A 57,671-nucleotide genomic window follows, 5' to 3' on the forward strand; every position below is an offset into this window, starting at 1 on the left:
CCATTGGGTTTGGTAGTGAAAGCACTGGCGCAGTACCTGGTTCTGAACCATCACAATTTATATGCAGAGTCCATGAACTGTCGCTACCTGGTAATGTTTGCGTCCAGTAAACGGCAGAATAAGCAATATTATCATGAACCATAATGTCACCACCGCCTGCGTGATCGCCACGCGTCCAGTCTGGGTAAACATTAAACTCTTCACACAATCCACCCGGTGGTGTTACTGGTGGCTCAACAGTTTCTTCTTTGATAGTGATGTTTAAAGTGGTTGTAGAAGAAAGGTCTTGCGCATCGGTTGCGATAGCATTCAAGATTACGCTACCTGCTTGAGTCGGTTGCCAATCACAGCTAAATGCACTGACAGCTGCCGCATCAAATGTACAAATTTGTTGGTTATTGGCTTTTACAACCACTGACGTTAAATCGTTGTCGACGTCTGATGCATTAACAGTAATAGATACCTTGTCAGTTTCGTTAACAGTCGCGCCATTCACAGGCGTCATGAAGTTAACCACTGGCGCGGTAAAATCAGTATTCCCTTCAGCTTTTACCATTACAGAAACTGATTTTTGTTCGATCTTTTGGTTATCTTTATCGAAAACAAATACCTTAATCGCAACATTTCCCGCTTCATTTGGCGTCCACGTTTGCGAGTATTCTGTTTGAGTTTGATCAATAGCTTTTTGCGCCAGTTTAGTATTGTCAGCCCAAAACTCGACTTTCGATGCTAATTTACCCTCAATGCGCGTTTTAATGACGAATGCTTGATTGGCTGTTAATACCTGACCCGCAGTTGGTGAAACGATAGCAACTTCGGTGACATCAGGAACAGGTTCACCAGCACACTCGGTTAATGCCCAAAACCATGAACTTGTGCTTGGCGCTTCCCATAAACCAGGGCTATTTTGAGCAATAAAGCACTGTCCGTCATAAGAGACTATGTCGCCATTTTTAACTTGAGTTGTACCCGGAATGAAAGGAATAATACCGTCTAAATCAGGCCCTGGATTAGGATCAGGCGTTGGTTCTGGCTCAGGATCTGGATCTGGATTCGGCTCATCTGAACATTCAGCACCCTCCCAAAACCATGAACCCGCTTTTGGCGATTCCCATACACCAGGGTTATTCTTAGCAATAAAGCACTCACCGTTATAAGAAACTATATCTCCATTCTGAACTTTTGTTTCTCCCGGAACAAAAGAAACAACACCGGCGTCAGCGGCATAGATATTACCACTGAGCATAGCGCCGAATAGAGCTATTGTTATTTTATTTATTTTTTTCACAATTCAATCCCTTCCATTTTCACGCGTTCAACAAACTAAACATTGGTTATTGATACCTGAACTCCATACAACTCATCTAGAGTCACTATCTTATTTAGCATAGAGAATAAAGTGTCACAATATTCCTTAGGTCGTCACCGCAAAATATGGTGGGTTGCTCTAAGAATATGTAAGTAAAAAAAGAATGGAGAACTTATAAAGTGAGAGATTACTCAAATAAGGCTTTTTAGAAAAAACCATTTGGACAGCCAAATCTTTTAACTCTTAAATAGAAACCATTTTGGACAGCCATATATTTTAGTTGTTAACTAGAACCCCCCAAAACAAACCATTCCACTAGCAATAAGCTCTTTTACTATAAAAGTTGCAGCTCATTATTTAAATTCTTCGTTAAATCTGTTCTATTCCCATATGTCAGGATCGAAAACACCCACAATCCTGACGGTTATTGCAGTATTTTGATCTAATGTTAAGAGTACATATCTAACTAGGATGTAACTGATGACTCGCCGATTTACCTTTACACCAATGCCCACCAGCATGTTGTTTGAATGCACACATCTGTGACCACTTACCGCTTACATTGGCATAACGTTCCATAAATTGTTCACTATGCTCAAGCCAAGCGTCTGATGTTATTCCCATTTGCTGTAAAATCTTTGGCTGATGGGATGAGATAAACCCTTTTTTATCATTGCGAATACAGCGACCAGTCCAGTCAATAAGTTCAAGATAATCTGCAAAAGAAAAGTTTATTCCTGCTTTTTTGTCTTGGTGCTCACTACCAACAAAAGGTAATAATTGAAAGTGGGCTGTATTTGATGGTGGTTGTTTAGTGGATGTTTTCGGTTGCTGATATTCACGAATGCGCTGCTGAATCGAGGTAAAATCAGACTGTTCTAGTGACGGTGTAACGCCTGCCCTGATCGGATTTAAATCTACATACATCATGCACGATAATAATGCTTGTTCATCCAGCAAAGCTTGAGACTTAAATCGACCTTCCCAAAACGCCCCTTTACATTGATCTTCTTTATTAGCTTTTCGCGCTATTTCTTCATTAAGACAGCGCATAAACCAGCTAATACTGCCTAATCGTTGCTGCCATTCAGCCACTAAAGTTGATAACGCTTGTTGTTTCTCCGCCGCTATTTGACCCTCTTTTAAGAAATCGACCGCAATAGGATGACCATTAAATAACTGTAACCAACGCGATATTACCGCTTCTTGAGTTAGCTTTTGTTGTTGCTCAGTATCTATTTTAAGCACTAAATGATAATGGTTACTCATCACGGCATAAGCACAAACATCAATACAAAATACAGCTGCTAATTGTTTGATTTTATTTACGATCCAACCACGACGATGGTGATAGTTTTTACCATTATATGGATCATCGCCACATAAATACGCACGACGAACACAGCGATTAATTACATGATAAAAAGGCGTAATTTGAGGCTCTATCAATTTCCGTCTTGAGATTGTCATTCGTTTCACCATAAGCAACTTGAAGCTTAAGTGTAGTTACTCATGGTTAATACGCAATGTTATGGCTGTCCTTTATTTTACCTTTCTGGGGTTAGCTTTTTCTGTTGCTCAGTATCTATTTTAAGCACTAAATGATAATGGTTACTCATCACGGCATAAGCACAAACATCAATACAAAATACAGCTGCTAATTGTTTGATTTTATTTACGATCCAACCGCGACGGTGTTGATAATTTTTACCATTATATGGATCATCGCCACATAAATAGGCACGACGTACACAGCGATTAATTACATGATAAAAAGGCGTAATTTGAGGCTCTATCAATTTCCGTCTTGAGATTGTCATTCGTTTCACCATAAGCAACTTGAAGCTTAAGTGTAGTTACTCATGGTTAATACGCAATGTTATGGCTGTCCTTTGTTTTGTTTGTTTTGTTTTGTTTTGTTTTGTTTTGGGTAAAAGTATCGTCCATGTTAAATACAGACAGCATTTATCTTATGCTAATACGATTACTCATTTGAAGCAGAGGGGTTATTACGAGAGGATGTAGAACAAAGACCAATTTGATTTTTAGTTACATAATTAAGCTAGAGAAATTATTAACCTTCGCTGATTACTCACTAGTAGTTAGATAAGATTAAATATTTTAAAATCAACATTTAACCTTATCTTTTAATTATTTATAGTTTTACTAGCGATATATTAGTAATATCTGAAAAATTATTCATTATTAATCTTACATCAGTTACTTCAGATTCAATATCACCAATAGAGAAATTAAATTTGAATTCTTCCCAGTTTGAATTTAACTGATGACTATTAGGATTATCACAAGGGATATTGTACTGAGTTCCAGCTGTTACAAGAAGTATAGGCTTCATTTCTTCAACTTTAACTGCACGAGCTTTTATTATCAATTGATAATGCTCATTTTTCTTAATTGTATTACTACGTTCTAATATTTGAGTAAGTGTCGCATCTATATTCTCATGATGGGCATAGCAACCTTCAACTGGATCTGTAATTACTGAAAAATCAGATCCCAGCCAAAACGAAAGACCCTTAGAAAAACAACCATTTAAAACCAAATTATTTGACATTATTTAACCTTAACTAAAAGAGAACTTATTATAATAAGTAAAAATAGAAAACCTAATAAATATTTAGAAAAATAATAAATTACGATTATTAAAGTAAAAAACGCTATATACCACTCTCGACTTTATTTTTTACTTTTATAATCATCATTATCATTGAACCATTAATAGTATTATTACCCTCTGTTATTCTTTATTACTATAAAGATAACGCCAATACTTATCAAGTATGAAATATTATTATCACTATTTAACATTCGTAGCTAAATATTACCATCACACTTCGAGACATTGATTAATTAGAGTAATACAACTAATTTTTAGTTATCAAAAAATCTCACCAAACACTTATTTACACTTGCATTGAAAAACAAAAATAATCCACTTTTATAACTGGTAAATAAATGATACTGTCATTTGTATTCAATGCATAAATTATTAATGGAGTTTTTATGTCTAATGTCGCCTTAATTACTGGAGCAAGCAGAGGTATCGGTAAAGCTATTGCACATTATTTTGCGCAGCAAGGTTACTCATTAATTTTAATATCTTTAAATAAAGAAAACATTCAAAAAACAAAATCAGAACTCAGCCAAAAATATTCATCATGTAACATAGAAGCAGTGAGTGTCGATTTTAATCATCCCAATGACGTTGAAGCCGTTATTACATCGATAATTTCTTTTCATGAAAAAATTGATATTATGGTTAATAGTGCTGGTATATTAAAGGCAGGGGGGACTAACCTCACTTTATCTGAACTGTCTGAGTTGATAAACATCAATTTACTTTCAACGATGACTGCTTGTAATTTAGTCGCTAATAAAATGAAACAGCAAGGTTTTGGCGAAATCTATAATTTAGGTTCAACCGCAGGTTTAGAGCCAGTTCCTAAAATTGCCGCTTATTCAGCAACAAAATCAGCCATCGTTAGTTATACGCAATCACTCTATCATGAGCTTTTACCATTTGGTGTTAAAGTCTGTTGCTTATGCCCTAGCGTAGTAAATACAGACATGACCAATGATGGCCGTATTGATAATAATCTAAAAATTGATACTGAAGATTTAGCAAAAGCGCTTGATTTTATTCGCAATCTGTCTTCAGCAGCCGCAATTAATTCTTTAGCAATACGTTGTAAGATAATGGATTTAGAAAAACAATCCTAACCTATATTTGATTAATATAATAATACAAGCATGCGGTTCAATTAAATAAAATCAACATACCGCATGTTTAATACTTAAATAATCACCGCAGCAGTAATTGCGGACAGCTATATGTTTTAATCATAAACATCTTATGTTTTCAATAGCACTTAATTTCTATCTGGCGACTCTTTTACCCTCACGTCTTTGTTTATTTGCTATTTTTCTATTCGTAGTTATCACTGTAAAAATATCCGCATCAAACAGCAAAACAAAAACTTCATATTCGCACTATTTAAGACTTCAGCTCGCGTGAATAGATTTCCTATCGCTATCGTAGGCACTCACTGTCGGGAATGGCGGTGTTGTGAATTATAAATAGAGCATTCAGTACGATACCGAATACTCTATTCTTTAATACTCAGCTATTGCAGAGAGGTGAACAATTATTGCCAGTTTGGATTTTGGCTTAATGCTTGAGTAAATACACTTTTCACTTGTTGATCTGGTTCGCCTATATATTGATAAGTTGCATAGATACTTGGCGTATTAAGGGCATCTGGCACATCTTTCACGTGTACGATCATTGAATATTTTTTATTATTATCCGCCGTTAAGGTGATCATAAAATCACTCGCACAATCATGAGGCTTACAGAAAGAAACCGCATCATAAGTATGCCCACCCATCACAATGGCCTCTAAGGGTGATGTCACGGTATCGTCTTTGATCCAATCTGGGAGTTGTTTTTCAACACTTGCTATCGATTGAACCGCATTCGCAGCTGCAACATTGGCACTCGTCTGAGATGACACAGCATGAGAGCTATTACACCCCACCAACATGACACTAATAGCAGCCACTAACCACAATTTTTTCATTCTGACTCTTATACCCAAAAGTTAGGTTTATAATTAAAATATAAGTAATCAACATCATATAGTGAGATCACATATAATAACTATTACTTTATTCCCCAAAAGATACATAAAGTGTTATTGGGGTATATTTTATTCAATGACAACACAAAATAGCTAATGATCTCATCGAAAATAATCAAATAGCATACCTTATTATTGTATTTTAGGTTATGGTGTTGATAATTGAACAAAAGAAGTGATGATATGCCACTAATTACAGAAAAACTGATTACTTTAAAAAACGCGTGGATGGCTAGCCATATTACTGATGCTGAATTTCCAACCCCATTAAGTGAAAAAGGTTTACATCTGTATCAACTTGCACACTCAGAGTTGTCGACACACATTGTTGACTCAATGACCTCTTCGAGTGAATCATCGTTAACTTTTTACCCCGTAGATTGCCACCCTCTCACTATTCGCTATGCTCTGGTATATTCGAGCTATTGGCAACAAGAAGACCAACAACAAGCTGTTATTGAATATCTTACCCAAATCATGTTTGACGCTGATGTAAACGCACAACTTTATGTGGGCTTTTACAAGGGTAAACCCGCAGCAACTGGCATGATTTATACCGACATAATTGAAGATAAAAAAGTATCATTAGTGAGTGATATACATGCACTGCCTCTACCTAACCAAACACAAATGATGCACGATATGGAACAATACCTATTAAGTGTTGCTCAACAAGCCTCAACAACGGTGGCATTGCAAAAATAATACTGATGATCAAGATGTAATAACATTACATCTTGATTTTTATCATCCATCTTCAAAAAACTTGTTACTACTCCTTTTTGACGCTTTAATAAACTCTGCCATAATTACTTATATAATTTCATTTATAGCGATGCTAATTACATCATCAATAAATTAATAGAATAAGGGTTGATATGAAAGGAATCATTTTTACCGAATTTATTACTATTGTAGAAACGCAATTTGGTTTAGACATCAGCCAACAGATGTTTGATGATGCAAAAGATAGTGGTATCTATACTGCCGTTGGTAGCTATGATCACCGCCAACTTATTAAACTTATTATGAGCTTAAGCCATATTACTAATATTCCAGCATCACAGCTTCAAAAAACCTATGGACGACTTGTTTTCCCAGCATTATTACAAGCATTACCCATCCCAAATATTGAAGATGATGATACTTTCCGTTTTATAGAGAAAGTTGAACAATACATTCATATTGAAGTTAAAAAGCTGTATCCCGATGCCACACCACCTCAATTTATATTTAGTAATAAAACACAGTCAACAATGACGATGGATTACCACTCAGCACGCTGTATGGGGTATGTATGCATGGGACTATTGGAAGGCTGTGCTCACTATTTTAATCAATCTTTAACCATCACAATGCAACCAATGAATGCAGCTCAAAGCCATGTCAGATTTTCATTAACACTTACTGGTGACTAACATGGATACTAAACGCCATATTATGTTATTAGAGCTCAAATTGGAGCGAGAACATGCCTCTCGCATCATGGCTGAAAAATTATTAGAAATGAAAAGTCGCGAGCTTTTTGATACTAATAATATGCTAGAAACATCATTAGCAAAACTACGCTTACAAGCTGAGCTAGACTCAGAACAACTCACATACCAAACTAAAATTGAAAATTTGTTGTTAACTTATGCGCGGCTGTTTTTAAAACAGGCTCCTTCTCGAAATAACATTCAACAATTGATCGATAGTTTGTCTGATGGTCGCTACATTAGTGCATGCTATATTTCTATTCTACCGATTGAAAATATTACTATTAGTGGTGATTATTGCAGTGGACGACAACAGCAATGGCAACCACCAGCAGATCTTCCTAATAAAGGATCATTATGGGATCCCAGCACCCATCTTTACTGGATTACACTGAACAATAGTCGCGGTATTATCGGCTATTTTGCTGCCAGAATATCAAGACCTAAAAACAGTCTGACGATTATTCAGCAACGCTTAGCGTTATTTTGTGAATTATTCCGATCAACGATTGGACGTCAAATAACACTCAGCCAAGCGATTCATGCTCGCCAACGCGCTGAAGATTCAGAACAATCAACACGTGACTTTTTAGCCATGATCAATCATGAATTACGTACTCCACTCAATGGGCTATTGGGATCAGCAGAGCTACTACAAGACACTCCATTAAACTCAAATCAAAATAAATTACTCACAACGTTAAATCATTCAGGTGAATTACTTCGAGCTATTATTAACGATTTACTTGATTACAGTAAAATAAATGCAGGGATGTTAGAGTTAATAGAAAAGCCATTCGATAGCCATTTATTGGTGATCAAACTAAGAGATATCTTTTCCCATTGTGCATTAGAAAAACGCTTAGATTTTAAAATCGAATATAGTACTGATATTCCAAGATATATTCGTGCTGATGAAGATCGTCTTAAACAGATTTACGTCAACCTCATTGCTAATGCGATAAAGTTTACTCAACAAGGTTTTGTACATGCCAAATTTAGTTGGGTAAACAATTGTCTTATTTTTACCATTAAAGACAGTGGCTGTGGTATAGAACCACAACAGCAACATAAGCTTTTTAAGCCCTTTAGTCAGGTCGATATATCCAGTAAACGTAGCCATGAAGGAACCGGCTTGGGGCTCGCTATTTGCAAACAATTATGTGAACAAATGAACGGTAATATTTCGTTGGACAGTAAACAAAAGATTGGCACGACTTTTTCAGTATCGCTTCCATTAACTATTAGCACGATAGATGAAACACTGTCGAGCCATTCTCCCGCGACGCACGAAGCATTACAAAAACTAAATATTTTGGTGGTTGAAGATTTAAAAACCAACCAAATGATCATTCAACTTATGCTTCAAAAATATAATATTAGTGTCACCATCGTTGATAATGGTCAAGCGGCATTAGATATTATCGCCAAGCAAACATTTGATATTGTATTAATGGATTGTCGTATGCCAATCATGGACGGTTATTGCGCCACTAAAACCTTACGTGAACAGGCATTTACTAAGCCCATTATTGCATTAACAGCTGGTACGACGATTGCGGAAAGAAAAGCATGCATCAATGCGGGTATGGATGATATTTTATGTAAGCCTTATATGGCCTCTGAATTATTAGCAATGCTAAATTCATGGTGTAATACACCACGTCCAAGTAAGCCGTGAGCCAAACACTGACATCACGGCAACTCAAAGACCAAAGACCAAAGACCAAAGACCAAAGACCAAAGACTATATTACGATACTTTAACCACTGAACTCATTCCATTACTCAGCCCTGCAAGCGAGGGAGATGGTTGTTGAACCAATTCACCCGCTTGAGGGGATAATGTCGGTTTCAGCAATACATACTCCATGATATCACGAGCAAATGGTGCTGCATGCCAACCCCAACCGCCGTGCTCTAATACCACGGTGACTAAAATACTCGGATCATTAGCAGGCGCAAAACCGGTAAATAATGCATGATCTTTAAAATGCTCAGCTACCTCATTTGCGTCATAGTGCTCAGTATCAGTCAATGAATAAACCTGACTTGTTCCTGTTTTACCTGCGACTTGGAACGGCATATTTTTGAACATTTGACTAGCAGTCCCTTTCTCAACGACCAACTCCATACCCTTTTTAATGATCGCCCAATCTTTTTGAGGCACAGAGGTTAATGGCTTAAAATCAGCAAACGTTACGGGTTGCTGGGTTTTTCCATCAATAATATCTTTCAATAAATGCGGTCGATGTTCAATACCATCTTCAGCAACTACCGATGTCGCTTTCGCTATTTGTATTGGGGTTGCAGTCCAATAACCCTGACCAATACCTAACGGTACAGTATCACCCTGCATCCAAGGCTGATGAAAACGCGCCATTTTCCATGCTCGCGTTGGCATAATACCCGTTGAATCTTCGTCGATATCAATCCCTGAATGTTGACCATAACCAAATTTAGTCATCCACATTGATAATCGATCGATACCTAAATCATAAGCCACTTGATAGAAATAGGTATTCACTGATTTTTCAATGGCTTTATAAATATCAACATTAGCAAAGCCTTGTACCCTATCATCTCTAAACTTACGGCTTTTACTATTAGGAATACGCCAAAAACCGTGATTATTGCGTACTGTATGTACCGTAATCACCCCAGTTGTTAATCCCGCAGCTGCAAGCTCAGGTTTTACGGTTGAACCCGGTGGGTATAAACCCAATGTGGCACGATTAATAAGCGGACGCGCAGGATCATTCAATAACGCCGCATACGCTTTCGATGAAATACCATTAACAAACAAATTAGGGTTATAACTTGGGCTTGAAACCATCGCTAAAATCGCCCCATTCTTAGGATTCATGGCAACAATAGCCCCACGACGCACTTTCGTTACCATTAAACCTGTTGTGGGATCTTTCTGTTGTAATGTCAGTAATTTTTGCGCATACAACTGCAAGTTAATATCTATGGTTAATTTTAAGTCTTTACCAGCAACGGGAGGAACATAAGACAATGTTCGTACAACGCGACCATGGCTGTTTACTTCAACCGTTTCATAACCCGCTTTGCCATGCAGCATATTTTCATAATAATGTTCAATGCCTAACTTGCCGATAGTGCGGGTTGCTTTATAGTTATCGTATTTTCCACTCTTTTTTAAAGCTGCAATATCGCGATCATTAATTTTCCCAACATAACCTAATAAGTGAGTTAACGCTGCACCATATGGGTAATAACGCTCAAGGTGCGCATCAATATTAACCCCAGGATATTCAAATTCATTAACTGAGAATACTGCCACCTGTTTATTATTCATATGCGCAATGAGCGTTACAGGTTTAAAAGCTAGGGTCTGTAATTTTGCTTTATTGAACGCAGCAATATCTTGATCGGATATTCCTAATAATGGTTGAAGCTGCATTAACACCTGTGGCAGATTTTTGACTTGATCAGGGATTATCTCTAATGAACAGACAGGTATATTATCAGCAAGTATCACACCGTTACGATCATAAATACGACCACGATTGGGCGCAACGGGGATCAATTTAATACTATTACTATTAGAGCGAGCTTTATATTCACTATAATCTTGTACTTGCAAATGATAAAGATTACCAATCAATACACTCGTTAAAATAATAATACCAATAAATGCTTGAATGGCTCGACGAACAAATAAAGCTTTTTCTTGCTTATAATCGCGAATCTGATGACGGCAGTGTTTTTTCATAGAGGGATTAATAGACTCATAATCAAGACGGATAGTTCACTAATTAGCAAATAATAACACCTTATTGATTCTTTCAGGGAATATAATCTACCTTTAGGATTCAAAAGATAATAAATCCCTGTATATTTACTGCTAAATTCATCATTAAAAGTATGAAAAAATTGACGGTTTGCAATTTACAACCCAACTGATAACGCTACAATACTGCTCTTCTTACAGCTAAAGATTTAAAAATGATTAATTCTCGTTCTGCAAATAGCGTTATCGTACTCGATTTTGAAACTACGGGTCTTTCACCAACGCAAGGTGATCGCGCGATAGAAATTGGTGCGGTTAAACTTGAGGATGGTCATGTTGTCGCACATTTTCAACAACTGATGAACCCTGGCTTTCGTATTAGTAGTTTTATCGAAAACTATACTGGTATCAGTAACAATATGCTCCGCACTGCTCCTTGCTGTGAAGATGTCATGGCCGAATTTGCCGATTTTATTGGGGATGCAAATCTTGTCGCACACAATGCGTCTTTTGATCAGCGTTTTCTTAATGCTGAACTTGAATTAATTGGTCGTGAATATAGCGATCAGTTTGCATGTTCAATGCTCATTGCACGTCGGTTATATCAACATGCCCCTAATCATAAACTTGGCACTTTAGTTGAATATAAACACATTCACCATGATGGTATATTTCACCGAGCGTTAGCCGATTCTGAAATGACAGCACGTTTATGGCTCGCGATGATTGACGACATGAAACAGCAATATAGCATTAGCGATATACCATTTGCATTAATGCAAAAATTCGCTAAAACACCAAAAGCTAATATCCATAAATTATTTAATTAATTTTATTACAATAAAGCATCACTGTTATTAACGTGTCACTCTGGTATGCTACATATCAATAAATTAGCGTAATCACAAAGCCCTAGTCATATCATACACTTCGGCTGATTATTTTACAGAGAGTGTGTAGTGTGCCAAACGTTAATCAACCTTCTTATGAAGTGCCCGTACCTACGGTTAAAATTGCCAGTTTTAACTTGTTAAACTATCTTGAGCCCCCCATGGCTTATTATGATTTCCAAAATATTTACACCACGGAACAATGGCATAAAAAGCAGGCATGGATAACACGATTTCTTGATAAAAACCAACCCGATATTATTGGTTTTCAAGAAGTATTCAGTAGCGAGAGTCTACAATTTCTGTTGGAAAAAGCGGGTTACCCTTATTATGCGGTGATTGATTCTCCCACAGTGATTGATGATTTTATTTACCGTAGCCCTGTTGTTGCCATTGCTTCAAAATTTCCAATCACTGAAATCGCAACAGTTACAGCAGATCAGCAAGCGGCAACATTACTCGGTTTGCATGATTTTCACTTTAGCCGAAAACCACTAAGAGCCACGATTGATATCCCTCACGTTGGCTTAACTGATTGCTATGTCACGCATTTAAAATCAAAGCGTTCATTATTTGATGATCCTTTGCCCAATACGATCGTACCATCCGATACTGCATTATCGCGTTTTGTCGGCCAGCGTTTAGGCAGTTGGGGCTCAGCGATGTTACGGGGTACAGAAGCGAATTTATTATTATTAGCAATACTAAAACAACGTGAATCAAGCACGCGCCCAATGTTATTAATGGGTGATTTCAATGATGAAATTTCAAGCTCATGTTTAGAACAACTGATAGCAGGCAATGTTTTTGGGATGTCTGATAGTGATATTGAACGCTTAATTGGCTATTACCGTCTTTATGATAGCTGGAATTTGTTTACTCAACACACTGAACAACCTAACCTGTCTCGCCCACCGACTCACTATTTTGGTGCTAAAACCTCGGTGCTTGATTACATTTTATTATCACAAGAATTTAATGCTCAATTCTTAGGTTCACTGTTTGAAGTCAGTGATTATCATACTGAAAACAAGCATTTAATTAACAGTAGCTTTGATGAAGATGGCTATAGTACTGACCATGCTATTCCCTGTGTGACGTTGTCACTAAGAAACTAACCTTTATATTTTAAACAAAAAACCAGCGTTATGATTATTCATCATTACACGCTGGTTTTTTATTGTTGAGCTTAACTAAACCGGCTCATTCAACCGTTAAACACTTTTAGTTTGCAGTTGTTACTGCTGGCTTACGGTTACGCTGAGGCGTACGACGAGGTGGCTTGCCATCTGTTGCTTTAGGATTTGCATCAGTAGGACGAGGCTTACGTGCCGGCTTGGCGCCTTCTGTACGTGGAGCATCATCACTGCGTGCAGTTGGTTTACGACGCGTTGTTGGTTTACCATTCGAACGCGGACGTTTTTCACCATTTGCTGAAAATGATTGCGCTTTCTTTGGCTTTTTAGACACTAATGGACGCGTATCTAATCGTGATACTGGTAGATTAATTGACGGTTCAAAGCCTTCAACAATTTCACGATCTAAGATTTGCTTCGTTAGGCGTTCAATTGCAATCAAGTCACCAAATTCATCAGCACAAACTAATGAAATTGCTTCACCAACACAACCAGCACGGCCAGTACGACCAATACGGTGAACGTAATCTTCAGCAACATGTGGTAATTCAAAGTTAACCACTTGTGGCAATTGTTCGATATCTAAACCACGCGCAGCAATATCCGTTGCAACAAGTACACGAACGTCGCCTGACTTAAAGTTTGCCAGTGCTTTCGTACGTGCGCCTTGGCTCTTATTACCGTGAATAGCAGCAGATGAAATACCACGGCTTTCTAAGTGAGTCGCTAATCGGTTAGCACCGTGTTTAGTTTTAGTAAACACCAGTACTTGTTTCCATTTACGCTCATTTAACAGCTTAGTTAATAAGTTTGCTTTTTTCTTTTGATCAACAGGGAAAATCCACTGCTTAACCGTCGGTGCCGTTTGGTTGCGTGGGTTAACATCAATCTCAATCGGATTATTGACTAAACCTTTAGCCAGCGCACGAATGTCATCAGAGAATGTTGCTGAAAACAGTAAATTTTGACGTTGCTTTGGTAATAGCGCTAAAATTTTACGAATATCACGAATAAAGCCCATATCTAACATACGGTCAGCTTCATCTAATACTAAAATTTCAACATCACGGAATTTAACTGCATTTTGGCTGTGTAGATCCATTAAGCGACCAGGTGTTGCCACTAAAACATCAGCACCTTGACGTAGACGATTAATTTGTTGATTGGCTTTTACACCACCAAATACAACCGCTGAATTGATTGGTAAATTTTTGCTATATTTTGCAACATTCTCACCAACTTGAGCGGCAAGCTCACGGGTTGGCGTTAGAATAAGTGCACGAATATGATGTGAACGAGCAGGTTGACCACCAGATAATTTTTCTAGTAGCGGCAATGTAAAACCTGCTGTTTTGCCTGTACCCGTTTGTGCCGCCGCCATGACATCCTTGCCTTCCAGAATCGCGGGAATTGCTTGCGCTTGAATTGGGGATGGTGTTTCGTAGCCTTGCTTAGCAACGGCTTCAAGAATTGGGGCGGATAGGCCTAAAGAGGCAAAACTCATAGCATCTCTCTTTGTATAAATTAAACGCACAGTAGCGTAGTAGATTGCTCATCTAAATGACAAGCAAGCAATCATCCTATCTATAATTATAGGCATGATGCGAAAAAACAGAAAAACGACCAAAATCATATTTCTGTTTAGAATATAAAGTGAATGTTTGTTGCGCTATTTACTTAACGTCAGACTCAGTATCGACATCGGCAATAGCATCAGAGGCAACATCTACAGTCTCAGCAACCAGTACTGCTTCTGCATCAAGCGTGGCACGTTCTGCTTTAGAAATATAACGAGGCTTAGTGCTTTTATTTAGCTTAGCATTCGCCTTCTTCATTCTCTTTTTTAACGTTTCGTTAATTTTTTTCTTTCTATTCATAATCGTGTCAGCTGATATTTTGAGCCATTTTTAAACAGGGGGCTGATTGTAATCATTCGCGGCTGAATAACAAGCATTATCCTCATAATGCAATTATAAAAGCCAAATTATCATCTACAACACAATCAAACATGGCTAATTAGACTATTACTAATAACATCTCATTCATTATAAGGCATATACAATGACCATACGACAAACTGTAACTGTATTGCTTTTTGAACAATTTGAACTACTCGATGCATTAGGTCCATTACACATGTTTGGTTTATTGCCTGAGCATTATCAATTACAAATTATTACAACCGATGGTAAACATGTTACCAGTACTCAAGGTATAAGCCTTCAACCGATGCTCAGTTTTAATGACGAAATTTCAGCGGGTATTTTGATTATTCCAGGCGGTGTCGGGATTCGATTTGCTACCCACAATAAAGATATTTTAACTTGGTTAAAAAAAAACGCACCACAGCAGCATACTGTCTGTTCGACTTCAACAGGTGCTGCTTTACTTGCCAACGCTGGCTTACTTAATAATGGTAAGGCAACAACAACCCAAAAACACCTTGATTGGGTCTCTCAATTTGGCAACAACATTCAATGGCAGACATCTGCTCGCTGGGTGCGTAATAACAATATATTCACAGCATCAGGCTGTTCTGCAGGTATTGACATGTCACTGGCCATTATCGGTCATCAACACGGCGATGCTATTGCACGTCGTATTGCCGCAGATACTGAATATCTATGGTTAAATGATCCTAACGATGACCCGTTTGCACCACTACATTTAGTCAAATGATTTACCTTAAATATGATATTTTCCCTACTCCCACATGACATAACTTTCAACAGAGATAGCAGTCTTGAGTAAATCAATCAGAGGTATTGCCCTAACTGAAAGACTTATTTCAACCTCCTTTTCATCTTCCTCTTCACTATCAATAGCTTGCTGCACATCCTGATTTGAAATTTGTTGTTGCTTTACCACTGCAATATTTTTTTCTAAATTAATCAAAGCCTTCTCAACATCAACAGCTGATATTGCACCTGGTATATCGGTTGAAAATTCCATCATCGTAATAAGTGACTGCGCAATATCACCAAACATTGTTACATTATTATGAGACTTACAACTAAACGTTATTAACATTATTATCTCCATTGTTTTAACACTAGACTATCATACTTACATATTAACCACATAATCACGCATTATTCATAGGTACTAACTGCCACTAAGCATATGCTTGTATATGATATTAATATCGGTATAATCCGCGTTATTGATTGATGACTGTAAATACTGTTGAAGATGAACATCTCGCGAAATTTTTTTATTCTTTTGCTATTCATGGTTAGCGGCTGTGATAATGAAAGCCATATTGATTATTCTTCCTTTAACATCACGCCTGAAATTATCCCACATCAAAAACAGCAAGGGTTTATTATTACAGATACTTATAGCCCTTTTAATACACCGTTAGAGTTCAAAAACCTTGAATATTCCACCAAGGAATTAATAAATTCAAATTGGCTATCTAATCCTCATTATCTTGAAGATATTAACAATTTAATATACCAATTCAATCAAATAAATATTAAAAGTTCAGCTATTTTCATTCAAGCTCTTAATAATAGTGCCTTAATATACAAAACTAATATGATTGAAGTGAATATTTTAAAAAGAGCACTTCAAAAAGATGTTAATCAAAAATTAAATCATTATCAGCAAGAATTAGCATCAATAAACACCCATTTGGAAATCATTAAAAAAGACGAAAAACAGCACATTGAAAAAATCAACACTTTAAAGATAAAAATCAAAGAAAAACAACAACATTACACCAAATTACGTCGTTCATTAAAAAGTGATTTAGAGACTATTTTACTTAATAATGATCTTGTCTTTGACCTCATTTCAAATATTAATTTTAAATATAAAAAAGACAAAGCACTCTACTGCCCGAAATATTTAGATGTTTACCAAAATATTAATGTTATCTCTTCTAATGATTGTATTTATTATAATAAAGAAGAGCTCATTAGCAAGATACCAAAGCAATACCAACATCAAGTGGATATCACCTTTAATAAATACATACCAGAATTATGGGAAACAATGGTTAAACTTAATGGTTATTTTGAATCAAATTATAACAAACAAGTTTTTGATGATTATTTACAAAAAGATTTGATGATCGCGAATAATAATTTAATCATCAAACGTACCATGAAATCAGAGCAAAACGCTCAATACTCGATAAAAGAATACGTTAACAAAAGTAAGCAGCTACATCTCGAAATGAACATTAATATTGATAAATATTTACTGGATGATAATAATCGAGTTGACATCTCAAGTGCAGCATTTTATAAAAAACTATCGCCATTATTAACAAATAATACGATAAAAAATCCTATCATTAATTTCTCATTACTTTATAACAATAAAAATGTAGTTGAAAAATTCACTCAACAATATGCAACTAAAATACTTAATGAATACCCAAAAACCTTATCATTTCATATAACAAATAAAGGCAACTTTATTCTTCCTAAAATCAAAGCGAGTCGCTATAAAATAGTCATTGATATCAAAGAAAGTTACAGTGTCATTTATAATAACTGTAATATCTTAGCCTCACCAGTAGACTTAACTCAACAGACACCCAATACGACCATTATAGAGCATAATCTTAACCAAATTATCCGGCTGCAATTATTTAAACAATGGTATAACAATTAATTGTACGTTTTTTCTTAAAAACCTAAACTTTTTGCTGTTTTTATCCACGCTTTAGCAACAACGGTATTATTTTTTATATTAGGCATTACTTCAATAATGTGTACTATTGTTGCTTCATCATTATGGCAACTCAAATCATAAGCGGCAATAAATGTATAAAAAAGAGGTTGTTGTGAGCCTGACAACGTACACCAATTTTTAGTCAAGCTACCGCCTCTTTCTAGACAAACCTGAGTAATAAAGTGCTGATAGTGCTTCATCGCCGATTGATGATCATCATTACACCAAATTTGTTGGTAATCCATATAACCTAATGTAGGGTGATATACAATATTCTGCTCTGGCTGTTGAACGATTGTTTGATGATTAATGTATGCTTGAGTCGTTGTAATCACACTCAGCGATGATGAACCTGTCTCATCAGCATAAGTAAAGTTCACCAACACCCCTGATAACAAACTGCACATTAAGATACTATTTATTGTTAATTTCCATTTTAGGCTACGCATCATCATCTCCTTAATTAACGATGAAAGACGAATTAACACTAACTTAAATAAACTCTACTAAGTATTAGCAATTTAATTAAAAATTAACAGCATTTCTAGTAAATAATAACAACAAATAGTGTCCTATTTTCTATACATCTTTCGGTGTTTATTTTCATGATAACGTCAAGAGTAAGTACACTTATAAAAGTAACTGCTTATTTTTATAGTATTACCTCTTAGATATGTGTATTTGGAGTCATTATGAATAAAAAAACGCTTATTGCTGACACCCATGATATTTTTTATGCTTTTATTATTAATGGATTACATCATAATTACTGTATATATTGTCAATTTCCCTTTAATGATAATTTACTCAATCAACATAACTACGGTGAACATTTTGATATTGAATTTAATGATGGTTACAGACTCCAAAAATAAAAAAGCCCTGACTTAATATCAGCCAGAGCTTTTGTAAGCTGTTTGTTTATAACTATTAAGTCACTATTTTTGACGGCGAGTGCTTACATCACGAGCAAGTTGGCGTAAGACTTTGTCAGTATCATCCCAACCAATACAGGCATCGGTAATACTTTGTCCATACATTGGCGTTTCACCATCAACAGTATCTTGACGTCCCTCAACCAAATGACTTTCAATCATTACACCAAAAATAGCGCTATTACCGTTCGCAATTTGTTGACCAACATCTTCAGAAACAATTACTTGCCGTTGATATTGTTTTGAACTATTGGCATGACTGAAATCAATCATTAATTTATTACGTAAACCTGCATTAGCAAGCTGCTGCATAATTGCATTAACATCATCAGCACCGTAATTAGGTGCTTTACCACCACGTAATATAATATGACAATCTTCATTACCTGCCGTTGCAACAATCGCTGAATGGCCGTATTTCGTCACTGATAAAAAGTGGTGAGGGGCACTGGCTGAACCAATAGCATCTGTTGCAATTTTAATATTGCCGTCAGTACCGTTTTTAAAGCCAACAGGGCAAGACAATCCCGATGCAAGTTCACGATGGACTTGTGATTCTGTTGTACGAGCACCAATTGCTCCCCAACTAATCAGATCACCCATATATTGAGGTGTAATCATATCTAAAAACTCACCAGCCGTTGGCAAGCCTAAATCAGTAAGATCCGCTAATAGTTTTCGTCCAATACGTAAACCATCATTAAGTTGAAAGCTATTATCCATATACGGGTCGTTAATTAGCCCTTTCCAACCCACCGTTGTACGTGGCTTTTCAAAGTAAACTCGCATCACAATTTCAAGCTCGCCTTTGAGTTCGTCTCTTAATAGCTTTAGTTTTTTTCCATATTCCAATGCCGCTACAGGATCATGAATTGAACAAGGTCCAACAATCACTAATAAACGATCATCTTCATCATTTAAAATGTTATGAATAGATCGACGTGATTCATAAACTGTTTCAGCTGCTTTATTAGACGCAGGGAATTTCTCTAACACAGCAATCGGTGGTAAAAGTTCTTTAATTTCACTGATACGAACATCATCCGTTTTATGCATAACAATACTTCCTATAATTCCTTTTAACACAGTAATCAGCCTGAAAAGACAAATAACCATATAATCATCTGACCTGAAACATTTACTTAACTTATCGTGTAAAAACGTAGAGTGCAAACTGTTATTTAATCAAAATCTGAATGAATCCTGACATTTCATTATAAACATTGTACTATCCTGCATATAAATTGCAGATAATGAATAGAAAAAATTAAAAACACGAAATAATTGTTACACGAGAGAATAAAAAGCCTGTAAAGTATAGTTCTAGAGTTAATTATTATACAAAACCACGATACTTTGAAATATATACACAAACTAAATAGATTAATAACCCAATATTGATAACGGTTAATATATTATTTCAATAATTATGTATTCTTTTGTCATAAAAAAGAAATAAAGATAATACAAATAGATGTCAATTACATTTAAGGGATCCTGAGTTGTCTGAAAAAAATATAATCACATTTAATAACGTTGACAAATGGTACGGCAATTATCATGCGTTAAAAAATGTTAACCTTTCAATAAAAAAAGGTGAAAGACTGGTCATTTGCGGCCCATCAGGATCAGGAAAATCGACACTGATTCGTTGTATTAATGGTTTGGAAAAATATGATCATGGTGAAATCACCGTTGCGGGACATTCATTAAACCATAAAGAACTTCATACAATACGAGGTCAGGTTGGTATGGTGTTTCAGCACTTCAATTTATTTCCACATATGACGGTATTAGATAACTTAACATTAGCACCTCGACGTACTTTAAAAATGTCTAAAGATGATGCTGAACACTTAGCTCGTGACTTTTTGGATCGTGTCCATATTGGTCATCAAGCTGATAAATTCCCAGGACAACTCTCTGGTGGACAACAACAACGTGTTGCGATTGCCCGATCTTTATGTATGAAACCAAGTATTTTACTTTTCGATGAACCAACATCAGCGCTTGATCCTGAAATGATTCGCGAAGTTCTTGATGTTATGAAGGAACTCGCAGATGATGGTATTACCATGGTCTGTGTGACTCATGAAATGGGATTTGCCCGTCAAGTTGCTGATCGGGTGGTATTTATGGATCAAGGCGAAATTGTTGAAATAGCGCCACCAGCGCAATTATTTGATCACCCCCAGCACCAGCGTACACAACAATTTCTCAAAAATATTCTTAGCTATTGAGATCAAAATAATGACCCAATACATGCGATCTCGAATCCCTAAGGTTATCGCTACCCTATTACAAATTATCTGCGTTGCTTCAGTTATAATGCTACTACTAAATAGTGGTGCGAAAGCAATGAATTATCACTGGCAATGGTACCGTATTACTGAGTACTTGTGCTTCTGTGAAGATGGTCACTGGTACCGTGGTGAATTGATTGACGGCTTAATAATCACTCTAAAAATATCAGCTATCAGTTTAGTCTGTACGGTTATTATCGGCTTGATTACTGCTTTATTACGAATGTCAGATTCTATTGTCGGTCGGTGTCTTGCGCGTGGCTATATTGAAGTTGTTCGTAGCACACCATTACTGGTTCAAATTTACCTACTGTATTTTGTCTTTGGCCCTATCTTAGGTCTCGACCGTACAGCAACCGCTATTTTAGCTCTGTCTTTATTTCAAGGTGCCTATAGTGCTGAAATTTTCAGGGCTGGGTTAAAAGGGATCCCACGAGGTCAACGAGAAGCGGCCGAAAGCCTAGGATTATCACGCATTGATAGTTACCGCTTTGTTATTATTCCGCAAATGTTTAGAAAAATCATTCCACCGCTCACAAATGAAGCAGTGGCTTTAGTAAAAAACTCCTCTATTGTCAGTATTATGGCTATATTTGATTTGACAACAGAAGGACGAAATATTGTCTCAGATACAGCAATGCCATTTGAAGTTTGGTTTACTGTAGCGGCAATTTACCTTTGTATAACCTTAACATTATCAGCACTAGCTATTTGGCTAGAGCGCCGTTTAACTATTCCTAATCATTAAATTTATACGCACATCGATGGAGAAATCTATGAAACGCTTTATTGCGGTATTACTTACCGTTTTTACTTGCCTATTAGGGGCAAACAATGCCTTTGCGGCAGACGATAATAATGCTCTGCAACAAATAAAAGAAAGCGGTACATTACGTGTAGGCTTATCAACCTTTGTTCCTTGGGCAATGCGTGACAAACAAGGTGATTTAATTGGTTTTGAAGTCGATGTCGCTAAACGTTTAGCAGCAGATGCTGGCTTGAAAATTGAATTTGTTCCAACCGCTTGGGATGGTATTATCCCAGCACTACTCGCAGGTAAGTTTGATGTCATCATTGGCGGTTTAACCATTACACCACAGCGTAATATGAGTGTTCTGTTCACTCATCCATATTCTTACTCAGCAGTGCAAATGGTCGCTAACAAAAAGCTTGCATCAAAAATGACAACAATTGCTGATTATAATAAACGTAGTGTAACAATCGCTGTTCGTAGCGGTGCTTACCCTGTTCAAACTGCTCGTAAATTATTCCCAAAAGCCAAGTTGCGCCAATTTGATGATGAAACACAGGCTTTCCAAGAAGTACTTAATGGCAATGCTCAAGCTGCACTAGCATCAACCCCAACACCTGAACAAATGGTGATCAAAAACCCAGATAGCTTATTTATGCCATTTAAGAAACCATTAACACGCTACTCAACCGGTTTTGCGATTCGTCAGGGTGATTTTAACTTACTTAACTTCCTTAATAACTGGATTCAAGTTCGTACTGAAGACGGTTGGTTAAATAGTCGTTACCAATACTGGTTTAAAACCATGAAATGGCAAGATCAGGTTAACGAGACTAAATAATAATGACTGTAGTTAAAACGTCATGTAGTAATGTACCACAGGCGGGCTCTCCCCCGCCTGTTGGTCGCCGCTTTAATTTTAAGTTGAATAAACTCGATATTATTTTACTTATCATTATTGGCTGTTTTATTAGCTGGTTAGCCTACCGTTCATCGGTTGGCATCCACTATAATTGGCACTGGCATCAAGCATTGAAGCTTGTATTTACATGTAGTAACGATGGCGGTATACCTTATTTTATCAAAGGTATTATTAGCACTATTCGAGTGAGTATCTGGGGAATGATTTTTGCTGCGACATTTGGTTTATTGCTCGCACTTGCATATCGTTCATCATTTAAAATAGTCCAATTGATTGCTAGTAGCTACATTCAATTAGTCCGTAATATACCACCACTTGTTTTTGTGTTCATTTTTTACTTTTTCATTTCAAATCAATTAATTCCATTACTTGGTTTAAGTGATTTATTCCGCCATTACAACGGCCAAGAAAATGTATTACAGATAGTGTTATTTGGACACAGCAATTTGTGGGAGAATTTATTTTCAGGGGTTCTGTGTGTGGGGCTTATTGCTGCGGCCTATATTGCTGAAATTATTCGATCGGGTATTGATTCGATTAGTAAAGGACAATGGGAAGCTGCTGACTCACTCGGGTTATCAACATATAGTCGGTTTAGATTTGTGATATTCCCACAAGCACTCACTGCTATCGTGCCAACGCTTGCAGGACAGTTTATTTCTATAGTAAAAGATTCATCAATTATTTCATTGATTTCTATACAAGAAATGACATTTACCGGCTCTGAAATTGCTAATTCTTCTGGGTTTATTTTTGAAATTTGGCTCATTGTTGGCGCTGTCTATTTTATATTATGCTTTAGTTTATCATTACTATTCAGAAAGCTAGAAAAGCACAGCTCACGTCACTTACAGCATTGACACTCAACGTAGACATCCCTAAATATTGATTATTTTGGATGTCTAATTTTCACTACTACTACTATTCGTATTAAACATAACTCATTTGTATAAATTATATATCTTCTTCTTACTTACAAGATTAATATACTTATTTACCCATCCTAATATCAGCATTTTCATATGACATCACCCTCGTTTATACCCTACTTAAAGTATAGTATTAATCCTGATGTTTTAGATAAAGCTTACTCTTTTTATTTAAATCGAAGACCGAGTGCTGTTATACGATACAACCTACACCATATGCTCATCGCTTTATATTTATGAGGTATTCATTATTTATGACTAATATAATATGAGTAATTTAAATGATTACTCGATTATTTTAAATAATGAATAGGATTCATCATCATGAATAAAACTCAACGATTTATTATTTCATTATTTTTATCCATAAGTATCATTATTACAGAGGCGATAATACTTAGTCATATGTCAACAGGGGCTGGTGTTTATATAGGGATCCCCTTAGTATATGCATTAGCTATTATTGTGTTTATTATAAGCTATTTTTGGATATTTAAATGTATTAGACCTATCTTAAAAACATTTTCTATCGTCGTTACTATTTTGATATTCCAATTTGGTGTACTTTTTTTCTTTCAACCAATGGAAATAAAAACACCTTATCGTCTAACAGCCGATGTTCTAAAAATACTTTTAAAATACGATAAGTTATCCATTGAAGACTTATACTCAGGTTCAAGTGAGCAAAACATGGTGGTAAGTTATAAATTCCAACATTTTTTACCCGGGTACCTGATATCTTTTTATACTAGAGAAAACAATTGCTATAAAAAAGCAAACAATAACGTTGCTAATATTTATATTCACAATGATAATTACTACCTTAGCAATAAACACTTAAAAATAAACAAAAAAAGTAACACTCTGATTATCAACAATAATCTAGTAGTAAATCTAGCATTATTATCTAGTATACCTATTAATAAAAAACCGATTGCCCTTGATACCATAACCCCCGCTCCCCCCTGCTCTGATCACAAATCCCTCTTATTTGTAACTAAATTCAGGTTATATGATTATAAAGAATATGCCCAATTATCTATGCGTAGCTTTATTCCAAAAAAAATATTAAGCATTTTTTTCTCACCCCAAGAAAAAACACAACCACTTCAATTAAAAGTCATACCAAAAACTGAGTAATCTAATACTGTAAATTATTAAGATATTTAGGGGTTAGTATAAATCCCTGATACACTCACAACAAAAATAAACTGTGAGCACGAGCATGCAAGGTACACTCAGCAAAATGAAATCATCGCTTGGAGAGGTTGTCGATTACTACCTTCCTATTGGCGATCAACAACTTCACCTGAACCCTTTTATTGGTAAGCAATTAACCCTTACTCATACCGGTAATATATTCTGCTGTTCATGCGGCAAGAAAACCAAGAAGAGTTATTCACAAGGTCATTGCTTTCCTTGTATGAAAAAGCTGGCAAGTTGTGATATGTGTATCATGAAGCCAGAAACTTGTCATTATGCAAAAGGAACTTGTCGTGAGCCGCAATGGGGAGAAGATAACTGCATGGTGCCTCACTATGTTTATCTGTCTAACACCTCGGCACTAAAAGTCGGTATTACTCGTCATACTCAGCTTCCTACACGCTGGATAGATCAAGGTGCAACGCAAGCATTGGCTGTATTAAAAGTAAAAACACGCCAAATCTCAGGCTTAGTTGAAGTCGCTATTGCTGAAATGGTGGCAGACAAAACCAATTGGCGCACCATGCTAAAAGGCAACAATGTAGATATCGATTTGCACCAACAAGCTCAATTATTATTGCCAGAAGTAAAACAAAGACTGGCAGAAATAACCGCTGAATTTGGTGACGATGCTATCGAATATTTAGATAATGATATTGTTGATATACATTACCCTGTTGATCATTTCCCAACCAAAATAGCGTCTCACAATTTTGATAAAGAGCCCGTTGTCAGCGGTATTCTTGAAGGTATTAAAGGCCAATATTTATTATTTGATACTGGTGTAATTAATATTCGTAAATTCAGTAGCTACGAAATTACCGTTACAGAGTAGCATCAACAGGCCTACAACGAAAAACGGCATTGATCTTGAGTAAGATGAATGCCGTTTGTTATATTATTATCTTAGAATTGAATTCGATTTATTTGGCTCTTGGCTGAATATATTTACGTTGGCTATTCTGTGTCGCAACATCACGCATAAAATTCTCACCTAAAACAACACCATTACCACCATCAATCAGTTGATATTCAACTTCATCATTACGATCACCCAATTTTGTGCGCAGTAAAACCATCGGTAAACGAATTTTATCATCCGGCTTTGACCATTCTTTCACAGGGTATTTATATTCTTTACCTTGGAAGATAAATTTTACCCAATTGTCACCATCACGCTCAAATTCGACTAGATTTTTCACACCAATTCGAGAAGTTGATGATTTAGGATCAATATAAGCCGAGATATGTTTTTTACCTGATAAAATAAGCGCCCATTCATGATGACCTAAAATTAGCATTCCATCTTTCGTTTTGGTTGTTTTTTCATGCTGAACTGCTGCCAATTTTATCGATGCTGTTGAAGCTGTAATTTTATCCGTTACTACAGGTGTCTGCTTGTTTATTTTAGACACTTTCTTTTCAGCTGCGGCCATCTGTGCTTTTGCCGCTGCGTTTATTTCATCAGCCGTCACCATAGGTGTAAACGCCAATGGTTTAATCGTCGGATTGGGCACAGAAGCGACCACTTGGTGATCATTTTTTACGGGTAATTGCTGTGCACACCCAAAAAGAAATAACGTTAATAAACCTACTGCCGTTTTCTTCATAAATCAAATCTTCCCTTACTTTTTACAAGTTATAACTAACCATAATACGTAGTTTCACATTCTGCCCAAGAATAGCATAACGCCAATGTAGATTATTATTGTGCCACCGACTCATATAATGAAAACTTATTTGTTAGCCATTGTTCATTATACCAGCCCATATTGCGACTATGTTTCGCATCATCCCACAAACTAAAGAAATGACGACGTTCTTCAAAGCCATCATCTAAGTGACTTTTTTCAAGATAGCGTTCGGCGATATGTAAATCACTGCGAACATCAAATAAATGAATCACGTCCAATTCTCGATGCTTAAAACCGCTATCACAAGGGTCTAATAATCCCGCCACTTTAAACGTTGTTGGATCAAAAAGCACATTGGCGATATGACAATCATCATGTACAAAAGATGATGGCTCATGAGCAATTGGCGCTAAAATTTTAGTTCTATTGTCCCAAAGATCTGCAAATTTTTCTTTTATCCTTGAGCTAAATGGCGAACCTGAACTCATTAAATAGTGATAAACACTGCCCATCCAATCATCAAATGCGGAACCTAAATGTTGGCTAAATTGACCATTTGAAAGCTCAAACCCTTGTGGGTGTTGATGCTCATGTAACGCTAATAAAATATCAGTATAATCTTCTCTAAATGTCATCACCGCTTTAGAATCTTCAGGTAATTGGTGTGCAGAGACACCTTCTAACCAATCTAAAACGATATAATCATACCCAGCTTCTCGACCAAAAAAATAAATTTCAGGCACCGGACACGACACAATTTTTCGTAACTGCTCTAAACTAGCGACTTCTTTTCCAATGCGACCTACTTCACGCGAAAATTTAACTACAATTTTCGTCTTCCCTGAGGCAAGAAAAACTACCCAACCATAAAAGGTTTCCTGAATATCACACACATCAGCTTTGCGACGAAACATTGAAAAAAAAGCGTTTTCGGCAATGGTTTTAAGCTGTGGCTTATTCATATCTTTTACCTTGATAATCACGATTACACGACACAAACCAATTATACCAATTTGGAATAAACTATTGGTTTTATGTGAATTTTTGTTGTTTTATCTTTTAAGAATGCATCATAACAGCAAAGATAACCAGTATTGACCAATAGAAAAGACGAAAATAGTTTACTTTTACTTACAATTTCATTTTTAGTGCTAAAAATCACTTCAAAGAGGCAATTTTTTAGTGTTCTAAACTATATCCATATTTAAATATAAAAATAACTAATCTATTACAATCAAAAACACAACAAAAAACATATAGATACAAGGCATAACTATCCTGTGTAAGCATATTAATGGAGTAAACCTCTCTTTCATTCTTTTTTGGTAACAAATAAATGCTTTGCTTCATAACGATCATTTAACTGTCGCATAATTTAAGCTGTTGTAATATTACTTTACATTTTGTCATTTATTCGTTTTGAAACAATCGACTCTTAAGACTGTTTTTTGTGACCTAGATAAAGTTTTCATGCTAAAAGTCAGTGTTTAGTGTAATATCCAGCGACCAGAGCCAACCTCATTACGCGCTCTGTATTTAATAACGAACGATATCGGGGCGATATGCAATTACTCGAAGCCAAACTCCATAAAATTGACCGTCATAACTACCGTAGCTATTCAAGTATGCGCGGTGAATATCACTTTGTTGATTTCGACTTTTTTATCGATACCGTTCAGTCGGATCCCTTTGCGCCAGCTTCTCGCGTTCGTGCTCGTCGCGCTTGGTCATTAACTGACCTCGAATGGCTACGTGAAAAATCGACTGATTATCAACGTGCAGCTCGTGATTTTATTGCACGCTTCTTTGCTGACTTATCACAGCAAGACAATGCCGTTTTAATTGATATGCCAGGGCAAACTATTCTTGATCGCACATCTGTTGTGTTTGATGAAGAAGGCATTGAATTACGTTTCCGTATTAATATGCCAGCTGATGGCCGCACTATTATTGCGAAAAAAACCCTTAACCTGCTGACATTCTATTTACCAAAGATGATCCGTCGTGCCACTATCGCCCGCGAATTACCAATGGATGAGTTACAACGTCACTGTGAAGCGGTTGAAGATCAAGTTGCGTTACGTAGCCAACTTAAACAACACAAACTATTAGCCTTTGTTGCGGATGGTAGTTTATTACCTCGTATTGCGGGTAATAGTGATTTACCACTAACAGACGCAATTCCATTTCTGAGTCCTGATAACTTAGCGGTAGAATTAGAAGCGCCTCATAAAGGTAAAATCCGCGGTATGGGTATTCCGGAAGGTATTACGCTTATCGTTGGTGGTGGTTTCCACGGTAAATCAACGTTGCTGAGTGCTATTGAACGTTCAGTGTATGATCATGTTCCTGGCGATGGTCGTGAATATGTCGTAACTAACGATGCGGCAGCTAAAATTCGTGCTGAAGATGGCCGTTGTGTTCACAATGTTGATCTATCACCTTACATCAGCAATTTGCCAATGGGTAAAGACACTACCGCGTTTAGTAGCCAAAATGCGTCAGGTTCAACCTCACAAGCATCTTGGTTACAAGAATCAATTGAATCAGGTGCTGAAGCCTTATTAATTGATGAAGATACATCAGCGTCTAACTTCATGATCCGTGACGAGCGTATGCAAGCACTGATCTGTAAAGAAGATGAGCCAATTACCCCATTAGTTGACCGCATTGCACTGCTACGCGATCAACACAACATCTCAGTAATGTTAGTAATGGGTGGTTCTGGTGACTATCTTGATGTGGCTGATACTGTTATTCAAATGCATAACTATGATGCTGTTGATGTAACAGAAAAAGCACGAGCAGTAGTCGCATCTCACCCAACACGTCGTAAGCAGGAAGGAACAGAAGTTATTGTTCATCCTCGCACACGTCAAATAAACCGCAGTGCATTACAATCAATGTTAGAGGAAGGCAAGTTCCGTATTCAAGTTAAAGACAAAACATCATTACGTTTTGGCCGTGAATACATCGACTTAAAAGCCCTAGAGCAAATTGCTCACTCTAGCCAACTATTAGCTATTGGTTACCTATGGTTCCAACTTGCGCAAACTAAAGGCTGGGAAAAAAATCCTACGCGTGCGTTTGCCAATATGTTGCACGATAACTGGGCTGATATGATGCCTAAATATGGTGAAATGGCTAAACCTCGTGTTATTGAGGTTATGGCAGTATTGAACCGCATGCGCAAAGCTGAATTTAAGTAAGCTTTAGGCTGAACTCAGTTATTCTTTAAACCCCGCGTAATGCGGGGTTTATGTTAACTCAGGATACGGTAGCGCAATAACTTACAATCAACTATAATATGCGGTCATTTTATTCGCAGATTACATTCATAAGCTTATCTTAATCGTTAGTTTATGAATGTAATCGGCATAGGCCGACAGTTTAGGAACACAGCATGTCATTTTTATCTCAAGGTTTTTCTCCAGAGCTTGTTAAAGCGTTAACCGAAATTGGTTACGAGAAATTAACCCCAATTCAGCAACAAGCAATTCCTCAAGCACGACGTGGTGCTGATATTTTAGCATTGGCGCAAACAGGTACAGACAAAACAGCTGCCTTTTCATTACCTATTATTCAAAAGTTATTGGATAAGCCAGTAACAAAAAGCCGTTTTAACGTTCGTGCATTAATTCTTGCGCCAACCCGTGAGCTTGCAGAACAAATCTCAGTTAACATCAACGAGTACGCTAAGTACACCAACATTAACTGTGCCGCTATTTTTGGTGGTAAAAAGATGTCATCTCAAGAAAGACGCCTAGAGAAAGGTGTTGATATTCTTGTTGCAACGCCTGGTCGTTTAATTGAGCATATAGAACAAAAGAACATTTCATTAGCGAACCTAGAATTTCTAGTCTTTGATGAAGCTGACCGTATGCTTGATATGGGCTTTATTGGTGCTATCCGCGTCATTCTAGAAGACATTCGCACTAAGCCACAAACAATGTTGTTCTCTGCAACCTCTTCTGCGCAGATGAATGCATTAGCGGCTGATATTCTACGTAAACCACAGCGTATTACTGTAACACCAGAAAACAGCACAGCCGCAACGGTTTCTCACGTCGTGTATCCTGTTGATCAAGAACGTAAACGTGAAATGCTGTCTGAATTAATTGGTAAGAAAAACTGGCCACAAGTGTTAGTTTTTGTTAACTACAAAGAAACAGCGAATCAACTTGTTGCAGAACTCAAGCTTGATGGCATTAAAGCGGTTCTTTGCCATGGTGATAAAGCACAAAGTGCTCGTCGTCGTGCATTAGAAGAGTTTAAAGAAGGTAAAGCACGTGTAATGATTGCGACGGAAGTTGCTGCACGTGGTTTAGACATTCAAAACTTACCGTATGTTGTTAACTACGACATGCCATTCCTTGCTGAAGATTACGTACACCGTATTGGTCGTACTGGTCGTGCAGGACAAAAAGGTAACGCTATTTCATTCGTTAGCCGTGAAGAAGAACTGACTTTAGTTCAAATCGAGCGTTTGATTAATCAACGTATTCACCGCGTACAATTGGAAGGTTACGAGCCAAAGAGCCGTGAAGCATTAGTTGTACGAATGAACACTAAAGCCGCTTACCGTGATCGTGCGGGTCGTCAAAACAACCCGACTCAAGATCAATCAGCCGCTGAACGTCGTGCTCGTTTACGTAACGCAATTAGCAGCAAAGCAACCAAAATCACTCGCTTGAAAAAGTAATTTTCAACGCATGATTCAATAATAGAGCTTCGATAGTGGATCACTGTCGAAGCTTTTTTGTGACAAAACCCAATAATTAATCGCGATTATCTGCAACATACTATTATTTATTAATATACCTCATCATCTTGTTAATCATGGCTTTATCTGTTTTATTACCAACCTTACAAACACAAATATCTATAAAACATGATTTGTTTCATAAAATGAATTATCACTGATGATCTAACAACACCACTTTCTTGCCTCTCTCTTTTAATCCACTATCAATAATAACTTTATCTTATTGAATAGTAAGAAAATACACCGTTTAATATCCCCACAAAATTATTTTATTGCTTGATATTATTTAACTTTGTTTGAGGTATATATGCGATTTTCGTTAATATTTATTGCTCTGCTATCCAGTATTTCTACTCATACATTAGCTAATGAACAAGCTGATGAAAAATCATACTTAACCATTATTCCAAATCACAACCCACAGTTAATTCGAAATTTTAATCCGTTTATTAATTCTCGGTTACACACCGCCCGTGATTTTATTTATGAACCTTTGGTTATATTTAATGAGCTGAAAGGCAATATCCCTGTATTTCGTCTCGCCAAAAATTATACTGTCAGTGATGATTTACTATCATTAACGTTTGATCTTAGAAATGATGTTAAATGGTCGGATGGTGAGCAATTCACTGCTGATGATATTCTTTATACTTTTAATATGATAAAAGAAAACAGTGCATTAGATGATCGAGGGATCGCAAAGCGTATAACTAAAATAGAAAAAAATAATGATTATGTTATTACGTTTACCTTTAATGAAGTCAATACTAGCCTTGTGAATGATGTTGTTAGTATTCCCATTGTGCCGCAGCATATCTGGAGCAAAATAGAAAAACCAGAGACCTTTACCAATGAAAACCCAGTCGGTACGGGACCATTTACAGAAATTGAACGCTTTACTTCAACCCTCTTTACCCAGTGCCGTAACCCTAATTACTGGGATAACAGCAACTTAAAAGTAGACTGTTTACGCATTCCACAAAAAAATCATAATGATCAAGTATTAGCAGATTTAATCAACTCAGAAATTGATTGGGCGGGTTCATTTGTACCTGATATTGATCGTGTTTTTGTCGATGCCTCAAAGAATCATGGTTATTGGTATCCACCAGCAGGAACGCAATCTTTTGTACTGAACTTTAATTCCAATGATCCCGCTAAAAAAGAAGCACTTGAAAACGTAGACTTCAGACGGGCTTTTTCAATGAGTTTAAACCGCCAAGAAATCATTGACATTGCTATCTATGGCAACGGTAAAGTGAATGATTTTGCTTCAGGTCTTGGTTATGGTTTTGAATCGTGGTCAGATAAAAAAACCCACGAAAAATATAAGCCTTATATGACCTATAACGTCAAAGAGGCCAAAGCATTACTGAAAAAAGCAGGCTTTATTGATAAAGATGGCGATGGCTTTGTTGAAACACCAAGCGGTAAAAAACTGACGTTAGAAATACAATCACCTAACGGCTGGACAGATTTCAATAATATTGTGTTACTGGCCTCGGAACAAATAAATGCGATAGGGATTAAAACCCAAGCGCGTACTCCTGACTTCTCTGTTTATAACCAAGCGATGATCACCGCTGATTATGACATTGCTTATACCAATTATTTCCATGGCGCGAGCCCGCATAAATACTGGGAATCAGCCTACCACTCTCGTTATCAAAAGAAAGATGGTATGCCTCGTTTTGCGATGCACTTTTGGAAAAATGCAGAATTAGACACCTTGCTTGATAGTTTTTACCAAACCGATAAACACGATCAGCAAATGACAATCGCTCACAAAATACAGGCATTGTTAGCTGAAAATATGGTGACTATACCTATTTTATCGGGGCCTAACTTCTATCAATATAACACCAAGCGCTTTACTGGATGGTGGAATGAAGCAAACCCGAAAGGACGTCCGATGATATGGGAAGGTACACCAGAGCGTGTATTACATGTACTGGATCTTAAACCTGTAGCAGCAACAAAAGCGTAATAATAAGAGTAGGATAACAGTAACACCATTAAAAAGCCGACTAAGATCAATATCTTATTCGGCTTTTTTATTGCATATTTACGATAGCGTTTTAACGGTAAGTATTAACCATCAAGCGTTAACGATAACTTTGCCTTACATCACCAACCATCTAGCTAGCTACAACGCGCGACGTTCAGCTTTGGTTGGAAATATTTGACACCAATCTTTTTTCATATTAACCACTTGCCAATGATGTTGTTTTGCTGCTTGCATCAATGCTGGGGTAAATTTACCTTCAAAAGAATCTGCACCATATTGCCATTCACGTTCGGCATCGGTGTGATGGATCAACATCCCTAAACTTGCGCCTTTTTGAGAAGTTGTCCATGACAGCATCGCTTTATCACCGGTCGAGTTACCAACAGCGAGAATAGGACGCTTACCAATGATTGTCGCAATATTAATCGCTTTTTGTGGGCCGTCATCAATGTACACCAGCTTATCATTCTTAATTAATGTACCGTTTTTATAAGTATAACCAAACGCAGTACCAATCACATTTTCAGCCGGAATATGATAAATAGCCTCACTCCACGGTTTGATAAATGCGCCACCCGCACCCGTTACGATAAATACCTTAAACTTATGCGCATGAAGATAATCAATCAACTCAATCATCGGTTGATACACTAAATCGGTATATGGACGTTTAAAACGTGGTGATTGCGCAGTTGAAAGCCAATTCAAAACATCTTTATTATATTGATCTGGCGTTAATCCTGCTTGTGAGGTGGCTAAAATAGGCAGTAATGCCCCCCAACCTTTCGCAAAAATAGCTTTGGTATTGTTATCGAGTACCCACTTATACGGTGTTTCTGTTTTCCACTCAGGATGCTGCGCACTTTCATGCTTAATTTGACTGAAGGCAAACAAAAACTGCGTATAAGTTGGCTTTTCAGGCCACAAGGTCCCATCGTTATCGATGACGGCAATACGTGCAGTGGGCTTAACATAATCAGGATTACCTGTCGTTGTTACTTCACTGACAAACTGGGTAATCGCACTACGGCTAGCACTATTATTCCACAATGGTAAAACATCACCATGATTGGCACATGTCGCACTATAAGCCGATGTAGACGCAGCCAGTAAACTGACAACACCCACCCATATAGCTACCACTTTTTTTCTAGTCACAAACCTATAATCCTTATTATTCATTTTTCATCATAATAAAAAGCAGGTCGTCGATAACCTGCTTTTTTATTGCTTATTTCATTCTAGTTGTAATCTGCGTAAGGGTTCACACTATCAAGTACAATCGCGTGTTCAAACTCAGACAGTTTAATCGCATCAGGTGTAATGGTAACTGAATGCTCATCCATAACTGCCTCACCAAACTGATAACGAATGGTCTCTTGCCCCTGACAAGCGTTAGTATCATTGTCTGCTGTAACCGCTTTAATTGCCTGATTACGCACCTGATAAGCCGCCATTGCATCACAGCCGTATTTCGCCGTTAACATTGCGACAGTTTGTTGAGGAGATAACACTAGCCCTGATGCATTATTACCACCAAAACCTTTGGCATTCAGAATAACGGCCTTGTAATCTTGTCCGTATTCACCCGCAAAGGTGTGCTCAGTTAATATATTAAGATTTGAGCTATGCACATCATCAGCAATATGATCAATGGTATTAATGCCAGGAAGCCAACCGTACTGCCATACGCCTAATGAAGCCACAAGCTGATCGCCCGCGGCTGCACTCATTGAATGACCCACATACGATTTAATTGCTGCGACAGGCCAGCTTTCAATACCAAATGTTTTTGCCACTTCGTTAAGGATATGACTTTCAGTCACGCGGTTTTGCGGTGTGCCTGTACCGTGGGCTTGAACAAATGTTTGCTTTACGCCCTCTTCACCAAGGATCGCTTTTGCCAATGCCGCTGCTTTTGCGACGGTGACATAGTTACCCACACCAGGGGCTGAAATCGACTTTTTATTGGCATCAGCATTAACAAACACATCAGCCACCGAGCCATAAATGTTAGCCCCTAACTCAAGTGCCAGTTCATCATCCATTAGCACCACAAATTGCGCAGATTCCGCCATGGTGAAACCTGCATTCGATGAAAATGGACGACAAGCACGACGGTTATCAACACTGTCACTGCCATCAAGGGCTTTTAATTGTTCATCTTCTGCCAATGCACCCATCACACGAAAGCCTTCCATGATTTCAGGGACAACAGGTGCTTCTGCGTTACCAACAATCACCACCTTGGATTTGCCCTGCTGAATATCAGACATACCTTGACGAAGGTTATATAAGAACGTCGCACACGCTCCCATATTAGTGCCTGTTGTGCCAACACTATTAATAACATAGCCATTAATAAAATCAGCGGGCATTTCAGCTAACGATAGCGCCATCATCTTAGAACTAACACGACCACCGGTAAGATGAGCTGCAATCATGCCACCTAGCGAGTTATCATCAATTTGCGCTAAGCCACTGCCTGCATACACAGACACTTGATCAGGTTTAATATGACGGAGGACTTCATCCCACTCAAAACCGAGTGAATTAAGGGCATCTGAAGCACCATATATTGTTAACGACAAACCGCGGGGATGAAAACGAGAGTTATATAACTTGCTAGGATCGAATCCGGTTGGAATATTACCGCCACTAGAAACAGGAAAAGCAACACGGCCTTCAACTAGCGCATCAAGGTTACCTGTTACGGTAATAACGGCTTTTGCACCTTGAATATCAACTTGCCAGTTAGTTGGAATATGATTCGGTAATTTCGATTTACGTAACGTAAACGTGATCTGATCATCGGCTGAATTTAAATTCGCTTTATATTGATATAGCAAATTATCAGGATCAAACGAATCAATACGGCGCACACAAGTGCCCGCTTTAATGGCAGTAATAATATCTTTGGTAATAGCGTCATTATCACTTAATCCCATACGCCGAGCGAGATCTTGCCATGTTGATTGCATTACATCTTCAGATAGCACATCAGCAATCATAAGTTTGTAGCTATGAAAGCCAGAACTACGACCAGCGGCATTAATGCCCCCCAAACCAACAATTAGCGGTAATTTTGCCATTTTAATATCCTGAGATCGATTTAATACACCGTTTGAATCAGAATATCAGTATTAACCTGTGATTCACTCTATATTTGTGCCAAAATCACTGACATTTCAGCCAAAGGTGTGAAAACATTACAATGATGTGTGTTTTATGCACAATTATTGTCAGAGGTAGAATAATGAAAGTGGGTTTTATACTTTTTCATAGAGCATTAATTACGGGTATTTCATTAAGTGCTGAAATGTTAACCAGTGCCGCCAGCCTTCGTGATCGTAAAACTCAACGACAGTCTCCCTTCGATATTAAGCTCATTGCTCCAACACTCACATCGCCAAACTTAACCGCAGGTATTCGCATTCAGCCTGATATCACATTTGAAGACCCTGCAAATTTTGACATTATTATTGTGCCACCAATGTGGGGCAACCCAATATCTGCACTGTCAAAACACCCCGAAATACCGCCTTGGTTAATTAAACAATATCATAATGGCGCTCAAATTATTGCAACAGGCACTGGCGTCACTTGGCTAGCTGAAACGGGATTACTAAACCATCAAACAGCAACGACCCATTGGTATTTTTATGACAAATTCTCACAGCGTTACCCACAGATAAAACTTAATCGTCAAGCCTCTATTACGTCAGCTAACGGGCTTTATTGCACTGAAAGTATTAACTCACAAACAGAAATGGTGCTGTATTTAATCACTAAATATTATGGTCAAAAAATCGCTAACACGATAGAAACCCATTATGGTCATGAGATCAGTAAATCGGGTCATCAGCCTTTTTATGAAATTGGCGGCCAAGTGCAATTTGATGAATCGATTGCCCTCGCACAAGATTGGATGCAACGCTACATGGCCCAACCCTTAACCACTCAGCAAATAGCCCAACATTGTGGGTTACCTTTACGCAGCTTTAATCGTAAATTCAAAGATCAAGTTGGCCAAGCACCACATCAATATCTGCGCAAAATAAGAATGGAAACAGCTAAAGAATTATTACGTGATTTTGGAATGTCATTATCAGATGTGTCAGAACAGGTGGGATATAAAGATGCGTATCATTTTTCAACTCGGTTTCAAAAGGAATTTGATATTACCCCTTCTCAATACCGTAATATGGTTAAAGCAAAAGCCTACAACGTTCAATAACCATTACCAAAAATACATATCAAAACGCCTAGTACTTATTGCTTGAATCCAGCATTACTAGGCGTTTTTATTATTAGTTGTGGTGATTAAGTCGCTTAGAATTTTCGACTCGTCACATCTTCACATTCACCATCAATTACATTGGCTGTGGTTTGACGCTGCTGGCGGAACACACTGTTCATGGTTTCATCTTGGCCAGCAAAGCCTTCTGTAAAGTTCTTTTCTTCAAATTGCATACCTTCGGCAGCAAGTTTACGCTTAATAAATGGCTTCGCAATCATCGCTGCAATACCAAGAAACAATGCCATAATGGCAGCAAAAGAAACTGCAAATAAACCGATTACAACAGCAAAAAAGCCAGTAAATAAATTTTTCATGAACACGCCTCTCTAAAATCTTATCAATCAGGCCGTTAAGTTATCCTAACGTTTATTGTGTACCTGATAAGTCTGCTTATGCAAACATCAATTCAATACTTTTATTATCGAGTTAAATAATAATGCTCTATAAATGAACAGACTATGAACATAAGCATAAATTCGTTACATAAAGTATGTTTTATTATACTTTCAGTCGAAAGAAAAGATAAATTTTATTTATAGATAAAACGTTACTATTAGTTTGCTGTAATAATGCATTAAACAGCTAACGTCACCGCGGGTTCAATATCACACTGAATACGACTGATTTTATCATTCGCTAATAAGAAATAAGCATTTTGAGGTAGATCTTGAGAAAACACCTCATTATAAGTCATTCCTACATATACACCGCGAAAAACAGCACCGGTTAAACCGTGTGAAATAATAATCGCATTATCAGAAACAGAGATATCTGCTAAAAAATCTTCAATGCGATCTTTAACTGCGTAATATGACTCCGCATTCGGCGCCATTAAATACCAATCACGTTGATCGCAAAGACGTGGTTGTTTTTCTTTAATATCAGGAATATAAGTTTGTTCCCAATCACCTAAACAAAATTCTTGTAGGCGTACATCTTTCACAATTTGACTAGGATCAATACCTATTTGATTAGCCACAATTTCAGCGGTTTGAATCGCACGACCTAAAGGACTTGAATAAATAGTCCATTGGCGTTTATTGGCTAATTTATTTTTTAATGATAAACCAATAGCTAATGCTTGCTGTTGTCCTAAATCCGTTAAATCAGAATTACAATGTCCTTGTAAGCGCTGCTGTGCATTAAAAACTGTTTGACCATGACGTAATAGAAATATGCTTTTTGACATTATGCTCCCCTTGCGTGGGCTCTAGATTATACTATCAAGACATCACCAACAATGACTAAGCCAAAAACAGCCTAGAATAAATAGTCATTTTCCTTATTACTCACCGAGTACCACACAAATTAAATCCACATTAAAACATGATAACGCAAACGCTTACTTTTTTTAATTGCTTGATTTTAAAATTAAAAAATCAATATTTATTACAACAACACCCTCTTTATACCTAAATGGTATCGTGCTATTATGCCGTCACATTGTATTAAGAATATATAACAGACACTTTAATACGTCTAACCTCTGCTTTTTATAAGCAATTCGTATCTTTGGCTTATACGGATGTAGCCTTTTAGGTAATTCATAAAATAATTAAAAATCACTGAGACACACTAACGATATCAATACTGCTTTGATCTCAGTAGATAAAAAGAATAGAGACTATTAATGGTAAATATCATTATTAACGGCAACACATTCAAGGTAAATAAAAGTCTAACCTTGCTCAAAGCTGCACAACAATGTGGCATTACTATTCCATCATTATGTAACATTGATGGCTTTCAACATAACTGTGATTTATGTGATGTTGAAATTGAACATCGTGGCACAGTAAAAGCCTGTCGTGTACATCCCTCAGAAGGTATGGTGGTTACAACAACGTCTGCCGCTTTAATCCAGCGTCGTAAACACGCCCTCGAAAACATCTTATCTGCACCCAATATCAGCTGTAGTGTTCCGCCTTGCCAAGTAGCTTGCCCAGCCGATGTTGATATCCAAGCTTACCTTTATTTTATTGCCACTAATCAGCCTCAAAAAGCCATTGAAATCATAAAGAAAACACTACCGATGCCACTGTCTATTGGTCGAGTATGTCCCGCTTTTTGTGAAGCAAAATGTCAGCGTAAATTAGTTGATGGTTCGATTGCGATTCGACAAATCAAACGCTATGCCGCAGACATTGATTTGGCATCATTACATGCTTATACCCCAACCAAAAAACCAACCAAACCACAGCGGATTGCGATTGTTGGCGCAGGTCCTGGTGGCTTAAGTTGTGGCTATTTCCTAAGTAATGAAGGTTACAACGTCACTGTCTTTGAATCCATGCCTCAAGCCGGTGGTTGGCTACGCTACGGTATTCCAGAATATCGCTTACCTAAAGATGTGTTAGATCAAGAAATTGACATCATGTGCCGTAATGGTATGGCGATTGAAACCAATAAAAAACTGGGGACGGATTTTAGCTTATCGTCACTGCAACACGACTATGATGCGGTATGCTTAGCCGTAGGAGCTTCACTTGCTAGTGAAATGCGTTATCAAGGCACAGATCTTAATGGACATTATCTTGGTGTCGACTTCTTAAAAGATCAAATACTTGATAAGCAATACACTATTGGTAAAAAAGTGGCGGTTATAGGCGGCGGAAATACAGCGATTGACTGTGCACGAACAGCATTACGTTTAGGTGCTCATACAACCCTTATCTATCGTCGAACGCGTGATGAAATGCCCGCTGAATTATATGAAATTGAAGAAGCAGAACATGAAGGGGTTAATTTCTTATTTCTAACCAATCCCGTTGAAAATATTGCTGATGAAACTGGCCGTATTTGCCAAGTGAAATTAGAAACGATGGCACTAGGTGAACCTGATGCATCAGGTCGTTGTTCTCCTAAAGCAACTGGCGAATATATCTATGCTGAGTTTGATACCGTTATCGCGGCTGTATCACAAAAAACAGATACGCGCTTTTTAGATAGCGATACCATTGAGTTGCCAATGAGTCGTTGGAACACGCTTGATACTGATGAACAGACAATGTATTCCGGTGTCGATAAGATTTTTGGTATTGGTGATTTTCGTCGCGGTCCTGCAACAGCCATCGAAGCGATTGCCGATGGCCGTAAAGCAGCGCAAGCTATCGATAGCCAATTTGGCGGCAACATGGAAAAGCTCTATACCGAGTCATTCCGTGAGCGCAATGTTACCCGTGGGCATTTAATTCGTCCTGATCATATTAACAAGCTCAAAAATGTGATGCGTTCATTACTTGCAGGTAATAACGCAACGGATATTGAAACAGAGCTTGAACATGCATTAAAGCAAGTAATGCGTAATAAAATGGCTGAACTTAACGTTGGTGAACGTCATTTGAGCTTTAATGAAGTCGAAAAAGGTTATGCCGATCAAGTAGCTATTGATGAAGCGAAACGTTGTCTCAGCTGTGGTTGTCACGATGGCAATAACTGTAAATTACGCCATTATGCGACCGACTATCATGTTGATAAGAAATTAATCATCAGTGGATTACATCCAATTAGTGCTTAACTCTATCTAAAACATCAATAAAGCACCAATAAAAAAGCCACCGTGGGTCTTTGTCGTTAAAACAAAGGCTAACAGTGGCTTTTATTTAGCTTTAGCATTACATCATTATGTAACGTTAAATTATCCAACCAAATTCATTGGACGTAATTTCACAGATTCAAATAATTTATATTCATCAGCTGTGGTTAAAAAATTAAGAAAATGTGCACTTTCTAAATGCGCATCAAGGTGTGCTTGTGAATGCCACACTTCTTGCATAACAAACAAACCTTCTACATTTTGATCAGCAAACAACTGGTAACTTTCACAACCTGCTTCTAAATGCGTCGGTGCAATAAGCGATTCTAATAACGATTTAGCTTTTTCAATACAATTAGGATTCGCTTTAATTTCTGCTAATAAATAGATCATGGGTTAACACTCCGTAAAAATTTTCTCATCAGACCAACGTGATTTCGGCACATCAGCATTAAAATCATCAGCACTATGATAGCCAACAGGCACGACCACTAAGCTCGTAAAGCCTTGCTTATTAAGGTCAAACTCTTTATCTAAAATATCACGATCAAAACCTTCAATCGGCACAGCATCAATGCCCATCGCAGCAACACCTAATAACAATGAACCGATGTTAAGATAGACTTGCTTTTGCATCCAATGATCAGCGTCGTCTAATGTCTTACGATGTAAATCAACAAAAAAGTTACGTCCATCAAGCATACGTTGTTTTGATTGTTCATTTAAAAAACGACCATCTTGCTGTTCACATGCTAATAAATCATTCAAATAATCATCGTCTATCGTTGTTTTTGAACAAAAAACTAATACATGTGACGCATCGACTATTTTAGGTTTATTAAATACATAAGACCCTTCAGCGGCTTTTGCTATACGCTGCTTTGCTTCATCTGTTGCGGCGACAATAACATGCCAAGGCTGTGAATTGACACTAGAAGCACTTAATCGAATCAATGCCTTTATTTGTTGTAATTGCTCATTATTTAGCTTACGTGAGGGATCAAAAACTTTGGTTGAATAGCGTTTTTCCGCAGCATCAATAATGCTCATGTTATTTTCCTAAAACAGTAAAATCTCTGACTCACACCATACTCTTTCATGACTAGAAGGAAAACCCATACATCACCATTGATTTTCCAAACTCATTTTTAATATCACGCCACTAATACCACAATAAATGCTATTTCAAACTATCACTCATCGCCTTCAACCCAGCTTGACGTCCAAGTTCATAACCTGCATTCAATTTATTTACATCACGCGTTAAGCGCTTAATTAAAAAGTCTTTATTCGGAACAATTGCGGTAATACGACAATCAGCAGGAGGATTACGGATAAAATACAACGCCTTATTATAACGAGACTCTTTGGTTAAAAATTCTTGACCAAAAACGGGCGTAGTTTTAAATATTTTACGTGTTAACCAAGGGACTTGATGACTATGCACAAAATTTGCCTGGGCATGAGACAAAACAACGGTAATATCACGCGCACCACGACGATAAGCTTCAATAACAGGGATAGGATCAGCAATGCCACCATCGCTCATAGCAACCCCGTCAACTTTTGGAAAATTACGGTAAACAATCGGTAAGGCACATGTTGCAGTCATCAAACTTTGTAAATTATCACGTTTAACTTCAATATAATCAGCATCCCCGGTTGCAATATTTGTTGTGGTGGCAAACAAGGGGATCCCTTGGCTTTCATATTTATCAATTTCTAATGGTAAATTATTAATACTTTCAGACCATAGCCAATCAATATCGATGAGGTTGCCACCTTTAGCAAACCGGACATAATTAATAAATGACTTACTGCGCGCATATTCAGTGATCACATGATAATTACGCTTATGGTTTTTACACAAATACCCCATTAACACCATTGAGCCAGCTGAAACACCAATCGTAAAGTCGAACGGGTTATAATCTTTTTCAAGAAAAGCATCAAGAACACCCGTAGCAAAAATACCACGCATAGCCCCACCTTCAACAACTAAAGCACGCTTAGGTGTGTCATTCATAAAGATTTATCCTTATAACTCATTAATTTATTTAAATTTAATTGCGCATATTATTGGAATATTAATATAAGCCGAATCTTACTGCACACAACTGTAGAAAAAGCATACTTTTATTGCATATTTAATTTTCTATAACAGCCATATTGCTATTGATAGTACTGTTGTACTTAATAAATATATAAGATTTCTTTTAACTTACAAAAATAAAATAACTATAAATACTTTGTCACTAAGCATACAGCCGCATTAAAGATGTTCAAAACCTTAAAAATGTAAAAATACCGTTCTGAATGACATGCAGATAAAAAGAGGAGTAAACAACTAATATATGAAAATAATCAAAAACGCTATCTATGGACGATAAATAGCGTTCTATTTAATCTTTAGCCTTATTTTTAACGACCAAATACTTTAACATCGGCACGTATGCCATCTGAATGACCAAAGACTTCTAGCTTCTTCACGCAGCGTTTGTATGAAAATTTGCGCCAACTCGTTGCTTGATTCTTTTTAAGATCACGGTAGAACGATATATTGCGTGTTTCACCATTCTTGAACGTGACTTTAACTCCCTCAAGACATAAATTAATAGCAAAACGAGTAAATAATCATATTTCAACTAGCTGTTGTTGCTATATTATTATGCTTTTTTCCTATTTAAGAACGATGTAACAGCCCTAAAACCAGCAATAAAAGTTAATCCTGCCGTAATAACAGGAAACACAAACATCAGTGGCCTTAACGTCGTCATTACTGCGATAACTGATTCGGCGGTTGGTTGATAAAGAGGAAGATAAAAAATAATGCTATAACTTAGGCATATCGTCATCACCAAGAAAACCAGCGTCACCATTGCACCAAAAAGCCATGAATCATCCGTCAATTGTGCAAACATTCTTCCATAACGTTCAGCACCTGATTTACTTATACCTACCAATAGCTTTATCCTTAACAACGGTTAACAATACTAAAAATCACCTCAGACATAACCATTGCAGTCAGTTGAGATGATTTATATTTTACGAATTACGATATAACGTCACAATGTTTTGAGATGTAAAATCAACCATATCGCCATGAACAAGGGCTTCTAGCTCGATATCCGAACCAACTTCAATCACCTCTCCCTTCATAAACTCAGACTGACAATCAACAATTTTCACTTTGATTTCATACCTATTTGAGCGTAATTTTGCGGTTTCTCCTATCTCAATAGGTTTATAAATATCAACCGGCGCCTTACCAAAGAAAGATCTCGGACCATTTACATCATCCCACTGCATCGTCATTTCCTTATGATTAATATCCATGTAATGACACTAACTTCGGCTCAAGTTCAATTTGAATCCGGTATCCTTACTGTCATCGTTAAGCTATGGTCACATTTATAGCGATAGCAATTATGCAACTTAACGCTCATTATTTTAACGTTAAATTAATACGTTTTTCAATCAAAAAACGTACTGAAAAAGGTGATTAATGCCACGTATTTTATTCTATTTTTTATATTATGATCGTATTAAACTAACAATTGCTTGGTTTAACCAATGAACACTGACATTTTCATCTTATAATGCGTCATGATCTGATTTTTTATTTTCTTTACTTACGAGCTTAATGATCTGTTCCCATTTGTTTGATTGATACGTCAACATCAAATAGCCTTTTCCACCGGATAAGCCCTTTAACTCAATTAAAGCACTGCTTCCATCTTTAGCTTTCCAAAATGATAACCACTGACCACAAATTTCAGACTTCAAACATTTATAAAATTCATCCTGATATTTAAAGTCTCTTTCTTCTAAATACTCATCCTTTTGAGGAATATTATATTTTGTTGTTAAGCTGTGTTTAACTTTATTATATAAAGCCTTTCCTTCGATACCCATAATATCGCTATTAATATTTTCACTCACTAATATTATCTTTTGAAGACCATACTTATTATCGATCACAACCATATACCGTTCACCATAAGAAACTTTTTTAATGGGCTTAGTCGTTTCACACACCATTAAATGTTTTCTCGTTGAGCAGCCCGTTAATTTCACCTTTTTGCCTATCTGTTGGTAAGATTGCCCCCACTCAAATCCAAAAGGCGCACTAATATCATTACCCTTAGCACTAAATGATAATGTTATAAGCAACAAACATATATACTTCCCCATAACAAATCCTTTTGTTTTTCATCTATAAAACTAATAACCAATAAGTCTCATACTAGCAGGTAAAAATCATTATATAAATCTAATGGCATATGATTATAGTGAGTTTATTGTTACCGAGAGGCGTTGTGATTCAGCCCAAAAATCACAAGCTTATTAATAATATTAGCATTTTGTTTGTATAAAAGATGAGTTACTAGCAGCACAGTGATGATAGGGCTTATCTTGAAGAAGTATCTACCACGTTAAATCAACAATACGTTCATCCGCAATATAATAAACAATATCCCCAGCCATGAGTACCGTTGTTAAACTAGGATTAACCTCACATTTTTTATCACGCTGATGTACGGCAATAATAATCGCTTCATGCTGTTTTTTAAATGCGTAATAAATCGACTCTAATGTAATATTATCAATATGTTGAGGTACTTCAATGGAGTATTGAGTTTGTCCTTTATGTGCGCTCACTAATTCTGAATGAATAAAACTTGAGCCTTTATCTATTACCGATTTAGCAACTAACTCTGTTGATAGTGAAGATATACATTCTGAATTAGGGCAATACCTGTGCAATAAATCTCGCTTAATTGAGTCATCAAAATGCGCAACCAAATGTGCATTACTATTTTGTTCCGCAATAAACAAACTGACAGTTAAGGTCGCGTCATCTAAATCAGTATCAACAATCACTGCACTGGCTTTTGAAAGGCTCGCACGCTCCATCTCTATGGCATCAGTAAATGAATTAACCCGCACAAAATGTATATCAGTATCAAACGGTGACTCTTCATAAATACACGACACGACCACCAATTCACGTCGCCCTTGTTCTTCTCTTTTTAGCATCTCAAGTAAATGAGGAGTACGACTACTGTTAATACCAATAATAATAATATGATTATCTAAATTCAAATTTTGCTTCCCTTTTCTATTTGTGCGCCAAAAATCCGTAAAAAAAACGGCTATTTTACCAATCAGCAATGCAAATAAACTCACACCGCAAGGAATAATAAATAAGGCAGCAAATAACTGTCCATGTGCCGTTGTTGGACTTAAATCACCATAGCCAACAGTACTGCTCGTGGTCACTATATAATAAATAAAACTCGCCATATTCTCGATTAAATGAGATTCCTTAGCGAGCACTAAGCCTATCCAACTCAACATGACATAGCCACTAACAAGCAACATCAATGTATACCTATTAATTGCCATAAAATGCTTATTAATTACCTTTTTTATGACGTTTAATAGCGCATGCATATCTTTTCCTTTTGATTTACATAATATTCATAGTGTAGCGAATACTAACGCCATTGTATGTTGCCATAGGTAATATTTGTGAGTGTGATACACAGTCATACCCTTTCTTCTATCTAACCATATAATCACTTTATTCTAACTGATCTTCTGTTTTTTGATTAAACTTTAATCACCAATATGATTTTTAACTGTTTGATTTTGAAATTTTAATATTTAATTTTTCAGGAATTATTTAGATATTTGCGTATATTTATTTGCTTATCATTACCTTATGAGTATTTTTGAATTAATATCTAATTTAATATAAATTGTTAATAATTTGGCTTCGTTTTCTTATTTGCAATAGGTAGATAATTAGAATTACAATAAAAAAACAATATATTTATGTAAAATCAATAAGAAATATTAACTATGTATTTTAAAGTCACAAATTTAAATAACCTCTCAGATATTGAACTTGAATTTAGTCTTTTAAATAGCTCTAATCTCATTGGATTATCTGCATTTGAGCGCTATAATTGTATTCGGTTAGTTCTTGCCATTTTAGATTCATCAATTCAAGCAATAACAGACATTTCATTTGATAAAGTATCTATCATCATCAATAAGGATGAAATAATACATACCATAACTTATACTCAATTAACTAATAAATTTTACTATTCTAGTTGCCAATATAATAATAACAACCACCTTGCTATTTTAAATTTTATTGAGTAAAAAGCAGTATGCCGATAACTATTTAATTAATAATTATCGGCATACTGCTTTTTAATGTTTAATATTATCCGTAAATTTCTATCTTTTCAGGGTAATAGTATTCGCCATTATCATCATAAGCCTGACGTTCAGAACAAATCGATACTGTTCGAAAAGAGACAGAACCACACTCAATACATTGAATTGTTTCGCTTTTACAACTCCAATATACATCTTCATCGGCGGTCGTTGTACCAAACTGTTCAATTGACGCTAATATGTAATGATCTGTTATTTTTAGACATTCATTACATTTTATTTGATGCTTATTTTTATTACAGCTTATAATATTCGTATCATATATTATATTCATGTTTATATACTCTAGATACTTTTGTTTCTTTATTACTTACACAAATCAATCTATTTTACATTTTGTTGTTTATCTAACCATCTTAAAATGGTTGAATGTGCAATTTGTATGTTTGCATTTGTCATTAGCCATCGCTGAAGTTCAGCAACACTCGCCCCTGCTTGATAAAGCTCTAACAATTCAAATTTAAACTTATCAAGTTTAGATACTCTATTAACCGATTTCTGATTACGAATAGCTTTCGTTTGTGCCTTCAGTACCAATAACTCTGATGCTACATTAAAATCAGACATTAACTCTCCATTTATAATAACTGAATGGTTAAAAAAATAATACGTAGTCCATAATATCGCCTCAAAAAAAATACAGTTCTTTTAACATGAGGCGATTTTTTAATTTTTTAGTTTATATTATGTTCTATATTATTGAGGGGACGTACTTTCACAGTTAGATACAACTACATCCATTTGAATAAGAGCATCCATTGGTATTGCAGATACACCTATAACAGTTCTGGCAGGAAGTGCCTCCTTGAAAAAGGATATGTAAATTTCATCAACAAGATCAATATCCAACGCATTTTTAAGCTGAATATTAACTTTCACAATATCATCCATAACATGGTCAACACTTTCGATAATAGCTTTAATATTATTGAGACATTGCTTTGTTTGCGCTTGTATATAGCCATCTACAACTGTTAACGTTTTAGGGTCTAATGGCAATTGTCCTGAAATATGATTGTAATGAGAAAATGCCACTGTATGCGAATAAGGCACTACTGGTGCATTTACACTATTGCCTGCTTCGATAACAAGTAAGCGACTATCTTCAGGTAATTGTGGTGGCGTACCATCACCATGCGATACAACGGTATCAATCTGTAATAGTGCGCCTGCTGGTAAATCCTCAACGACGATAAAAGTTCGTGCTGGAATATAATCGTCAAAAAATGTATTACAAACATCATTAATCATATTAATATCGTTAATGTTCTTAATATATATTGTTGTTTTCACCACATCATCAAGAACATGATCAATACTGTTTAATATCGTATTAATATTATATAAACATTGCTTTACTTGCGCTTTAATATCACCAGTAATAATTTCATTCGTTTTAAAATCTATCGGTAATTGAGCTGACAAGTTATTATAGTGAGAAAATGCAACTGTTTGCGTTGCCATCTTATCATTTGGTGCATTATCCGTATTACTGGAGACTTTAATTAATGCGCAAGGTTGCTGTGGGGCCGTTCCCTCGCCATTTGAAATTAGCGCATCTATCTGTATTAATGCATCATTGTCAGGTAAAGATGCGACGACAGCAACAGTACGCGTCGGTAAAATATCATTGAAAAACGTTTTGTATACTTCATTTACTATCTTAATGCTTGAAATATCTTTAACAAAAACATGAAGTTTAACCACATCATCCATAGTGTGATCAATTTTTTCAACAATAGCTTTGATATTATTTAAGCATTGTGTTGTTTGCTCTTTTATACCACCAATAACCATTTTTCCCGTATTAGGATCTAACGCTAATTGAGCCGATATATTATTATAATGAGAAAATGCAACACTTTGAGTTGAGGCTGAATTTTTTGGTGCATTTTTCGTATTTCGTGAATTTTTTATAATATTATTTGCCATATTATATTTATCCTAAAATAGTTTATTTATTTTCAATTATTTTATAAGGTATATAAGAAAAGCTGAGTATATAAAGTAAATATTTCCATTACTCACTTTTATCTAAAATAACATATAGTTTTGAGCTAGTGGTAATTCATGCATTGGTTCACATTCTAAAAGCTCACCATTTGCCCACACACTAAACGTTTTAGGATCTACTTTAATTTCTGGCGTACAATGATTATGGATCATATCTTGTTTAGATATATTTCGAGTATTCTTAATGCCACTGATAATTTTTTGTAACTGCAACTTTTCAGGAAGCCCTGCATCAATCGCCGCTTGAGACATAAACGTAATCGATGTCTTCATTTTCGCTTTTCCATAAGCGGCATACATTGGACGATAATGAACGGGTTGTGGTGTAGGTAACGCACCATTTGGGTCCCCCATTTCAGCCATTACAACCATTCCACCTTTAATAATCAATGACGGTTTTATTCCAAAAAAGCCTGAGTCCCAAAGCACAAGATCAGCAAGCTTTCCACATTCGACCGAACCCACATCATGAGATAAGCCATGAGTAATAGCAGGGTTAATCGTATACTTTGCAATATAACGTTTGATCCTATTATTATCTGATTTACTAGAATCTCCTTCCAATGCACCTCTTTGAACTTTCATTTTATGAGCTGATTGCCAAGTGCGGCTGATAACTTCTGCAATTCGCCCCATAGCTTGAGAATCTGAAGTCATTAATGGAATCGCCCCCATATCATGCAAAATATCTTCAGCCATCATGGTGCCCTTTCTGATTCGCGATAATGCAAAATCTAAATCTTCAGGTATTTTGGGGTCTAAATGATGACAAACCATAATTAAATCTAAATGCTCATCAACTGTATTAATTGTATAAGGCATTGTAGGAGTAGATGATGATGGAATAATATTATTTACGCCACACGCTTTTAAAATATCAGGCGCATGACCACCACCTGCACCTTCAGCATGATAGGCATGTATAGTGCGATCTTCTAGAACATCTACCGTATCTTCAAAAAAGCCACTTTCATTTAAGCTATCAGTATGTATCGCAATTTGAATATCGTATTCTTCAGCCAGTTTTAAGCTTGTATCGATGGTCGCTGGTGTACAGCCCCAATCCTCATGTATTTTTAAGCCCACAGCACCCGCTAAAATATGTTCTTTTAATGCTTCAGCCTCACTGCTATTACCTTTGCCCAATAAACCAATATTAATCGGAAATTCATCAATAGCTTCAAGCATGCGATGCATGTTCCACACACCTGGTGTCATGTTCGTTGCAAGACTACCAGCAACAGGACCTGTACCGCCACCGATTAATGTTGTTAAACCACTGGATAATGCTTCTTCTACCTGTTGCGGACAAATAAAATGAACATGCGTATCAACGCCACCGGCGGTAATTATTTGCCCTTCACCTGCAATAACTTCAGTATTAGGACCAATAACAATATCAATATTCGCCTGAATATCAGGATTACCTGATTTTCCTATACCTACAATTCGACCATCTTTAATACCAATATCAGCTTTAACAATTCCCCAGTGATCAATAATAACTACATTGATAATAACAACATCAACACAATGCTCACTTGTTAACTGGCTTTGCCCCATTCCATCGCGAATGACCTTACCGCCACCAAACTTCATTTCTTCGCCGTATTGCGTAAAATCTTGTTCTATTTTTGCCCATAATTCAGTATCCGCTAATCGAATACTGTCACCAACAGTTGGACCAAACATTGAAATATAATCATTTTTTTGAATAATATTAGTCATTTTTTTGCCCTGCTTTTTGTACAAACTTCCCTTGAAAACCTGCGATGTTTTTTGCTCCAGAAAATTCGACTAACTCTACATCCATTTTTTGTCCTGCAAGTACTCGAATTGACATACCTGCAGCAATATTAAGATGGTAGCCTTTTGTAGGTTCACGATTAAAATTTAGCGCATAGTTTGTTTCATAGAAATGATAATGTGAACCAATCTGAACAGTTCTATCACCACAATTTTCAATTGAAATAGTTATTGTATTTCTATTTTCATTAATAAAAATTTCTTTTATTTGTTCATTACAAACAATTTCACCAGCAATCATTACTATCTCTTATTTAATTGGATTATGTATGGAAATTAATTTCGTTCCATCAGTACAAGTACATTCAACTTGAACATTTACAATAAGATTCTTAATTCCAGGACGAATATCCTCTGCACTTAATAGCGTTGTACCATAATCCATTAATTCAGCTACAGTTTGACCTTCCCTTGCACCTTCAACTATCATTCCTGAAATATAAGCAACAGCTTCCGGATAATTTAATTTCAGATTATTGTCTTTACGCATCTTAGCTAATAGAAATGCTGTAAATAACATAAGTTTATCTTTTTCTCTTGGTGTTAATTTCATTGGTTTATAGTCTCAATATTTTATTAATAATGAAAATTGTTTTATGTTTATAAAATTAAGCACTAGTACTAATCTTGTTTAATATGGTCACTGCTTAAATATTTTATATAGTATGTCAGAACTTCAAATAACAAGAACAGAAATCTATGCCCTAAAAAATTACAAGCGTATTAATTCAACACTTATAATACTGACATAATTAATCACGCATATTTTTATATTCACAGATATACTAACTAGTTATAAATTTAACTATATTAAATTATTAGAGGGTTTTTGATTACACCTAATGTCAGGCTTAATTGTCCTTTCGCAAACAAATTACATCTTTATTTAATATCTAGCAAGCAATATATATACACGAATAATTACATATTTTACATTATGAGCGCAAAGCTAAAAAATGCGCTTTCATAATAAGAAAAACATTATAATTAGACCATTTTTATTCTTTTATATAATCAAAAATAATTTAATAAGTAAAAAATTCGTAAAATATTAACAATAATAATCACAAGGAGAATTAACAGACAAAAAAAATAATTTTAACTTTAAAAACATAATGTTAAAAAAATAAAATAGAGGTTAACTATAATAGAACCAAACACATAAGCATTAGTGTGCATAAAAACCTAATCTTCATTCGTCAAATCTTTTAACCAAAAAAGTAGCCCTGCAATGCACAAACTTAACACGGTTGGTACAACTAATGCGTAGCTTAGTGAAAAAGCCATTAATTGACTCCCAACAATCGCACCAATGAAAATAGACAGCCATAAGCAAAACTGTTTTATAAAGATGTTTTTATCACCTTGACCCAATAGCAACATTGCTAATTCTCGCCCAGTATTAGCGAGAAAGGCCGTCGCAAACGTTAATGGCATCGCTTTGCTGATCGTAATCCTGAGTGCGATATTTTGTAACCCCATCGCAAAAGCCAGCACAAAGTTAGTTGCCATTGGTATGGTAATTTTTTCAATAAAAATAGCGCTGCATAACAATATAGAAACAGCACTCATCACAAACCAACGATAGTTTTTTTTCTGCAGTACCGCAATCATTTCACCAACAGTGATCCCTGTAACAAACAGCAAGATCACACCAATATAAGACAGTGATTGACTATATTGATGGTTAGAAAGCAGCATCGCCACATGCGTTGTGTTCCCACTCATAAACGAGACAAACAAACCATTTTTAAGGTGAATAAATCCAATCGCATCAACAATACCTGCTATAAATAACAACATAAATGGCATTGCAGCAAGAATAGCAGACTTAATTACTGGTAGATTCAATGGGCTATAACATATAGTAATGATAACAATACGTTAAATATTACATTAATTTTATTACTTTAACAGACAGCTAAATAAAAACATGTCAATAAGGGGCAATATTTTCATCGAATATCAAAAAATGGTGAGTACAAACATGTACACACCATAAGATCATAAAATGAAAAGTGGTCTTATTTACTCAAAAACGTTTCAAGTTGGTCATTAGAAAGATCAACACCAATCTTATAATAATCACTGATCTGACTTGCCGTTACAAAGTAAGTATTTGGATACACTGATTTAACTTCATCAATAAATGCATTTAAACCATCAACTTCAGCCGGAATTGATAATGACTGGCGATGCAAATAGATGCCAAAAGGTGGTCGTGACGCGTCATTGTAATGATTTAAGAAATTTTCCATCCAAATGTTCTTTGCTTCATCTGAAGTACAGCTTTGATTACAAGCACCAAATACAGTATCCATAACGTTTACAATTTTACCGTTAATATATTTGTGACCCATAAATAATTGATTACTTTTAGGCTGTGTTGCTACGGTATATTGAGGATAACCACCATCTTCCCAGTTAAACTGCTCTCTTTGAGTAAAATCACAATGTACGTTATCCCATCCACCCGGTGTTGATGTACAGTGACGAACACCCATTCTTGGTAAGGTCTTCTCCGGAGGCGCTGACAGTGAAGAATCATAGTTAATATTTAATTGATTCATTATTCCTTGTAAGTGACTTAATGAAACATTCTTATTTTCTCGATCCCAACCGCTACTGTTTGTATCTAAAAATGGCGCTCTAAACCCTTTTATTTTATCGCTAGGAACACCTGATGCCACTAAGAAGTTATAATTATTTTTTAACTCATTCTCAATTTGATCTTTTGTTAAAGGCTCACCTTGATTACCTGATGCAATGGCTGGATGTGAGTAAGTATGTAAAGCAAACTCATGCCCTTTCTTATATAGATTATTGATAGATTGAGGGTTAGTTACACATTGAGGATCACCTGTTGTCAATCCATCATCATTAACACAAACGATATCAAGCATAGATTCATCATATATCCAGCCACCAGCTTGCTGCACAACATTGACATAAAATGTTACTGGAATAGAATTATTCAATTGAGCAACACTTTTTTCCATTTCCTGATTCACTCCATCATCAATACTAATAACAATAAATTGTGGTTTACTATTAATAGTATCTACTGACGCAAAAGTAGAAAATGAAACTGATGTTAATAAAAGACATGCTAACTGTTTGTTTTTCAAGTGGAACATAATTACCCTAAAAATATGAATAAATTTCGGAGGCATCATATATTAATATGCATCATGTTCAATACTGTATATGTAATAGATTGTGTATATTTTGATTGATGTGTAACATTAAGAATAGTAGTTACTTTAAGCTTTTGATTAATATCATTATTTAACCTATTAATAAGTGTAACTGCTTTCATATGTAAGAGCGAATAAAGTAAACAAATAAAGGACAGCCATAATATTTATGCTATAACATTATGGCTGCAATAATTTATTATTTAATCACACCACAGACCATACGAGCACCACCACCACCAAGAGGTTTGGGATGATCTGAATGGTTATCACCGCCAGCATGAATCATTAAAGCTCGCCCTTTTAAATCAGATAATTTTAATCTAGGTGCTAAAACGGGTTGCTCGACATTGCCTTTAATATCGACATAAAGTGGAGGTAAGTCACCTAGATGGTTATCATCCGTCCATGCATAACCGTGTTTGTTAGTCTGCATAGGATCATAGTGACCACCCGCTGCACCACCTAAGACAGCTTTACCCATTTTTTCTGTCGTGCCGCATGATGGATTAACATGGACATGGAAACCATGTAATCCAGTCGGTAATCCAGTTAGATGAGGAGTAAAAACAACACCATATTTTGTTTGCTGCGCTGATATAGTTCCTGCCATTGCACCAGAATTAAGATCTGTCATCTTAATGGAAAGATCAGCAGCACTTGCGCTCGTGGAAGCTAAGATTAAAGCTGTTAGTAATATTTTTTTCATACTTTTTATTCCTTTTATTAATTATCTACAACACCGATTTATTAAATGTTTCTAATACTTTTTGTTGTCCAAATAAAGTAGCAAATTCTGTCAGACTAAGTCCTGATTTATTTCGATGATCACCATAACTACAATCAGCTTTATATAACTTCTTGGCTATTTTTACTTCACCTTTGATTAAAGCGCCCATAAAAGCGGTATTTCCTCTTTTATCTTCAATACAAGCATTAGCGCCTTCTTTAAGTAATAAATCGACTGATGATTCATGACCATAATAAGCCGCAACCATCAATGCGGTATAACTCTGATCATTGGGCTCATTAAGAGGAAATCCAGCATAAATAAATTCATTTAGTACTTCATTATTACCAATTCTTGCAGCATCAAAGAATAATTGGATGAGCTGCTCAGCATCTTTTTTATGACTGTCTAAGGCCATTGCAAAATTTGATACCACTAATAACAGCAGAGAAAACGTAATATAAATAATATTTTTCATTTTCTTGACCTCTAAAAATAAGAAACTTACAAAGATACTAATCGGGGGAAATTAGCAATATTCTTTGTAAGTTAATATTATTTAATTACTTTTGTTAATTATTTTTTCTAATGGAATATGGGTCGCTTTAGCTAAGCGCATGCCATAGTTTTTATCTGCTAAGTAAAAATAACTCACCATTTTTATCTTTATGGCTTCATTATTCACTTTATTTAAATCACCAGAAAGATTATGAATAAGATCTGTTTTATCTTGCTCACTAAGACTTCTATAAAATACACCTGCTTGATAAAAATCACGCGGATGAGTGATCCCTTTTTGTTGAGTCACACCACTGAGTTTTGTTTCAACATTTTTATACTGCGGATCTTGTGACAACTTTATATTATTACTTGGCTCATAGTTTATATTTGAATCATTTTTAGCGTTATTACTCAATCCGTCTTGATTATAATTATTCACTTGAGCTAATGGACGATTTATCGGTAACTGAAATTGATTTACCCCAACACGATGAAGTTGCGTATCAGCATAAGCAAACAAACGTCCTTGTAATAAACGGTCTTCAGATGGCTCAATGCCCGGAATTAAATTAGACGGTGCAAAAGCAGCCTGTTCCGTTTCTAAAAAGAAATTATCAGGTACACGATTTAAGGTCATCGTGCCTACCTTTTTATCCGGAATATTTAACCATGATTTAGTTGCATCTAATCCATTATATTGAAGTTTACTCATTTGCTCTGGGGATAATACTTTTACATATAGATCCCACTTAGGATAGTTACCAGCCTTTATCTCTGTGTATAGATCGTTAGTTAAATGGTTAAAATCTTTACCTTGAATCTCAGTAACTTCATTCGGTCTAAGGCTTTTTACACCTTGCTGGCTTTTCCATTGAAATTTAACATAATTGACATCGCCTTGCTTATTAATCCATTTATATGCGTGGACACCAAATCCATCCATCATTCGATAGCTAGCAGGCGTACCTAAATTACTATAAACCCATGTCAGCATATTGGTGGCACTAGGTTCTAAACTAAAGAAATCAAAAAAGCGATTTGGATCCTGAATATTAGTAATAGGTGATGGTTTTAAAGAGTGCACCATATCAGGAAACTTAATCGAATCACGTATAAAAAATACCGGTAAGTTATTACCAACTAAATCCCAATTTCCCTGTTCAGTATAAAATTTAGTCGCAAAACCTCGAGGATCTCGTAGTGTTTCAGGCGAGCCCTTAGAATGGATCACTGTTGAAAAACGAACAAAAACGGGGGTTATTTTGCCTTTTTCAGTAAAAGGTGCAGACAATGTTAACGCTGAAAAATCAGACTCTGCAACAAATTCACCATGCGCTCCTGTACCACGAGCATGAACAACACGCTCAGGAATACGCTCTCTTGCAAAACGTTGAAGTTTTTGAATGAGCTGAACATCCTGAAGCAGTACAGGGCCATTTTCACCGGCGGTTATTGAATTTTGATTATCGCCAACAGGTGAACCATTATCTCTCGTTATTGTTTGAGCTTGTAAAGATGCACTGACTAACACTGTCGTTATTAACAATATATTATTTGATGTTCGCATAATTATTTCCCTTATATACACATGTCCATATTTAACAATTTTTTACTTCGTGGCTAAAGTAACCAGACATAATAAAAATGTATAATTATTAATAACTATCATATTAATAGGTATTAACGATGAAATTTTCATCAAAAAAACAATGCTATCAATCACTATTAGCAAGCAAGATACAGCAAAGGAATAATCTTTTAAGGAGAAATTTATGCCCCCTCTTTTGAGATAAAAGCTAAATAACTAAAGTAACCATTACATAATCTTTTTTCTTCCAACAAACCTAATTAATAAAAAACCAACCCTATTGCTCTTATATCATCATCAAATACTTGAAATAAAAAAAGGCCTATAAAAGGCCTTTTCGAAAACATAGTCATAATCTTAGTGGTATTGTTTTATCTACT

The 57,671-nt window shown here is 36.2% G+C and carries 55 protein-coding genes (1 of these 55 only partly in view); 20 read left to right on the forward strand and 35 right to left on the reverse strand.

The window, feature by feature from the left end:
* The 4 genes from BTO21_RS14365 to BTO21_RS14380 form a co-directional block, all read right to left on the reverse strand.
* A protein-coding gene (locus tag BTO21_RS14365; protein ID WP_045027339.1) for an Ig-like domain-containing protein crosses the window boundary here: on the reverse strand, positions 1–1,288 show its 5' portion. 2,048 nt of this gene lie to the left of the window's left edge; only the first 1,288 of its 3,336 coding nucleotides appear in the window; its start codon is at positions 1,286–1,288; its stop codon lies off the left edge, out of view.
* A 483-nt stretch (positions 1,289–1,771) separates the two neighbouring features.
* The gene (locus tag BTO21_RS14370) at positions 1,772–2,779 is read right to left on the reverse strand and encodes a transposase (protein ID WP_105026878.1); all 1,008 of its coding nucleotides are present in this window, start codon (positions 2,777–2,779) and stop codon (positions 1,772–1,774) included.
* Between the two features lie 77 nt (positions 2,780–2,856).
* Positions 2,857–3,129 carry a transposase gene (locus tag BTO21_RS14375; protein ID WP_170064518.1) on the reverse strand — a complete coding sequence of 91 codons (273 nt, stop codon included), beginning with the start codon at positions 3,127–3,129 and terminating at the stop codon, positions 2,857–2,859.
* 335 nt (positions 3,130–3,464) lie between these two features.
* Positions 3,465–3,884, reverse strand: coding sequence for a carbohydrate binding domain-containing protein (locus BTO21_RS14380; RefSeq protein WP_045027342.1), 420 nt, complete (start codon positions 3,882–3,884; stop codon positions 3,465–3,467).
* Positions 3,885–4,333: 449 nt separating this feature from the next.
* Between BTO21_RS14380 and BTO21_RS14385 the strand changes: the two genes are divergently transcribed.
* Positions 4,334–5,050: an SDR family NAD(P)-dependent oxidoreductase gene (locus BTO21_RS14385; protein WP_045027344.1), complete on the forward strand. Its 717-nt coding sequence runs from the start codon at positions 4,334–4,336 to the stop codon at positions 5,048–5,050.
* A gap of 425 nt (positions 5,051–5,475) precedes the next feature.
* Here the strand turns inward: BTO21_RS14385 and BTO21_RS14390 are convergent, their stop codons facing one another.
* On the reverse strand, positions 5,476–5,910 hold the full coding sequence (locus tag BTO21_RS14390; RefSeq protein ID WP_045027346.1) for an Ivy family c-type lysozyme inhibitor: 435 nt from the start codon (positions 5,908–5,910) through the stop codon (positions 5,476–5,478).
* A 243-nt stretch (positions 5,911–6,153) separates the two neighbouring features.
* Here BTO21_RS14390 and BTO21_RS14395 point away from each other — a divergent pair, with 243 nt between their 5' ends.
* The 3 genes from BTO21_RS14395 (at position 6,154) to BTO21_RS14405 (ending at position 9,129) form a co-directional block, all read left to right on the forward strand.
* Positions 6,154–6,675, forward strand: a complete 522-nt coding sequence (locus BTO21_RS14395) for a hypothetical protein (protein ID WP_045027347.1) — start codon at positions 6,154–6,156, stop codon at positions 6,673–6,675.
* Between the two features lie 173 nt (positions 6,676–6,848).
* Positions 6,849–7,388 carry a heme NO-binding domain-containing protein gene (locus BTO21_RS14400; protein ID WP_045027349.1) on the forward strand — a complete coding sequence of 180 codons (540 nt, stop codon included), beginning with the start codon at positions 6,849–6,851 and terminating at the stop codon, positions 7,386–7,388.
* 1 nt (position 7,389) lies between these two features.
* Entirely contained in the window at positions 7,390–9,129 is a 1,740-nt protein-coding gene (locus tag BTO21_RS14405; protein WP_045027351.1) for an ATP-binding protein, read from the forward strand.
* Positions 9,130–9,200: 71 nt separating this feature from the next.
* On the opposite strand, the gene mrdA is transcribed toward BTO21_RS14405, so the two are convergent.
* Positions 9,201–11,186, reverse strand: coding sequence for a penicillin-binding protein 2 (mrdA, locus tag BTO21_RS14410; protein WP_045027352.1), 1,986 nt, complete (start codon positions 11,184–11,186; stop codon positions 9,201–9,203).
* A 233-nt stretch (positions 11,187–11,419) separates the two neighbouring features.
* Between mrdA and BTO21_RS14415 the strand changes: the two genes are divergently transcribed.
* Together BTO21_RS14415 and BTO21_RS14420 are read left to right on the forward strand one after the other, a co-directional pair.
* A complete protein-coding gene (locus tag BTO21_RS14415) occupies positions 11,420–12,034 on the forward strand; it encodes a 3'-5' exonuclease (protein WP_045027354.1) in 615 nt (204 codons plus the stop codon).
* Between the two features lie 131 nt (positions 12,035–12,165).
* Complete coding sequence (locus BTO21_RS14420) at positions 12,166–13,212, forward strand: endonuclease/exonuclease/phosphatase family protein (RefSeq protein WP_239993843.1); 1,047 nt, start codon at positions 12,166–12,168, stop codon at positions 13,210–13,212.
* Between the two features lie 106 nt (positions 13,213–13,318).
* Here the strand turns inward: BTO21_RS14420 and BTO21_RS14425 are convergent, their stop codons facing one another.
* Both BTO21_RS14425 and BTO21_RS14430 read right to left on the reverse strand, forming a co-directional pair.
* Positions 13,319–14,734 (reverse strand): DEAD/DEAH box helicase, encoded by a 1,416-nt coding sequence (locus BTO21_RS14425; protein ID WP_045027355.1) that lies wholly within the window; start codon positions 14,732–14,734, stop codon positions 13,319–13,321.
* A gap of 169 nt (positions 14,735–14,903) precedes the next feature.
* Entirely contained in the window at positions 14,904–15,107 is a 204-nt protein-coding gene (locus BTO21_RS14430; RefSeq protein ID WP_045027357.1) for a DUF2986 domain-containing protein, read from the reverse strand.
* A gap of 184 nt (positions 15,108–15,291) precedes the next feature.
* On the opposite strand from BTO21_RS14430, the gene BTO21_RS14435 reads away from it, so the two are divergent.
* The gene (locus BTO21_RS14435; protein WP_045027358.1) at positions 15,292–15,909 is read left to right on the forward strand and encodes a DJ-1/PfpI family protein; all 618 of its coding nucleotides are present in this window, start codon (positions 15,292–15,294) and stop codon (positions 15,907–15,909) included.
* 24 nt (positions 15,910–15,933) lie between these two features.
* On the opposite strand, the gene BTO21_RS14440 is transcribed toward BTO21_RS14435, so the two are convergent.
* Positions 15,934–16,260 (reverse strand): DUF1840 domain-containing protein, encoded by a 327-nt coding sequence (locus BTO21_RS14440; protein WP_045027360.1) that lies wholly within the window; start codon positions 16,258–16,260, stop codon positions 15,934–15,936.
* Between the two features lie 162 nt (positions 16,261–16,422).
* Between BTO21_RS14440 and BTO21_RS14445 the strand changes: the two genes are divergently transcribed.
* Positions 16,423–17,856 (forward strand): hypothetical protein, encoded by a 1,434-nt coding sequence (locus BTO21_RS14445; protein WP_146107831.1) that lies wholly within the window; start codon positions 16,423–16,425, stop codon positions 17,854–17,856.
* Between the two features lie 14 nt (positions 17,857–17,870).
* Here BTO21_RS14445 and BTO21_RS14450 read toward each other — a convergent pair whose 3' ends face one another.
* The gene (locus BTO21_RS14450) at positions 17,871–18,365 is read right to left on the reverse strand and encodes a hypothetical protein (protein WP_045027363.1); all 495 of its coding nucleotides are present in this window, start codon (positions 18,363–18,365) and stop codon (positions 17,871–17,873) included.
* Between the two features lie 243 nt (positions 18,366–18,608).
* On the opposite strand from BTO21_RS14450, the gene BTO21_RS14455 reads away from it, so the two are divergent.
* Positions 18,609–18,791, forward strand: a complete 183-nt coding sequence (locus tag BTO21_RS14455; protein WP_065191991.1) for a hypothetical protein — start codon at positions 18,609–18,611, stop codon at positions 18,789–18,791.
* 63 nt (positions 18,792–18,854) lie between these two features.
* Here the strand turns inward: BTO21_RS14455 and aroG are convergent, their stop codons facing one another.
* Positions 18,855–19,907 carry a 3-deoxy-7-phosphoheptulonate synthase AroG gene (gene aroG / locus BTO21_RS14460; RefSeq protein WP_045027364.1) on the reverse strand — a complete coding sequence of 351 codons (1,053 nt, stop codon included), beginning with the start codon at positions 19,905–19,907 and terminating at the stop codon, positions 18,855–18,857.
* Between the two features lie 446 nt (positions 19,908–20,353).
* Between aroG and BTO21_RS14465 the strand changes: the two genes are divergently transcribed.
* The 6 genes from BTO21_RS14465 to BTO21_RS14490 all read left to right on the forward strand — a co-directional run bounded on the left by BTO21_RS14465 (position 20,354) and on the right by BTO21_RS14490 (position 25,794).
* Positions 20,354–21,091 (forward strand): amino acid ABC transporter ATP-binding protein, encoded by a 738-nt coding sequence (locus BTO21_RS14465; protein ID WP_065191989.1) that lies wholly within the window; start codon positions 20,354–20,356, stop codon positions 21,089–21,091.
* 22 nt (positions 21,092–21,113) lie between these two features.
* Positions 21,114–21,902 (forward strand): amino acid ABC transporter permease, encoded by a 789-nt coding sequence (locus BTO21_RS14470; protein WP_045027435.1) that lies wholly within the window; start codon positions 21,114–21,116, stop codon positions 21,900–21,902.
* A gap of 28 nt (positions 21,903–21,930) precedes the next feature.
* Positions 21,931–22,746, forward strand: a complete 816-nt coding sequence (locus tag BTO21_RS14475; protein WP_045027366.1) for a transporter substrate-binding domain-containing protein — start codon at positions 21,931–21,933, stop codon at positions 22,744–22,746.
* A gap of 2 nt (positions 22,747–22,748) precedes the next feature.
* Positions 22,749–23,687: an amino acid ABC transporter permease gene (locus BTO21_RS14480; RefSeq protein WP_045027367.1), complete on the forward strand. Its 939-nt coding sequence runs from the start codon at positions 22,749–22,751 to the stop codon at positions 23,685–23,687.
* A 393-nt stretch (positions 23,688–24,080) separates the two neighbouring features.
* Positions 24,081–24,896, forward strand: coding sequence for a hypothetical protein (locus tag BTO21_RS14485; protein ID WP_045027369.1), 816 nt, complete (start codon positions 24,081–24,083; stop codon positions 24,894–24,896).
* Between the two features lie 85 nt (positions 24,897–24,981).
* Positions 24,982–25,794 carry a DUF2797 domain-containing protein gene (locus tag BTO21_RS14490; protein WP_045027371.1) on the forward strand — a complete coding sequence of 271 codons (813 nt, stop codon included), beginning with the start codon at positions 24,982–24,984 and terminating at the stop codon, positions 25,792–25,794.
* 88 nt (positions 25,795–25,882) lie between these two features.
* Here the strand turns inward: BTO21_RS14490 and BTO21_RS14495 are convergent, their stop codons facing one another.
* Together BTO21_RS14495 and BTO21_RS14500 are read right to left on the reverse strand one after the other, a co-directional pair.
* Positions 25,883–26,569: a RimK/LysX family protein gene (locus tag BTO21_RS14495; RefSeq protein ID WP_052672604.1), complete on the reverse strand. Its 687-nt coding sequence runs from the start codon at positions 26,567–26,569 to the stop codon at positions 25,883–25,885.
* A 95-nt stretch (positions 26,570–26,664) separates the two neighbouring features.
* Complete coding sequence (locus tag BTO21_RS14500; RefSeq protein ID WP_065191986.1) at positions 26,665–27,555, reverse strand: phosphotransferase; 891 nt, start codon at positions 27,553–27,555, stop codon at positions 26,665–26,667.
* A gap of 600 nt (positions 27,556–28,155) precedes the next feature.
* On the opposite strand from BTO21_RS14500, the gene BTO21_RS14505 reads away from it, so the two are divergent.
* From BTO21_RS14505 to BTO21_RS14515, 3 genes are all read left to right on the forward strand, one after another.
* Positions 28,156–29,802, forward strand: a complete 1,647-nt coding sequence (locus tag BTO21_RS14505) for an ABC-ATPase domain-containing protein (RefSeq protein WP_045027375.1) — start codon at positions 28,156–28,158, stop codon at positions 29,800–29,802.
* A gap of 194 nt (positions 29,803–29,996) precedes the next feature.
* Positions 29,997–31,295, forward strand: a complete 1,299-nt coding sequence (locus BTO21_RS14510) for a DEAD/DEAH box helicase (RefSeq protein WP_105026879.1) — start codon at positions 29,997–29,999, stop codon at positions 31,293–31,295.
* Positions 31,296–31,665: 370 nt separating this feature from the next.
* On the forward strand, positions 31,666–33,345 hold the full coding sequence (locus BTO21_RS14515; RefSeq protein ID WP_105026880.1) for an ABC transporter substrate-binding protein: 1,680 nt from the start codon (positions 31,666–31,668) through the stop codon (positions 33,343–33,345).
* Between the two features lie 159 nt (positions 33,346–33,504).
* Here the strand turns inward: BTO21_RS14515 and BTO21_RS14520 are convergent, their stop codons facing one another.
* Both BTO21_RS14520 and BTO21_RS14525 read right to left on the reverse strand, forming a co-directional pair.
* Complete coding sequence (locus BTO21_RS14520) at positions 33,505–34,524, reverse strand: HAD family hydrolase (RefSeq protein WP_232572625.1); 1,020 nt, start codon at positions 34,522–34,524, stop codon at positions 33,505–33,507.
* An 83-nt stretch (positions 34,525–34,607) separates the two neighbouring features.
* On the reverse strand, positions 34,608–36,458 hold the full coding sequence (locus BTO21_RS14525; RefSeq protein ID WP_045027378.1) for a beta-ketoacyl synthase: 1,851 nt from the start codon (positions 36,456–36,458) through the stop codon (positions 34,608–34,610).
* A 164-nt stretch (positions 36,459–36,622) separates the two neighbouring features.
* Between BTO21_RS14525 and BTO21_RS14530 the strand changes: the two genes are divergently transcribed.
* Positions 36,623–37,603, forward strand: a complete 981-nt coding sequence (locus BTO21_RS14530) for a GlxA family transcriptional regulator (protein ID WP_045027380.1) — start codon at positions 36,623–36,625, stop codon at positions 37,601–37,603.
* Positions 37,604–37,698: 95 nt separating this feature from the next.
* Here the strand turns inward: BTO21_RS14530 and BTO21_RS14535 are convergent, their stop codons facing one another.
* Positions 37,699–37,980 (reverse strand): hypothetical protein, encoded by a 282-nt coding sequence (locus BTO21_RS14535; protein WP_045027381.1) that lies wholly within the window; start codon positions 37,978–37,980, stop codon positions 37,699–37,701.
* Between the two features lie 260 nt (positions 37,981–38,240).
* A complete protein-coding gene (locus BTO21_RS14540) occupies positions 38,241–38,855 on the reverse strand; it encodes a histidine phosphatase family protein (protein ID WP_045027383.1) in 615 nt (204 codons plus the stop codon).
* Positions 38,856–39,296: 441 nt separating this feature from the next.
* On the opposite strand from BTO21_RS14540, the gene BTO21_RS14545 reads away from it, so the two are divergent.
* Positions 39,297–41,183 carry an FAD-dependent oxidoreductase gene (locus BTO21_RS14545; RefSeq protein ID WP_045027384.1) on the forward strand — a complete coding sequence of 629 codons (1,887 nt, stop codon included), beginning with the start codon at positions 39,297–39,299 and terminating at the stop codon, positions 41,181–41,183.
* Positions 41,184–41,303: 120 nt separating this feature from the next.
* Here the strand turns inward: BTO21_RS14545 and BTO21_RS14550 are convergent, their stop codons facing one another.
* The 18 genes from BTO21_RS14550 to katE1 all read right to left on the reverse strand — a co-directional run bounded on the left by BTO21_RS14550 (position 41,304) and on the right by katE1 (position 57,270).
* On the reverse strand, positions 41,304–41,594 hold the full coding sequence (locus tag BTO21_RS14550; protein ID WP_045027386.1) for a putative quinol monooxygenase: 291 nt from the start codon (positions 41,592–41,594) through the stop codon (positions 41,304–41,306).
* A 3-nt stretch (positions 41,595–41,597) separates the two neighbouring features.
* Positions 41,598–42,251, reverse strand: coding sequence for an oxygen-insensitive NAD(P)H nitroreductase (gene nfsB / locus BTO21_RS14555; protein WP_045027388.1), 654 nt, complete (start codon positions 42,249–42,251; stop codon positions 41,598–41,600).
* 130 nt (positions 42,252–42,381) lie between these two features.
* Positions 42,382–43,227, reverse strand: a complete 846-nt coding sequence (locus tag BTO21_RS14560; RefSeq protein WP_045027389.1) for a patatin-like phospholipase family protein — start codon at positions 43,225–43,227, stop codon at positions 42,382–42,384.
* A 395-nt stretch (positions 43,228–43,622) separates the two neighbouring features.
* On the reverse strand, positions 43,623–43,817 hold the full coding sequence (locus tag BTO21_RS20445) for a DUF2541 family protein (RefSeq protein ID WP_459558993.1): 195 nt from the start codon (positions 43,815–43,817) through the stop codon (positions 43,623–43,625).
* A gap of 50 nt (positions 43,818–43,867) precedes the next feature.
* On the reverse strand, positions 43,868–44,164 hold the full coding sequence (locus BTO21_RS14570; RefSeq protein ID WP_045027391.1) for a hypothetical protein: 297 nt from the start codon (positions 44,162–44,164) through the stop codon (positions 43,868–43,870).
* 82 nt (positions 44,165–44,246) lie between these two features.
* Positions 44,247–44,510: a hypothetical protein gene (locus tag BTO21_RS14575; protein ID WP_045027392.1), complete on the reverse strand. Its 264-nt coding sequence runs from the start codon at positions 44,508–44,510 to the stop codon at positions 44,247–44,249.
* A gap of 285 nt (positions 44,511–44,795) precedes the next feature.
* Entirely contained in the window at positions 44,796–45,395 is a 600-nt protein-coding gene (locus tag BTO21_RS14580; protein ID WP_065194662.1) for a hypothetical protein, read from the reverse strand.
* Positions 45,396–45,629: 234 nt separating this feature from the next.
* Positions 45,630–46,586 (reverse strand): ion channel, encoded by a 957-nt coding sequence (locus tag BTO21_RS14585; RefSeq protein ID WP_232572624.1) that lies wholly within the window; start codon positions 46,584–46,586, stop codon positions 45,630–45,632.
* Positions 46,587–47,780: 1,194 nt separating this feature from the next.
* Positions 47,781–48,023, reverse strand: coding sequence for a hypothetical protein (locus BTO21_RS14595; protein ID WP_045027402.1), 243 nt, complete (start codon positions 48,021–48,023; stop codon positions 47,781–47,783).
* A 129-nt stretch (positions 48,024–48,152) separates the two neighbouring features.
* On the reverse strand, positions 48,153–49,388 hold the full coding sequence (locus BTO21_RS14600) for a RidA family protein (protein ID WP_105026881.1): 1,236 nt from the start codon (positions 49,386–49,388) through the stop codon (positions 48,153–48,155).
* Positions 49,389–49,490: 102 nt separating this feature from the next.
* Positions 49,491–51,197: an urease subunit alpha gene (ureC, locus tag BTO21_RS14605; protein ID WP_045027405.1), complete on the reverse strand. Its 1,707-nt coding sequence runs from the start codon at positions 51,195–51,197 to the stop codon at positions 49,491–49,493.
* Positions 51,190–51,516: an urease subunit beta gene (ureB, locus tag BTO21_RS14610; RefSeq protein WP_045027407.1), complete on the reverse strand. Its 327-nt coding sequence runs from the start codon at positions 51,514–51,516 to the stop codon at positions 51,190–51,192. Before ureB ends, ureC begins: the two co-directional genes overlap by 8 nt.
* Before the next feature lie 9 nt (positions 51,517–51,525).
* Positions 51,526–51,828, reverse strand: a complete 303-nt coding sequence (ureA, locus tag BTO21_RS14615; RefSeq protein WP_045027409.1) for an urease subunit gamma — start codon at positions 51,826–51,828, stop codon at positions 51,526–51,528.
* A 632-nt stretch (positions 51,829–52,460) separates the two neighbouring features.
* Positions 52,461–53,126, reverse strand: coding sequence for a YoaK family protein (locus BTO21_RS14620; RefSeq protein ID WP_239998033.1), 666 nt, complete (start codon positions 53,124–53,126; stop codon positions 52,461–52,463).
* 173 nt (positions 53,127–53,299) lie between these two features.
* Positions 53,300–54,403, reverse strand: a complete 1,104-nt coding sequence (locus BTO21_RS14625) for a polysaccharide deacetylase family protein (RefSeq protein ID WP_162272520.1) — start codon at positions 54,401–54,403, stop codon at positions 53,300–53,302.
* A 268-nt stretch (positions 54,404–54,671) separates the two neighbouring features.
* Entirely contained in the window at positions 54,672–55,181 is a 510-nt protein-coding gene (locus tag BTO21_RS14630; protein WP_045027414.1) for a superoxide dismutase family protein, read from the reverse strand.
* Between the two features lie 25 nt (positions 55,182–55,206).
* Positions 55,207–55,680: an ankyrin repeat domain-containing protein gene (locus BTO21_RS14635; protein ID WP_045027416.1), complete on the reverse strand. Its 474-nt coding sequence runs from the start codon at positions 55,678–55,680 to the stop codon at positions 55,207–55,209.
* 81 nt (positions 55,681–55,761) lie between these two features.
* A complete protein-coding gene (katE1, locus tag BTO21_RS14640; RefSeq protein WP_105026882.1) occupies positions 55,762–57,270 on the reverse strand; it encodes a catalase KatE1 in 1,509 nt (502 codons plus the stop codon).
* Positions 57,271–57,671: the final 401 nt, after the last annotated feature.

The sequence above is a fragment of the Photobacterium phosphoreum genome, from assembly GCF_002954725.1.
GTDB classification, from domain to species: Bacteria; Pseudomonadota; Gammaproteobacteria; order Enterobacterales; family Vibrionaceae; genus Photobacterium; species Photobacterium phosphoreum.

Coding starts and splice junctions, on each gene's coding strand:
- BTO21_RS14545 (WP_045027384.1), top strand. CDS start 39,297: ATGGTAAATATCATTATTAACGGCAACACATTCAAGGTAAATAAAAGT.
- BTO21_RS14400 (WP_045027349.1), top strand. CDS start 6,849: ATGAAAGGAATCATTTTTACCGAATTTATTACTATTGTAGAAACGCAA.
- BTO21_RS14630 (WP_045027414.1), bottom strand. CDS start 55,181: ATGAAAAAAATATTACTAACAGCTTTAATCTTAGCTTCCACGAGCGCA.
- BTO21_RS14635 (WP_045027416.1), bottom strand. CDS start 55,680: ATGAAAAATATTATTTATATTACGTTTTCTCTGCTGTTATTAGTGGTA.
- BTO21_RS14385 (WP_045027344.1), top strand. CDS start 4,334: ATGTCTAATGTCGCCTTAATTACTGGAGCAAGCAGAGGTATCGGTAAA.
- BTO21_RS14550 (WP_045027386.1), bottom strand. CDS start 41,594: ATGATCTATTTATTAGCAGAAATTAAAGCGAATCCTAATTGTATTGAA.
- BTO21_RS14380 (WP_045027342.1), bottom strand. CDS start 3,884: ATGTCAAATAATTTGGTTTTAAATGGTTGTTTTTCTAAGGGTCTTTCG.
- BTO21_RS14450 (WP_045027363.1), bottom strand. CDS start 18,365: ATGCGTAGCCTAAAATGGAAATTAACAATAAATAGTATCTTAATGTGC.
- BTO21_RS14580 (WP_065194662.1), bottom strand. CDS start 45,395: ATGGGGAAGTATATATGTTTGTTGCTTATAACATTATCATTTAGTGCT.
- ureB (WP_045027407.1), bottom strand. CDS start 51,516: ATGATTGCTGGTGAAATTGTTTGTAATGAACAAATAAAAGAAATTTTT.
- BTO21_RS14540 (WP_045027383.1), bottom strand. CDS start 38,855: ATGTCAAAAAGCATATTTCTATTACGTCATGGTCAAACAGTTTTTAAT.
- BTO21_RS14480 (WP_045027367.1), top strand. CDS start 22,749: ATGACTGTAGTTAAAACGTCATGTAGTAATGTACCACAGGCGGGCTCT.
- BTO21_RS14530 (WP_045027380.1), top strand. CDS start 36,623: ATGAAAGTGGGTTTTATACTTTTTCATAGAGCATTAATTACGGGTATT.
- BTO21_RS14515 (WP_105026880.1), top strand. CDS start 31,666: ATGCGATTTTCGTTAATATTTATTGCTCTGCTATCCAGTATTTCTACT.
- BTO21_RS14510 (WP_105026879.1), top strand. CDS start 29,997: ATGTCATTTTTATCTCAAGGTTTTTCTCCAGAGCTTGTTAAAGCGTTA.
- BTO21_RS14425 (WP_045027355.1), bottom strand. CDS start 14,734: ATGAGTTTTGCCTCTTTAGGCCTATCCGCCCCAATTCTTGAAGCCGTT.
- BTO21_RS14455 (WP_065191991.1), top strand. CDS start 18,609: ATGAATAAAAAAACGCTTATTGCTGACACCCATGATATTTTTTATGCT.
- BTO21_RS14535 (WP_045027381.1), bottom strand. CDS start 37,980: ATGAAAAATTTATTTACTGGCTTTTTTGCTGTTGTAATCGGTTTATTT.
- BTO21_RS14390 (WP_045027346.1), bottom strand. CDS start 5,910: ATGAAAAAATTGTGGTTAGTGGCTGCTATTAGTGTCATGTTGGTGGGG.
- BTO21_RS14430 (WP_045027357.1), bottom strand. CDS start 15,107: ATGAATAGAAAGAAAAAAATTAACGAAACGTTAAAAAAGAGAATGAAG.
- BTO21_RS14435 (WP_045027358.1), top strand. CDS start 15,292: ATGACCATACGACAAACTGTAACTGTATTGCTTTTTGAACAATTTGAA.
- BTO21_RS14600 (WP_105026881.1), bottom strand. CDS start 49,388: ATGGCAAATAATATTATAAAAAATTCACGAAATACGAAAAATGCACCA.
- ureA (WP_045027409.1), bottom strand. CDS start 51,828: ATGAAATTAACACCAAGAGAAAAAGATAAACTTATGTTATTTACAGCA.
- BTO21_RS14370 (WP_105026878.1), bottom strand. CDS start 2,779: ATGACAATCTCAAGACGGAAATTGATAGAGCCTCAAATTACGCCTTTT.
- BTO21_RS14575 (WP_045027392.1), bottom strand. CDS start 44,510: ATGCAGTGGGATGATGTAAATGGTCCGAGATCTTTCTTTGGTAAGGCG.
- mrdA (WP_045027352.1), bottom strand. CDS start 11,186: ATGAAAAAACACTGCCGTCATCAGATTCGCGATTATAAGCAAGAAAAA.
- nfsB (WP_045027388.1), bottom strand. CDS start 42,251: ATGAGCATTATTGATGCTGCGGAAAAACGCTATTCAACCAAAGTTTTT.
- BTO21_RS14595 (WP_045027402.1), bottom strand. CDS start 48,023: ATGTCTGATTTTAATGTAGCATCAGAGTTATTGGTACTGAAGGCACAA.
- katE1 (WP_105026882.1), bottom strand. CDS start 57,270: ATGCGAACATCAAATAATATATTGTTAATAACGACAGTGTTAGTCAGT.
- BTO21_RS14485 (WP_045027369.1), top strand. CDS start 24,081: ATGAATAAAACTCAACGATTTATTATTTCATTATTTTTATCCATAAGT.
- BTO21_RS14560 (WP_045027389.1), bottom strand. CDS start 43,227: ATGAATGACACACCTAAGCGTGCTTTAGTTGTTGAAGGTGGGGCTATG.
- BTO21_RS14490 (WP_045027371.1), top strand. CDS start 24,982: ATGCAAGGTACACTCAGCAAAATGAAATCATCGCTTGGAGAGGTTGTC.
- BTO21_RS14375 (WP_170064518.1), bottom strand. CDS start 3,129: ATGACAATCTCAAGACGGAAATTGATAGAGCCTCAAATTACGCCTTTT.
- BTO21_RS14500 (WP_065191986.1), bottom strand. CDS start 27,555: ATGAATAAGCCACAGCTTAAAACCATTGCCGAAAACGCTTTTTTTTCA.
- BTO21_RS14445 (WP_146107831.1), top strand. CDS start 16,423: ATGAACATCTCGCGAAATTTTTTTATTCTTTTGCTATTCATGGTTAGC.
- BTO21_RS14525 (WP_045027378.1), bottom strand. CDS start 36,458: ATGGCAAAATTACCGCTAATTGTTGGTTTGGGGGGCATTAATGCCGCT.
- BTO21_RS14405 (WP_045027351.1), top strand. CDS start 7,390: ATGGATACTAAACGCCATATTATGTTATTAGAGCTCAAATTGGAGCGA.
- BTO21_RS14585 (WP_232572624.1), bottom strand. CDS start 46,586: ATGTTGCTTGTTAGTGGCTATGTCATGTTGAGTTGGATAGGCTTAGTG.
- BTO21_RS14505 (WP_045027375.1), top strand. CDS start 28,156: ATGCAATTACTCGAAGCCAAACTCCATAAAATTGACCGTCATAACTAC.
- BTO21_RS14395 (WP_045027347.1), top strand. CDS start 6,154: ATGCCACTAATTACAGAAAAACTGATTACTTTAAAAAACGCGTGGATG.
- BTO21_RS14495 (WP_052672604.1), bottom strand. CDS start 26,569: ATGAAGAAAACGGCAGTAGGTTTATTAACGTTATTTCTTTTTGGGTGT.
- BTO21_RS14475 (WP_045027366.1), top strand. CDS start 21,931: ATGAAACGCTTTATTGCGGTATTACTTACCGTTTTTACTTGCCTATTA.
- ureC (WP_045027405.1), bottom strand. CDS start 51,197: ATGACTAATATTATTCAAAAAAATGATTATATTTCAATGTTTGGTCCA.
- BTO21_RS14470 (WP_045027435.1), top strand. CDS start 21,114: ATGCGATCTCGAATCCCTAAGGTTATCGCTACCCTATTACAAATTATC.
- BTO21_RS14440 (WP_045027360.1), bottom strand. CDS start 16,260: ATGTTAATAACGTTTAGTTGTAAGTCTCATAATAATGTAACAATGTTT.
- BTO21_RS14415 (WP_045027354.1), top strand. CDS start 11,420: ATGATTAATTCTCGTTCTGCAAATAGCGTTATCGTACTCGATTTTGAA.
- aroG (WP_045027364.1), bottom strand. CDS start 19,907: ATGCATAAAACGGATGATGTTCGTATCAGTGAAATTAAAGAACTTTTA.